General features: G+C 61.3%; 62 protein-coding genes and 1 pseudogene (2 of these 63 only partly in view). 31 read left to right on the forward strand and 32 right to left on the reverse strand.

Annotation, left to right across the window (positions count from 1 at the left end):
• From ccmI to feuN, 5 genes are all read right to left on the reverse strand, one after another.
• Positions 1–52, reverse strand: the start of a protein-coding gene (ccmI, locus tag QN222_RS13885) for a c-type cytochrome biogenesis protein CcmI (RefSeq protein WP_283962654.1). It extends 1,094 nt beyond the left edge of the window; only the first 52 of its 1,146 coding nucleotides appear in the window; the start codon lies at positions 50–52; the stop codon falls past the left edge of the window.
• 141 nt (positions 53–193) lie between these two features.
• Positions 194–640 carry a hypothetical protein gene (locus QN222_RS13890; protein ID WP_283962655.1) on the reverse strand — a complete coding sequence of 149 codons (447 nt, stop codon included), beginning with the start codon at positions 638–640 and terminating at the stop codon, positions 194–196.
• Between the two features lie 180 nt (positions 641–820).
• Positions 821–2,206 carry an ATP-binding protein gene (locus tag QN222_RS13895; RefSeq protein WP_283962656.1) on the reverse strand — a complete coding sequence of 462 codons (1,386 nt, stop codon included), beginning with the start codon at positions 2,204–2,206 and terminating at the stop codon, positions 821–823.
• Positions 2,196–2,867, reverse strand: coding sequence for a two-component system response regulator FeuP (gene feuP, locus QN222_RS13900; RefSeq protein ID WP_136504056.1), 672 nt, complete (start codon positions 2,865–2,867; stop codon positions 2,196–2,198). Before feuP ends, QN222_RS13895 begins: the two co-directional genes overlap by 11 nt.
• Positions 2,868–2,908: 41 nt before the next feature.
• Positions 2,909–3,160 carry a two-component system FeuPQ modulator FeuN gene (feuN, locus tag QN222_RS13905; protein WP_180940511.1) on the reverse strand — a complete coding sequence of 84 codons (252 nt, stop codon included), beginning with the start codon at positions 3,158–3,160 and terminating at the stop codon, positions 2,909–2,911.
• Positions 3,161–3,803: 643 nt separating this feature from the next.
• On the opposite strand from feuN, the gene QN222_RS13910 reads away from it, so the two are divergent.
• On the forward strand, positions 3,804–3,944 hold the full coding sequence (locus tag QN222_RS13910; protein ID WP_180940510.1) for a hypothetical protein: 141 nt from the start codon (positions 3,804–3,806) through the stop codon (positions 3,942–3,944).
• A 140-nt stretch (positions 3,945–4,084) separates the two neighbouring features.
• Complete coding sequence (locus tag QN222_RS13915; RefSeq protein ID WP_283962698.1) at positions 4,085–4,417, forward strand: MmcQ/YjbR family DNA-binding protein; 333 nt, start codon at positions 4,085–4,087, stop codon at positions 4,415–4,417.
• 134 nt (positions 4,418–4,551) lie between these two features.
• On the opposite strand, the gene QN222_RS13920 is transcribed toward QN222_RS13915, so the two are convergent.
• A complete protein-coding gene (locus QN222_RS13920) occupies positions 4,552–5,019 on the reverse strand; it encodes a YcgN family cysteine cluster protein (protein ID WP_283962699.1) in 468 nt (155 codons plus the stop codon).
• Between the two features lie 153 nt (positions 5,020–5,172).
• Between QN222_RS13920 and QN222_RS13925 the strand changes: the two genes are divergently transcribed.
• From QN222_RS13925 to QN222_RS13935, 3 genes are all read left to right on the forward strand, one after another.
• Entirely contained in the window at positions 5,173–7,386 is a 2,214-nt protein-coding gene (locus QN222_RS13925; protein ID WP_283962657.1) for a transglycosylase domain-containing protein, read from the forward strand.
• A 96-nt stretch (positions 7,387–7,482) separates the two neighbouring features.
• Entirely contained in the window at positions 7,483–8,070 is a 588-nt protein-coding gene (locus tag QN222_RS13930; RefSeq protein ID WP_283962700.1) for a DUF1214 domain-containing protein, read from the forward strand.
• The gene (locus QN222_RS13935; RefSeq protein WP_283962658.1) at positions 8,063–8,608 is read left to right on the forward strand and encodes a DUF1254 domain-containing protein; all 546 of its coding nucleotides are present in this window, start codon (positions 8,063–8,065) and stop codon (positions 8,606–8,608) included. The genes QN222_RS13930 and QN222_RS13935 overlap by 8 nt, the downstream gene beginning before the upstream one ends.
• Positions 8,609–9,355: 747 nt before the next feature.
• Here the strand turns inward: QN222_RS13935 and QN222_RS13940 are convergent.
• The gene (locus QN222_RS13940; protein WP_283962659.1) at positions 9,356–9,640 is read right to left on the reverse strand and encodes a hypothetical protein; all 285 of its coding nucleotides are present in this window, start codon (positions 9,638–9,640) and stop codon (positions 9,356–9,358) included.
• A 199-nt stretch (positions 9,641–9,839) separates the two neighbouring features.
• Positions 9,840–10,445, reverse strand: coding sequence for an SH3 domain-containing protein (locus QN222_RS13945; protein WP_283962660.1), 606 nt, complete (start codon positions 10,443–10,445; stop codon positions 9,840–9,842).
• Between the two features lie 268 nt (positions 10,446–10,713).
• Between QN222_RS13945 and QN222_RS13950 the strand changes: the two genes are divergently transcribed.
• Positions 10,714–11,784, forward strand: a complete 1,071-nt coding sequence (locus QN222_RS13950) for a DUF2336 domain-containing protein (protein WP_283962701.1) — start codon at positions 10,714–10,716, stop codon at positions 11,782–11,784.
• A 44-nt stretch (positions 11,785–11,828) separates the two neighbouring features.
• Here QN222_RS13950 and QN222_RS13955 read toward each other — a convergent pair whose 3' ends face one another.
• The 3 genes from QN222_RS13955 to QN222_RS13965 all read right to left on the reverse strand — a co-directional run bounded on the left by QN222_RS13955 (position 11,829) and on the right by QN222_RS13965 (position 14,696).
• The gene (locus QN222_RS13955; RefSeq protein WP_283962702.1) at positions 11,829–12,188 is read right to left on the reverse strand and encodes a DUF1491 family protein; all 360 of its coding nucleotides are present in this window, start codon (positions 12,186–12,188) and stop codon (positions 11,829–11,831) included.
• 89 nt (positions 12,189–12,277) lie between these two features.
• Complete coding sequence (locus tag QN222_RS13960) at positions 12,278–13,186, reverse strand: peptidoglycan-binding domain-containing protein (RefSeq protein ID WP_283962661.1); 909 nt, start codon at positions 13,184–13,186, stop codon at positions 12,278–12,280.
• Positions 13,158–14,696: an ATP-binding protein gene (locus tag QN222_RS13965; RefSeq protein WP_283962662.1), complete on the reverse strand. Its 1,539-nt coding sequence runs from the start codon at positions 14,694–14,696 to the stop codon at positions 13,158–13,160. Before QN222_RS13965 ends, QN222_RS13960 begins: the two co-directional genes overlap by 29 nt.
• Before the next feature lie 632 nt (positions 14,697–15,328).
• Here QN222_RS13965 and QN222_RS13970 point away from each other — a divergent pair.
• Both QN222_RS13970 and QN222_RS13975 read left to right on the forward strand, forming a co-directional pair.
• Positions 15,329–15,760 carry a DUF5330 domain-containing protein gene (locus QN222_RS13970; RefSeq protein WP_283962663.1) on the forward strand — a complete coding sequence of 144 codons (432 nt, stop codon included), beginning with the start codon at positions 15,329–15,331 and terminating at the stop codon, positions 15,758–15,760.
• Positions 15,761–16,060: 300 nt separating this feature from the next.
• On the forward strand, positions 16,061–16,483 hold the full coding sequence (locus QN222_RS13975; RefSeq protein ID WP_283962664.1) for a SufE family protein: 423 nt from the start codon (positions 16,061–16,063) through the stop codon (positions 16,481–16,483).
• Positions 16,484–16,716: 233 nt separating this feature from the next.
• Here the strand turns inward: QN222_RS13975 and mucR are convergent, their stop codons facing one another.
• From mucR to QN222_RS14015, 8 genes are all read right to left on the reverse strand, one after another.
• Positions 16,717–17,148 carry an exopolysaccharide biosynthesis transcriptional regulator MucR gene (mucR, locus tag QN222_RS13980; RefSeq protein WP_136504043.1) on the reverse strand — a complete coding sequence of 144 codons (432 nt, stop codon included), beginning with the start codon at positions 17,146–17,148 and terminating at the stop codon, positions 16,717–16,719.
• A gap of 406 nt (positions 17,149–17,554) precedes the next feature.
• Positions 17,555–17,914 carry a monovalent cation/H(+) antiporter subunit G gene (gene mnhG, locus QN222_RS13985; protein ID WP_283962665.1) on the reverse strand — a complete coding sequence of 120 codons (360 nt, stop codon included), beginning with the start codon at positions 17,912–17,914 and terminating at the stop codon, positions 17,555–17,557.
• A complete protein-coding gene (locus tag QN222_RS13990) occupies positions 17,914–18,288 on the reverse strand; it encodes a cation:proton antiporter (RefSeq protein WP_283962666.1) in 375 nt (124 codons plus the stop codon). Before QN222_RS13990 ends, mnhG begins: the two co-directional genes overlap by 1 nt.
• Positions 18,288–18,764, reverse strand: a complete 477-nt coding sequence (locus QN222_RS13995) for a Na+/H+ antiporter subunit E (RefSeq protein ID WP_283962703.1) — start codon at positions 18,762–18,764, stop codon at positions 18,288–18,290. Before QN222_RS13995 ends, QN222_RS13990 begins: the two co-directional genes overlap by 1 nt.
• Before the next feature lie 11 nt (positions 18,765–18,775).
• Positions 18,776–20,335: a Na+/H+ antiporter subunit D gene (locus QN222_RS14000; RefSeq protein ID WP_283962667.1), complete on the reverse strand. Its 1,560-nt coding sequence runs from the start codon at positions 20,333–20,335 to the stop codon at positions 18,776–18,778.
• A 7-nt stretch (positions 20,336–20,342) separates the two neighbouring features.
• The gene (locus tag QN222_RS14005) at positions 20,343–20,720 is read right to left on the reverse strand and encodes a Na+/H+ antiporter subunit C (RefSeq protein WP_283962668.1); all 378 of its coding nucleotides are present in this window, start codon (positions 20,718–20,720) and stop codon (positions 20,343–20,345) included.
• Positions 20,720–21,139, reverse strand: a complete 420-nt coding sequence (locus QN222_RS14010) for a Na(+)/H(+) antiporter subunit B (protein ID WP_283962669.1) — start codon at positions 21,137–21,139, stop codon at positions 20,720–20,722. The genes QN222_RS14005 and QN222_RS14010 overlap by 1 nt, the downstream gene beginning before the upstream one ends.
• A complete protein-coding gene (locus tag QN222_RS14015; protein WP_283962704.1) occupies positions 21,136–23,496 on the reverse strand; it encodes a putative monovalent cation/H+ antiporter subunit A in 2,361 nt (786 codons plus the stop codon). Before QN222_RS14015 ends, QN222_RS14010 begins: the two co-directional genes overlap by 4 nt.
• Before the next feature lie 144 nt (positions 23,497–23,640).
• Between QN222_RS14015 and QN222_RS30325 the strand changes: the two are divergent.
• Both QN222_RS30325 and QN222_RS14025 read left to right on the forward strand, forming a co-directional pair.
• Positions 23,641–23,973 (forward strand): annotated as a pseudogene (locus tag QN222_RS30325) (peptide-methionine (R)-S-oxide reductase); the annotation flags it as partial.
• 145 nt (positions 23,974–24,118) lie between these two features.
• Positions 24,119–24,619, forward strand: coding sequence for a hypothetical protein (locus tag QN222_RS14025; RefSeq protein ID WP_283962671.1), 501 nt, complete (start codon positions 24,119–24,121; stop codon positions 24,617–24,619).
• A gap of 16 nt (positions 24,620–24,635) precedes the next feature.
• On the opposite strand, the gene QN222_RS14030 is transcribed toward QN222_RS14025, so the two are convergent.
• From QN222_RS14030 to QN222_RS14040, 3 genes are all read right to left on the reverse strand, one after another.
• Positions 24,636–25,298 carry a hemolysin III family protein gene (locus QN222_RS14030; RefSeq protein ID WP_283962672.1) on the reverse strand — a complete coding sequence of 221 codons (663 nt, stop codon included), beginning with the start codon at positions 25,296–25,298 and terminating at the stop codon, positions 24,636–24,638.
• Between the two features lie 427 nt (positions 25,299–25,725).
• Complete coding sequence (locus tag QN222_RS14035; RefSeq protein WP_283962673.1) at positions 25,726–26,067, reverse strand: TraR/DksA C4-type zinc finger protein; 342 nt, start codon at positions 26,065–26,067, stop codon at positions 25,726–25,728.
• Between the two features lie 61 nt (positions 26,068–26,128).
• Positions 26,129–26,551 carry a universal stress protein gene (locus tag QN222_RS14040; protein ID WP_283962674.1) on the reverse strand — a complete coding sequence of 141 codons (423 nt, stop codon included), beginning with the start codon at positions 26,549–26,551 and terminating at the stop codon, positions 26,129–26,131.
• Between the two features lie 348 nt (positions 26,552–26,899).
• Between QN222_RS14040 and QN222_RS14045 the strand changes: the two genes are divergently transcribed.
• The 3 genes from QN222_RS14045 (at position 26,900) to QN222_RS14055 (ending at position 30,608) form a co-directional block, all read left to right on the forward strand.
• On the forward strand, positions 26,900–27,793 hold the full coding sequence (locus QN222_RS14045; RefSeq protein ID WP_283962675.1) for a VOC family protein: 894 nt from the start codon (positions 26,900–26,902) through the stop codon (positions 27,791–27,793).
• Positions 27,794–27,911: 118 nt separating this feature from the next.
• Positions 27,912–30,020, forward strand: a complete 2,109-nt coding sequence (locus QN222_RS14050; RefSeq protein WP_283962676.1) for a S9 family peptidase — start codon at positions 27,912–27,914, stop codon at positions 30,018–30,020.
• 60 nt (positions 30,021–30,080) lie between these two features.
• Positions 30,081–30,608 (forward strand): DUF1697 domain-containing protein, encoded by a 528-nt coding sequence (locus QN222_RS14055; RefSeq protein WP_283962677.1) that lies wholly within the window; start codon positions 30,081–30,083, stop codon positions 30,606–30,608.
• A gap of 6 nt (positions 30,609–30,614) precedes the next feature.
• On the opposite strand, the gene QN222_RS14060 is transcribed toward QN222_RS14055, so the two are convergent.
• Positions 30,615–31,235 (reverse strand): TetR/AcrR family transcriptional regulator, encoded by a 621-nt coding sequence (locus QN222_RS14060; RefSeq protein ID WP_283962678.1) that lies wholly within the window; start codon positions 31,233–31,235, stop codon positions 30,615–30,617.
• Positions 31,236–31,466: 231 nt separating this feature from the next.
• Between QN222_RS14060 and QN222_RS14065 the strand changes: the two genes are divergently transcribed.
• The 3 genes from QN222_RS14065 (at position 31,467) to QN222_RS14075 (ending at position 34,890) form a co-directional block, all read left to right on the forward strand.
• On the forward strand, positions 31,467–32,423 hold the full coding sequence (locus QN222_RS14065) for a homocysteine S-methyltransferase family protein (protein WP_283962679.1): 957 nt from the start codon (positions 31,467–31,469) through the stop codon (positions 32,421–32,423).
• Positions 32,424–32,665: 242 nt separating this feature from the next.
• Entirely contained in the window at positions 32,666–34,174 is a 1,509-nt protein-coding gene (locus tag QN222_RS14070; RefSeq protein WP_283962680.1) for a protein adenylyltransferase SelO family protein, read from the forward strand.
• Between the two features lie 254 nt (positions 34,175–34,428).
• On the forward strand, positions 34,429–34,890 hold the full coding sequence (locus tag QN222_RS14075) for a hypothetical protein (protein ID WP_283962681.1): 462 nt from the start codon (positions 34,429–34,431) through the stop codon (positions 34,888–34,890).
• A gap of 13 nt (positions 34,891–34,903) precedes the next feature.
• On the opposite strand, the gene bla is transcribed toward QN222_RS14075, so the two are convergent.
• The gene (gene bla, locus QN222_RS14080) at positions 34,904–35,794 is read right to left on the reverse strand and encodes a class A beta-lactamase (protein ID WP_283962682.1); all 891 of its coding nucleotides are present in this window, start codon (positions 35,792–35,794) and stop codon (positions 34,904–34,906) included.
• Between the two features lie 230 nt (positions 35,795–36,024).
• On the opposite strand from bla, the gene QN222_RS14085 reads away from it, so the two are divergent.
• From QN222_RS14085 to QN222_RS14095, 3 genes are all read left to right on the forward strand, one after another.
• Positions 36,025–36,438, forward strand: coding sequence for a helix-turn-helix domain-containing protein (locus QN222_RS14085; protein WP_283962683.1), 414 nt, complete (start codon positions 36,025–36,027; stop codon positions 36,436–36,438).
• A gap of 201 nt (positions 36,439–36,639) precedes the next feature.
• On the forward strand, positions 36,640–37,143 hold the full coding sequence (locus tag QN222_RS14090) for a GNAT family N-acetyltransferase (RefSeq protein WP_283962684.1): 504 nt from the start codon (positions 36,640–36,642) through the stop codon (positions 37,141–37,143).
• Positions 37,144–37,155: 12 nt separating this feature from the next.
• Positions 37,156–37,737 (forward strand): DJ-1/PfpI family protein, encoded by a 582-nt coding sequence (locus QN222_RS14095; protein ID WP_283962685.1) that lies wholly within the window; start codon positions 37,156–37,158, stop codon positions 37,735–37,737.
• Positions 37,738–37,758: 21 nt separating this feature from the next.
• Here QN222_RS14095 and QN222_RS14100 read toward each other — a convergent pair whose 3' ends face one another.
• The 3 genes from QN222_RS14100 to QN222_RS14110 all read right to left on the reverse strand — a co-directional run bounded on the left by QN222_RS14100 (position 37,759) and on the right by QN222_RS14110 (position 40,056).
• Positions 37,759–38,673: a cytochrome c gene (locus tag QN222_RS14100; RefSeq protein ID WP_284005476.1), complete on the reverse strand. Its 915-nt coding sequence runs from the start codon at positions 38,671–38,673 to the stop codon at positions 37,759–37,761.
• 84 nt (positions 38,674–38,757) lie between these two features.
• Entirely contained in the window at positions 38,758–39,204 is a 447-nt protein-coding gene (locus QN222_RS14105) for a cytochrome c (RefSeq protein ID WP_283962687.1), read from the reverse strand.
• A 213-nt stretch (positions 39,205–39,417) separates the two neighbouring features.
• Positions 39,418–40,056 carry a LysE family translocator gene (locus QN222_RS14110; RefSeq protein ID WP_283962688.1) on the reverse strand — a complete coding sequence of 213 codons (639 nt, stop codon included), beginning with the start codon at positions 40,054–40,056 and terminating at the stop codon, positions 39,418–39,420.
• A 132-nt stretch (positions 40,057–40,188) separates the two neighbouring features.
• Here QN222_RS14110 and QN222_RS14115 point away from each other — a divergent pair, with 132 nt between their 5' ends.
• A complete protein-coding gene (locus QN222_RS14115) occupies positions 40,189–40,902 on the forward strand; it encodes a YafY family protein (RefSeq protein ID WP_283962689.1) in 714 nt (237 codons plus the stop codon).
• A 228-nt stretch (positions 40,903–41,130) separates the two neighbouring features.
• On the opposite strand, the gene QN222_RS14120 is transcribed toward QN222_RS14115, so the two are convergent.
• Positions 41,131–41,733 (reverse strand): superoxide dismutase, encoded by a 603-nt coding sequence (locus tag QN222_RS14120; protein ID WP_180940478.1) that lies wholly within the window; start codon positions 41,731–41,733, stop codon positions 41,131–41,133.
• Between the two features lie 218 nt (positions 41,734–41,951).
• Here QN222_RS14120 and QN222_RS14125 point away from each other — a divergent pair, with 218 nt between their 5' ends.
• The 4 genes from QN222_RS14125 (at position 41,952) to QN222_RS14140 (ending at position 44,125) form a co-directional block, all read left to right on the forward strand.
• Positions 41,952–42,278 (forward strand): hypothetical protein, encoded by a 327-nt coding sequence (locus tag QN222_RS14125; protein WP_283962690.1) that lies wholly within the window; start codon positions 41,952–41,954, stop codon positions 42,276–42,278.
• A 132-nt stretch (positions 42,279–42,410) separates the two neighbouring features.
• Positions 42,411–42,998, forward strand: a complete 588-nt coding sequence (locus QN222_RS14130; protein WP_283962691.1) for a TetR/AcrR family transcriptional regulator — start codon at positions 42,411–42,413, stop codon at positions 42,996–42,998.
• Between the two features lie 63 nt (positions 42,999–43,061).
• Positions 43,062–43,583 carry a hypothetical protein gene (locus QN222_RS14135; RefSeq protein ID WP_283962692.1) on the forward strand — a complete coding sequence of 174 codons (522 nt, stop codon included), beginning with the start codon at positions 43,062–43,064 and terminating at the stop codon, positions 43,581–43,583.
• A 131-nt stretch (positions 43,584–43,714) separates the two neighbouring features.
• The gene (locus QN222_RS14140) at positions 43,715–44,125 is read left to right on the forward strand and encodes a VOC family protein (protein WP_283962693.1); all 411 of its coding nucleotides are present in this window, start codon (positions 43,715–43,717) and stop codon (positions 44,123–44,125) included.
• Positions 44,126–44,261: 136 nt separating this feature from the next.
• On the opposite strand, the gene QN222_RS14145 is transcribed toward QN222_RS14140, so the two are convergent.
• On the reverse strand, positions 44,262–45,143 hold the full coding sequence (locus QN222_RS14145) for a branched-chain amino acid aminotransferase (protein ID WP_283962694.1): 882 nt from the start codon (positions 45,141–45,143) through the stop codon (positions 44,262–44,264).
• A 181-nt stretch (positions 45,144–45,324) separates the two neighbouring features.
• On the opposite strand from QN222_RS14145, the gene QN222_RS14150 reads away from it, so the two are divergent.
• From QN222_RS14150 to QN222_RS14160, 3 genes are all read left to right on the forward strand, one after another.
• On the forward strand, positions 45,325–46,365 hold the full coding sequence (locus tag QN222_RS14150) for a zinc-dependent alcohol dehydrogenase family protein (RefSeq protein ID WP_284005478.1): 1,041 nt from the start codon (positions 45,325–45,327) through the stop codon (positions 46,363–46,365).
• A 72-nt stretch (positions 46,366–46,437) separates the two neighbouring features.
• On the forward strand, positions 46,438–46,989 hold the full coding sequence (locus QN222_RS14155) for a phosphatase (RefSeq protein WP_283962695.1): 552 nt from the start codon (positions 46,438–46,440) through the stop codon (positions 46,987–46,989).
• Between the two features lie 173 nt (positions 46,990–47,162).
• Positions 47,163–47,825, forward strand: a complete 663-nt coding sequence (locus tag QN222_RS14160; RefSeq protein ID WP_180940470.1) for a haloacid dehalogenase type II — start codon at positions 47,163–47,165, stop codon at positions 47,823–47,825.
• A 158-nt stretch (positions 47,826–47,983) separates the two neighbouring features.
• On the opposite strand, the gene QN222_RS14165 is transcribed toward QN222_RS14160, so the two are convergent.
• Positions 47,984–48,877 carry a LysR family transcriptional regulator gene (locus QN222_RS14165; RefSeq protein ID WP_283962696.1) on the reverse strand — a complete coding sequence of 298 codons (894 nt, stop codon included), beginning with the start codon at positions 48,875–48,877 and terminating at the stop codon, positions 47,984–47,986.
• A 154-nt stretch (positions 48,878–49,031) separates the two neighbouring features.
• Here QN222_RS14165 and QN222_RS14170 point away from each other — a divergent pair, with 154 nt between their 5' ends.
• Together QN222_RS14170 and QN222_RS14175 are read left to right on the forward strand one after the other, a co-directional pair.
• Positions 49,032–50,213 (forward strand): MFS transporter, encoded by a 1,182-nt coding sequence (locus QN222_RS14170; protein WP_283962697.1) that lies wholly within the window; start codon positions 49,032–49,034, stop codon positions 50,211–50,213.
• Between the two features lie 80 nt (positions 50,214–50,293).
• Entirely contained in the window at positions 50,294–51,127 is an 834-nt protein-coding gene (locus QN222_RS14175) for an aldo/keto reductase (protein WP_283963968.1), read from the forward strand.
• 87 nt (positions 51,128–51,214) lie between these two features.
• Here QN222_RS14175 and QN222_RS14180 read toward each other — a convergent pair whose 3' ends face one another.
• Positions 51,215–51,607 carry a hypothetical protein gene (locus QN222_RS14180; RefSeq protein ID WP_283963965.1) on the reverse strand — a complete coding sequence of 131 codons (393 nt, stop codon included), beginning with the start codon at positions 51,605–51,607 and terminating at the stop codon, positions 51,215–51,217.
• A 259-nt stretch (positions 51,608–51,866) separates the two neighbouring features.
• Between QN222_RS14180 and QN222_RS14185 the strand changes: the two genes are divergently transcribed.
• Positions 51,867–53,429: a DUF853 domain-containing protein gene (locus QN222_RS14185; RefSeq protein WP_283963964.1), complete on the forward strand. Its 1,563-nt coding sequence runs from the start codon at positions 51,867–51,869 to the stop codon at positions 53,427–53,429.
• An 83-nt stretch (positions 53,430–53,512) separates the two neighbouring features.
• Positions 53,513–53,725, forward strand: coding sequence for an alkylphosphonate utilization protein (locus QN222_RS14190; protein ID WP_283963963.1), 213 nt, complete (start codon positions 53,513–53,515; stop codon positions 53,723–53,725).
• A gap of 146 nt (positions 53,726–53,871) precedes the next feature.
• Here QN222_RS14190 and QN222_RS14195 read toward each other — a convergent pair whose 3' ends face one another.
• Positions 53,872–54,226, reverse strand: the 3' portion of a protein-coding gene (locus tag QN222_RS14195; protein WP_283963962.1) for an organic hydroperoxide resistance protein. 68 nt of this gene lie beyond the right edge of the window; 355 of the gene's 423 nt are visible here — the last part of the coding sequence; its start codon lies off the right edge, out of view; the stop codon is at positions 53,872–53,874.

Below are 54,226 nucleotides of genomic sequence, written 5' to 3' on the forward strand. Positions count from 1 at the left end.
GCACGACAGCGGCTGCCGCCGTCAAGATAGCGACGAGGATCCAAAACAACATGGAGGGGAAATACTATGAGCCCCGTGCCATTCCAACTCGAAAACTGGCAATGACGGAGATTTGAGGCGTTTCGCCGCAAGGTCGCCCGCATATTTCGCTGGTTTGGCAGCCGAGGCGCGTCACCGTAGTAACGCTGCGAGCTTATGTCAGCGGCGTCCAGGTTCCATCAGAATTGCGGCACGCCGCTCCGCGCGCGGTCGTTTGCTGCCCTTTGACGGTCACCGTATGGCTGTATTGCCGGCAATTCTGCGAACCGACCTGAAAGGGCGCCGCGGCGACGACGGACCCGCTGACACCGCGTCCCTCCCACACGACCGGCTGCCCCCCTGGTGCCGCCTCCAGCGCCCGGTACTCGGCCTCGAGCGCCCTCTGCCGATCCGACTTGCCGAGATCGATGCCCTCGAGGCGCGCGATGACGCCGCCCTGCAGCGCGGCGATATAGGCTGTCGACGATGCTCCTCGCGTTCCGGTCGCAGAAAGACCGGAGACCACCCCACGCTGGCCGTTCGATGCCGTGCCGCAACCAGCCAGCGCGACGGCAGACGCGATGACGGCGATCCTACCGCTGGCGACAAAGGCTCGTGCCATTACTGCGTGGTTCCTCATGATCCCCCGACAACTCAACTTCACCGCAAACCACCTTTTCCGCCGTGCCGCACATCCGGCGGCGGAGAGGTAGCACCCCGTCGATTTTCTTTTTGCACTCCCCGGCGCGTCAGGCAACCATACCCTCTCGGGGCATCGGCATTTTCAGCCGCGGTGTGGCCGCTAAACCGCAGCCGGCAGAACGAGTTGGGCCCGCAATCCGCCTTCGTCGCGCCGCGAAAGTTCGATCGTGCCCTGATACTCTCCGACAATCTCGCTCACGATCGAAAGTCCCAGCCCGGTGCCGGGCTTGCTCTCATCGAGCCTCTTGCCACGCTTCATTGCCAAGGCGATCTGGTCCGGATTGAGCCCCGGACCGTCGTCATCGACGTCGAGTACGATCCAGTGCCGGCCCTGATCCTTACCGTGTACGTCTTCCGGGGCGGGTCGCACACTCAGCCAGACATGCTCGCGTGCGTGTCGCGCGGCGTTTTCGAGCAAGTTGCCGACCGTTTCCTCGACGTCCTGCTGCTCCATCGCCAATATCAAACCCGGCGGATTGATCGACAGGCTGAACTGCCTGTCCGGATTGAGGCGTCGCATCACCCGGACAAGCCGCTCGAGCGCGGGCTGGGCCTCGGTTCTGGCGAGGATAGAGCCCCGCTGCGCGGCGATACGCGCGCGGCTGAGATAGATTTGCACCTGGGTCTGCATCGCGTCGGCCTGCGTCTTCACCAATTCCCCATGCGGTACTTCCAGCACGCGCGCTTCGTTGAGCAGAACCGCGATCGGTGTCTTCAGCGAATGGGCAAGGTTGCCGACCTGCATGCGCGCCCGTTCGATGATACGGCGATTGCTGTCGATCAGGGCGTTCACCTCGTTGGCAAGCGGTTGGATCTCACGCGGGAAAGCACCGTCCAGGCGTTCGCTCTCGCCCGCGCGGATCTTTTCAAGCGAGCGGCGCACCTGGTCGAGTGGCCTGAGACCGAACAGAATCGTCAGCGCGTTGACCCCGAGGCCGCCGAGACCGAAGATCGACAGCGCGATGGTGAGATTGCGGGTGAAGCGGTCGATATCAGCCTCCAGCACATCGCGATTGCCCGCGACCCGGAAGCGGGCCGCGTGCCCCTGAATGTCGAGCACGACCTCGGTTTCGGCCACCTCGACCTCGTTTCCGAACGGATCCATGGTCGTGTAGAAGCGCTCGTAGCGAATATCGAAGGGAACCTCGTCGACACTGGCAATCGGCAGTTTCGCGGAGCCTAGAGACGTCGACAAGAGTGGCGGCGTATCAAATTCACCGATCGGCTCGACGATCCAGTACCATCCGGTTTGGGGCTGGGAGAAACGAAGGTCGCCGAGTTGCGGACTTCCGGACAGAACGGCCTTCTCGTTGACGGAAATCGAGTTGATGACGTTGTAGAGTTGTGCGCGCAGCAGATCCTGAAAGCCGCGCTCAGACCCTTGTCTGTACAGCGCGGAGATAACCACTCCGATTACAACGAGGGCGACGACGGCCCAAACGGTCGAAACCGCCAGTACGCGGGCCGTGAGCGATCTAATTGCCATTGCCGGGCGCTTGCATGCGATATCCGAGGCCGCGGACCGTTTCGATCAGGTCGTTGCCGATCTTCTTGCGCAACCGACCGACGAACACTTCGATCGTATTGGAGTCCCGGTCGAAATCCTGATCATACATGTGTTCGACCAGTTCCGTGCGCGATACGACCTGCCCCATATGGTGCATCAGGTAGGAGAGCAGCCGGAACTCATGCGACGTGAGCTTCAGCGGCACACCGCGAACGGTCGCCTTGGAGCCCTTCGTATCGAGGCGCACAGGACCGCAGACGATCTCGGAACTCGCATGTCCCGCGGCTCGGCGGATCAAGGCACGGATCCGGGCAAGCACCTCCTCCACATGGAAGGGCTTGGCCACATAGTCATCGGCGCCGGCGTCGATACCGGCTACCTTGTCACTCCAGCGGTCGCGTGCGGTCAAAATCAGGACCGGCATGGTCTTGCCGTCGCCGCGCCACTTCTCGAGAACGGTAATGCCGTCCATCTCCGGCAGGCCGATGTCGAGGATCACCGCGTCATAGGGTTCCGCATCGCCAAGATAGTGGCCCTCCTCACCGTCGAACGCCTGATCGACGACGTAGCCAGCTTCTTTCAACGCGTCGGCGAGCTGCCTGTTCAGGTTGGCGTCGTCCTCGACTATAAGAATGCGCATCTGCGTTCATTTCCCTTGCTCGTAGGTCACCCGCAAGCGGCCTACATCGGCACCTTCACCGTTACCTTCTTCGGCCGCCCACCGTTGCCCGGGATAAGCACCGTGATCACGCATTGGCCGTCGGATGTCGGCTGGGCGGAGAGCAGTTCTCCACCCGTCTCGGCAACCACTTGCGCGGCGGCAGCGCTGCAATCGCCAGCCGCGCGGACAACAGCCGAAGGCACGTTGATGGCAGGCGGCGACAAGCCCGCGAGGCCTGCGGCAAGCGCGGCTATGATCACTGGTGAAGACATGAACGCACTTTCGACTTGGGAAGCATCATGGCGAAAATCATTAACTGATACAGGCTGAATGGCAAATGAATGTCGGCACTCAAGAAAACGACCGTAGATTGCAACGATTCCTCCGGTTGCGAAAGATCGCACGACCTACAGCGTTGCGCGTCTGATCAGACGCGCAACGGACGCTGTAGCACTTCAAAATCGGCTACGATTTAAGGAACATGCAATGGCCGGTGCGGCCCCTTCGGCGACCGCCACGGACAGTGGCGTTGTCGGAAGAATGCTTACGAGGACCCTAACCGTGACCGCGCCGTTTTTGGAGGCCGGAGGCCTACCCGGGCGCTCTTCCCGAATTCGCGATTCATCTGAGTCGCTTGCAGCCGTTTTCTCAAGAATTGAGTCCGATCCTTCAGAGGCCGAATCCGCGATCTCCGGAAGTAAGTCCGCATTTATGTTCAAGGACCTGAAAACGCACCATTTTCCGGTTGCGTTCCCTCGTCCAGGGCGCTCAAGAATAAATTTGTGGGACAATCGAAACACTAATCGATTTAAAGATTTTTCAATCGTTTAAATGATTTAAACCACTGATTTACAAAGTATTTACGATGTGAAATGGTCTTGCATCCTTGAACCATCATGAACCTAGGAGAAACGGATGCAGACGCTCGCGAACAAACAGCCCGCACTCCCGCAATCCAGGATTCCGCAATCGCTTCTCGATCGTTTCGAGAACGAGTGGCGCGCGATGCGCACGGCTGGCGAGACTGCAGAAAAGCCCGTTCCGCCTGCAGAATGACAATCCCTGCATCGCTGAACGAACGCGCTTTGTTCAGCGATGCCACTCCACAAAGAAGGCGCCAGGGCTCCTCCTAACGGTCGATGACAGAGCCGTTGCGGCCTTTTTACCAATCCAGAATTCCATGCTACTCTTTTGCCATGCTGACCGAAGAGCTCGAAAGGCTGGCACTCAGCCTGCCCGGAACGCAAGAGAATGCCCATTTCGGAACACGGGATTTTCGTGTGGGCAAGCGGATTTTCATGTCGCTGCCGGAGGCGGGTCGCGCGGTCTTCAAATTCACCCCCGATCAACAGCGCATGTTGCTGGAAATGGAGCCCGGCGTTTGCGCCGCGGTGCCCGGCGGCTGGGGCGAGCGCGGCTGGACTTCATTCTACTTCGCCGACGCCGACGAAACGCTTGTCCGGCAGACCATGGAAACCGCATGGCGCAACGTCGCGCCTAAAAGCCTCGTGAAGAAGAACGGCGGCTGATCCTTGGCCCCTCATTGAAACGGTGAATTGATTTCATTCTTTGAAACGACGCGGTTCCGGACGGCAAGCCATCGTGCGCGTTAGGTCTTTGTTTTCACGCATGTCGTCGTCCAAAAACCGCTGGGCGACATGCATTAGCGCGCCACTTCCAGCCCTACTTTCAGCGGCCAGGTAACCAGGTAGTCCTCATAGTCCTCAACATCGATACCGTCCTCCGCGACGGTGCGCCCACGCACGGAAATGCCGGCGGCGTGGACGGTTTCCGGGTCGCCGGAGACGAGCGGATGCCACCAATAGAGATCCCTCCCCTCGCCGATCAGCCGATAGGCGCAGGTCGGCGGCAGCCATGAGATCTCATGCACCACCTTCGGGGTCAGCTGGATGCAGTCGGGCACCGTCGCTTGCCTGTTGTCGTAATCCTTGCAGCGACAGCTTTCACCATCGAGCAGGGTACAGCGGATCGACGTCCACGCGATCTCGCCCGTATCCCAGTCCTCAAGCTTGTTCAGGCAACAGAGGCCGCAGCCGTCACAGAGGCTTTCCCACTCGGCATTGCTCATTTCTTCAAGGCTTTTGGTTTTCCAGAAAGGCATTTCGCCCATCATGTCACACTTTCGTCCGTTCCATGCCGACATGGAAGATTTGCAGAAAATTGCCGGTTTTTTAAGGCCGGCAGCACGATATGCAAGTAGATTGGAAACTCGCGCCGTGCAAATATCATTGTGGGGCAAGCGAACCTTCGGGACGAGAACGCCGTGCAGGAACCGAAGAAAGAGGACAACCGGCCGAAGAGGCGACACATCTTTCTCAGAATCGATTCCTGGATCGACTCGACGGTGTGGAATGCCGGATTCCGGCTGGCTGAATGGTGGGAAGAGACGACCATCTTCTTCCGGCGCTTTCGCGTACGCGGCTGGAAGAGAGCGCTTTTCGAAGTGCTTGGCGAAGCGGCAACGTGGGGGACGGCCGGCTCAGTGCTGATGCTGGCTCTGGCCCTTCCGGCGTTTGAGGAAACCAAAGGCAATTGGCGCGCCCAGAGCGACTTTGCGGTGACCTTCCTCGACCGTTACGGCAATGATATCGGCCACCGCGGCATTATCCACGAAGACTCGGCCCCGATCGACGAACTGCCGGACCATCTCATCAAGGCGGTTCTCGCCACCGAGGATCGGCGTTTCTTCGATCACTGGGGCATCGATTTTCTCGGTCTGGCGCGCGCCATGACCGAGAACGCCCGGGCGGGAGGCGTGGTCCAGGGCGGCTCGACCCTCACCCAACAGCTTGCCAAGAACCTGTTCCTGTCGAACGAACGCACGATCGAGCGCAAGATCAAGGAAGCCTTCCTCGCCGTCTGGCTGGAATGCAACCTGTCAAAGAAGGAAATCCTGCGCCTCTACCTGGACCGTGCCTATATGGGCGGCGGCACCTTCGGAGCGGCTGCGGCCTCGCAGTTCTATTTCGGCAAGACGATCACCGACATCAATCTCGCCGAATCCGCTATGCTCGCCGGCCTTTTCAAGGCCCCGGCCCGCTATGCGCCGCACGTGAACCTGCCGGCCGCACGCGGCCGTGCCAATGAGGTTCTCACCAACATGGTTCAGGGCGGCCTGATGACCGAGGGCCAAGTGATTGCCGCTCGCCTTAATCCCGCGACCGTGATCGATCGCGCCCAGGTCAAGGCGCCCGACTTCTTCCTCGACTGGGCTTTTGACGAAGTCCAGCGTATCGCTGCCCCCTTCGCGCAACACTCCCTGATCGTGCGCACGACGATCGATATGGGTCTGCAACAAGCAGCGGAGGACTCGGTCGAGTCGAGCCTCCGGCAATATGGCGAAAGTTACAAGGTGAAGCAGGGCGCTGTGGTCATGGTGGAAAACGGCGGTGCCGTACGGGCCATGGTCGGCGGCCGCGACTACGGCGAAAGCCAGTTCAATCGGGCAACACGGGCGCTGCGGCAGCCGGGCTCCTCCTTCAAGGTCTATACTTATGCCGCGGCGATGGAAAAGGGCATGACGCCCGAGACGGTGGTCGTCGATGCGCCGATCACGTGGCGCGGCTGGTCACCGCAGAACTACGCCCGCAAGTATGCCGGCCGGGTCACCTTGATGAACGCGTTGGCGCGATCGATCAATACCGTTCCGGTGCGCCTCGCCAAAGACAAGCTCGGCACCGAAATCATTGCCGCTACCGCAAAGAAGATGGGCGTCGAAACGCCGATCCGCACCGACAAGACCATGCCGCTTGGCACGTCCGAAGTGACCGTGCTCGACCAGGCGACGGCCTACGCCGTCTTTCCTGCGGGCGGCCTGCAGTCGCGGCGCCACGGCATCAGCCAGATCCTCAACTACGATGGCGACATCCTTTACGATTTCGGCCGCGATGCACCTCAGGCGCAACGGGTTCTGAGCGAACAAGCGGTCTCGTCGATGAACCGCATTCTCACCCAGATTCCGGTGATGGGTACTGCGAGGCGCGCAGCCCTCGACAACGGCATCGTTACCGGCGGGAAGACCGGCACCACGCAGGCCTATCGTGATGCCTGGTTTATCGGCTTCACTGGCGACTACACGACCGCTGTCTGGTTCGGCAATGACGACTATACATCGACCGATGAGATGACCGGCGGTTCGTTGCCGGCCATGACCTTCAAACGGCTGATGGATTATGCAGAACAGGGCATCGAGCATCGGGCGATCCCCGGCATCGACAACCCGCTTCCCGACGCGACCAAGAAGCCGGCAGCCGTGGCGGACGCGAAGCGCGATGAAGATGAAAATGCCCTTCCGCCGCTTGTTCGCCCGCGTTCCCTTTCCGCTGAGGTGACCAAGCTGTTGAAAGCGATCGGCGCGACGTTCGAAAAAGCTTCCCCGCTCAAAGCACCGGAAAAGAACTCCGGCAGGGTCGCAGTGCTAGAGGCGCCGACGAGCAACTCCCCCGACCGCGTTACGACGAATGCCACAAGCAATTGACTTTGTAGTCACAAATCCTTTCCTTGACGAACGAACCGGTCATGCCGCGTGGCTTTCGCAAATTGCCAGGCAAACGAGATACGATTGAGCCGCTCCTTGTTTCGCATTCCCCTCTTCGTCGCACTCGCTCTGATCGTCGCCTTTGGCGGCGGGATCACTTCGGCTGTCTGGGCGCTGAAGGCGACCGTCGGCTTCGGCTCGATCGCGATCGGCCCCTGGGTCGCGTTCCCCGAGGCACAGACGGCAGCCGCCGATCCCTACGCCAAGGCGCACCGCGCCCGCGCCGGCGAGTTGCTCTTTGGAGGTGCCGAGGGGCTGATTTTCACGGCTGCGACCGACGACAGCGGCGCGCGGCTATCTGCTACCTGCTCCTATGATATTTCGGGCATGACACCGCCGGCCCGTTTCTGGACCCTCTATGCGACGACGTCGGAGGGCGTGACCTTGCGACCCGGACCGGACCTGCCTTCGGCGGTGAACTCCTGGACGGTGCTGCGCGCCGAAAACAGCAGTTTCGTCGTCCACGCCTCGCCCGTCGCTCACCCGGAAAACTGGCTCGCCATCCGCCACGGCGGCAGCTTTAAACTTGTACTGACCCTGCTCGACACACCGACCGCCGGCTCCTCAGGGCTGATCGATCTTGCGATGCCGAAAATCGTCAAGACGGGGTGCGGAAATGCGTAGCACGCTGTTTGCGATTCTCGTCGGCCTGTTTGGCGCGGCTCTGCTGCATATCATTATCGTGCTCGCCCTACCGCAATTCACCGGGCGAGACGCCTACACGCGCGTGCTCGGCCTTCTCGAGATGGACAGCTTCTTCCCACTGACGGCCGAGCCGGGGGTAACCGGGCTCGACAACAGCGACCCTTATCTTCGAACCGCCGTCTGCAGCTTTTCGATCGCGGAGGCGCCCGCGCGCTTCATCGCCCGCGGCGCGGTGCCGTTCTGGTCGCTTTCCGTCTTCGACAGCAACTCGAACGAAGTGTTCAGCATGAACGATCATACGGCGGTCAACGGCAGCCTCGACCTGGTCGTCGCCACGCCGATCCAACTTGTCGAATTGCGCAAGTCGCCCCCCGAAACACTGGCTCAGTCCATCATGATCGAGATGAAGGACGACGAAGGTTATGCGGTTCTGCGAGCCCTTGCCCCGCTCGACAGCTTCGAGGAACAGGTTCGCAATTTCCTCACCGAGTCGAGCTGCGAGCCCTTCCGGCGTTGATACCGCCGGCGCCGCTTCCTCGACAGCACCGCGCGTCATCAGCCGCGCAAACGACGCCGCGGCATTTTGAATGCTGTTTTCAGCCTGAATCACCTACGATTTAAGGAAGATGCAACGGGCGCGCAAATGCGCGGCACTTTTGATTACCGGGCAAAACCGGAAGGTACATCGCCCGGGCGTTCCGGATGGCATTATCGTCGCAGGTTGGTGGAGGCGCCCGGTGTCCCGGGCATTGAAGTGACAACTTAAGTCACGCGGCCGCACCCGCGTGGGCGGCTGTGCCGCACACTACAATCAAACTACTGCTTCTTCACCCGCGGTCCAACCGGCGCCGTGGGCTGTGGTCCACGCCCGTCGAGACGCTCGTAACGGATACCTGTAAACAACAGCACAGTGGCGCTGCCTGATTTCACGGGTCGCCTTCGCGGCTTTTGGACCCTGCGGTCCTGCATTCTGATTACGTCTGCCATGCTCGTCTCCATATTTCCATGAGACGGATGAACTACCGTACCGATTTCACCCTGCCCGCAATCGGGCTGACGCATATTCCAAAGGTTACGTTCCCTGGACAGACGCGCCGTTCTCATCTGCTCCTTCTTCCGGTGACCCGGACGTTATTTGGGGGTTCACATCAGATGCGGACCGATGATAGCCGGTCCATCCTGATTGAGCCATAGCCAAGTTAACACTATCTTAAGCTCATCGTGCTCCCCTCTTCTGGTCCTCTATTCCGGTATCTGAGAACGATCAGCGTCTCGCAAGCAGCCCGAACAGGAATGCAACACCCGCGATTGTCAGCAGGCTCGATATAGGCTCCTCGCGAACGCGTTCACGGACGCGCTCCGTCATCAACTCCGCCTCGCCCTGCACGACCGCCCTTGCGCCGGTGCTAATGGCCGAAACCGTCTCCGTGAGCCGAGTAATCTCCGTTCTCAGGTCTGCAATCTGTGCTTCCAGTTCCGCCTGCGCGCTCGCACTGCGTGCTTCAGCATCCACTTCCGCCCCGACGGCTGCCAGCTTCTTCTCCGCCATTTCGTCACTCCTCTTCTTCGCGCGATGTCAACGCGTCGAAGCGGGATTGGTTCCCGCGATGCGACGCAAATGGGCCCGAACCAAAACGAACGGACGGCCATTGCCGCCCGCCGTCTCGAAACGTCTCCAGCCGTTCTCACGACCTGCGTGCCGTACCCCGATCTTCGAGCGGCCCGCCGCCCACAGAGGGCACGGTACTTCAGTCGTTCTCACACAGGCGATCGTCGAAACCACACTCCGGAACCACTCGCATTTCGTTGTCACGGCGCCGTTCACGCCGCTCGTCGTCGCGGTCACGCTCCCATTCCCGGCGATCCTCGCTCACCTGCCTGCGTTCCCATTCGCGACGATCCCACGCACGCTGTCGATCCCAGTCACGCCCGTCCCGTTCTTGCGCCCAGTCGGGACCACGGCGCCAGCGGTCACGGTCACGATAGAAGTCGCGGCTCCTGTAGTTGCGATCCCAATAGCGATCGAACTGGAAGACGACCGTGGGAATGCCGAGCGGGCGATAGTACTCCGGCTCCAGATAGACCCTGTTGCTACGGTAGATGGCCTGCACATATCGGCCGGCAACCCATCCGCGCCCGCGGTAGAAGGAAACATCACACCACGGCAGGTCCGCCAGGCAGCCGTGGATCTCTACCGACTCACCGGCTGGGATGACGGTCACGGCCGGATAGCGTGTGCTCGGCCCCGATCGCATGTTGACATTGGCGGTGGCAAAACCTTCCGCAGCCACGGCTGCCGCCGGGGCGAACAAGAGCGCACAAACAGCGACCGCCCGAAAAAACGCATCTTTCACAGATCTATCTCCATAGAGGGCCACCTTCGGCCCCTTCGGCTGGCACCAGCGCTTCACCGATTTGCGGATCAAATAGAAGTGCATGTGGAGTTTTTAAGGCTGAAAGCAGCCCGGAATTCCGACCTCTGTGGATCAAGGAAATTTCCGCGTCGCCACGACAGTGCCGCAAGCCTGAATAAAGCCCCAACGTCCATAGTTAATGCTACGCTAACGTTTTAGATCTATTTTTGATGACGTGTGCCGTTCCGGGCCATCGGCGATGGCGATCGTGTTTTGCGTGCAAGGACAAATTGTGACGAACCGGTTTCGTGAGTTGGAAAGGCCGCAAACGGGCCGACTGAAGGACGTCGTGCTGATGGCGACCGTCACCGGCTTCGAGAGCCTTCGCATCCCGCGCAAGTCGGACATGAAGCAGTTTGCCGAATTGTTCGAACCGCTTTTCCTCGGATCGAGCGACGAAGCCCGTCGTCAGGCGACCGCCGCCCTTTCGCAATGTGCGCACGTGCCCGAGCCCGTCGCCCTGCTGATCGGCAGCATGCCGATTGCCATTGCCGCTACCTTTCTGACGCGATCGAAAGCAATTTCCGATCGGGTGCTGATTTCCATCATCCGCCGGCAGGGAGCGGCCCATGCCAGCGCAATCGCGCACCGCGAAAATCTCTCCCCCTCGGTCGTCGATGCGCTGGTCGAGCACCACCAGGCCGTGTATCCGAACGGGCAGTTGGGCGCGAGTCAGCCGAGGGCAGACGCCGCTAGTCCGTCACCGCCGGCCGGGGACAGCACTTCTTCCGATCGCATCGCTCGCGAAGACAAGCTGCGCGAGGAAATCAAGGCATTGGTGCGGGCCGAGCCGCGAGAAGGCACGTCCCGTATTCGGCCAATCGACGAGCTCCACCAGGCGTTGCTCATGCGGTTTGCCCGCAGTGGCGAAGCGGTTCTCTTCGCTTCGACTCTCGCCGACGCATTGCGATCGAGCCGAGCGCTTGCCGAGCGGATCCTTCTCGACATCTCGGGCCAGCAACTCACCGTGACCCTTTCTGCACTCGAGTTCCCCAACGATGAGATGAATTCTCTGCTCGAGGCGCTTTATCCGCATCTTTCCGAAAGGCTCGGCGGCGGCACGCGCGCCACAGCGATGATCGAGACGGTTGCGAGGAAAGCCAGTGTCGAGCGGGTCGAGGCCTGGCTACGCGCGGATGAGCATGGAGCCCCCGACCCGGCCCGCTACGAGGCCCATCTCGCCGACAATCGTGCCTCCGACCCCCGCCAGCAAGAGGCTCGTCCAGCCGTCGCCCATCGCAGCACCGCCCAGCCCATGCGAGGATTGGGCAGACGCTAGCCGCGCTTCGCGCCTTCTATTAACTGAAGCGCGTCGCGCCTTGGTTATCGCCGGGGACCGACGTCGGCGGCCACGACCTCGAACAGATCGTCGCAATCGTCCAGTTCGATTTCGACAATCCAGCAATCAGGATCGAAGCGGATCTCGGAGGAAAGCGCGCTGTCGATATGGTCCGCATCCGTATCCTGCATCCGTATCTCGAATTTGCGAGTCGTATCGGCTTCATCTTCGAAGAAGTTCTGCGGCGCTGGCGCATAGAGCGTCTCGATCCCGACCCGCGAGCGCTGACGAATGAAGATTGCACCGGCCTCTTGGGCACCCCTGCGCAACACTGCGGCATAGCCGCCGAGGGCAAAGACACGGCGTACCAGGGAGGACACGAAGATATCGGATTTGAGGCGCATGGGAGGCTGATACATGTGAGTCCACCGGCATGCAATTGTTGGGGAAGCCTACCGCCGCTGCGGTCACGAACTGAGGTTGGCGGCGCGGCTCAAAGCGCGCCGATTTCCTTCAGCTTCTTGAGAACCTTCGCATTCGGCTCACCGGTCTGCGGCAGGCGGTAGTGCTTTTCAAAATGCCGGATAGCGGCGCGCGTCTGATCGCCGGCGACGCCATCGACGACGATGTCCGCATAAGCGAGATTGCTGAGCCCTTTCTGGATGCTCACCACCAATTCGCTCGAGACAGCAATGTCGGCCCGAGGAAGCAACGCCTTGTCCTCTTCGGCAGTGCGGATCGCCGCAGCGACCGGATCGACCTCTGCCGGCCCGGACTTGGGGTCCGAATAGGGACGGTCGCCAGGGGTGACGACGGCAAGGTCAGTATCGTGCGTCGCACGCAACGCCTGCAACAAGTCGTCGCTCGCTTCGCCGCTTTGCATACGCCCGGTCTGCTTTTCGAAGCGCAGGATCGCGGCCGAGGTTTTCGGGCCGGTACGCCCATCCGGCGCTCCATCGTAGAGACCCAGCCGCGCCAACTCTCTCTGTATGTCGGCAGTAAGCGTCGAGGTGGCCAGTGCAGCGGCAGCCGCGTCGTCGCCGTTCCCGGGTCCTTCGGCGCGTTCCCGTTCGATGACGAAGGTCGTTACGTTGCGGGGCTCGACCGGCTCACCATTGGCAGCCGCCAGGCGCTCGGCAACTTCGGGTCCGACCAGCGGAACGCGGGTGCGCAGAAGTGGCGACGGGTGGGCGCCGTGCTGATACCACATGGCATTGGCCGCAACGAAACTGAAGACGACGACGAAGGCGGCGGATCCGCCAGCACCGACCGGGTGGCGAGCCATCACGCTGCCCGCAAATGCAAGACCGCGAGCACCGGCGGCCAGGCCGCGCAATGCGAGGCCAGGTCGAGCCTGTGCCGCTCTCTTCCGCTCAGGCTGTTTGCGCTTGCGCGGAGCCATGTCCCCGGTCCTCGTTCATTCCCTCGTCTTCGAAGCCAACCTCCCGTATACGCATCGCTCCTTCGCCGCGCTCCTTGAGCCGCGGTGGGAACTCCACTGTAACGGGAATGCTCGTTTGTTCGTCGTTCGCAATGCCGGATCCGTCGCGTGGGATCGAAACGGCGATGACCGTCCCCTCGCCTTCGCAACTACGGATCGAAATATTGCCCCCGTGCAGCGTGACCAACCCTTTCACCAGCGACAAACCGAGCCCGGTGCCTTCGTAGCGGCGCGTATAGTCATTCTGAATCTGGACGAAAGGTTGGCCGAGCATCTGCAGCTTGTCTTCGGCGATGCCGATCCCCGTGTCGCTCACGGTGAGCTTGAGCGCTGCGCCATCGGTTTCGGCATCGATTGTGACCAGTCCGCCCTGATTGGTAAATTTGATCGCGTTGCCGACAAGGTTGATCAATATTTGCTGAAACGCGCGCTGATCGGCATTGATTTCACCAACTGCGCGCGTCACGCGGCTTGTCAGCCTTACGCCCTTCTCGCGTGCCTGATGGGAGAGCATGGCCTCGCAAGCGGCAACGGCATCGGCCACGCGGAAGGGCTCCGGGACAAGCTCGTAGCGGCCGGCCTCGATCTTGCTCATGTCAAGCATCGTGTTGACGACAGACAGGAGGTGGGCTCCGGACTTGTGGATCAGCGAGACATATTCGCGCTGTCTATCGTTCTCCAGCTTACCGAAATATTCGCCGGCCAGCACGTCCGAAAAGCCGAGGATGGCGTTGAGCGGAGTGCGCAGTTCGTGACTGACGGCCGCGAGAAAACGCGTCTTCGCATCGTTCGCCGACTCGGCATGGGCCGCCTTGGCGGTTGCTTCCGCCCGCAGCCGGGCTTCCTCGGAAACATCGCGGGATTGCACGACGATGGCGGTCAGCCGATCCTCGGCGTCCCGGACCGGTGTCATCTCGCAACGCATGTGTACGAACTGCGCCCCTTCGGCCGGTACCGAGCGCCGCTCAAGGCGGATGTCGACCGCCGATCTCTCACCATTCTGGCGCAAGTCATCGATAGCCCGCATGAATGTGATCCGATCGGAGACGTGGATCTGCTCGATGAACCCGCGGCCGCAAGGATCGCGCATCAGAGTAAGATGTTCGGCAGCATCGCGACCATGCACGGACAGGACATTGCCGCGCAGGTCATGCACCGTGACGAGACCGGCGAAAAGATCGTAGGCCACTGAAAGATCGGCAATCGCAGTCGCAGGCTCGCGAACATCATATGCCTGACGCTGGTGGTCCCGACCAATGGCAGCGGCCGAGGCCAAGAGCGATGCCGCGGCCCACAGCGCCGTCCCCACCGGCAGGGCGACGGAGACCGGCAACACAGCCGTAAGCGCCAGCGGCACGACCGGCAGAGCCGTCAGAGACACGGCCGCCGCAGCACGCAGACGCTTGAAGTCACGATGCGGCAGCCACGTGGCGGCAGCTTCATCCACGCGGGAAGCCCATCTGCCAGCCATGTCACGCAATACATTCACGCTTTGCCCTGCCACCTTTGTTGTTTCTTTCGGGCCTATCCGGAACGCCTATTTCGCCTTCGAAGGGGGTTTGGCCGGGCTGCCTCGTGATGGTCCGAATCTCGCACCGCCGACTTAATGAAAGAATAAACGGGCCACCTCGGAGCGGGCGCAAAACGGGCGAAAAATCCTGTTTTGGGGCAATTCCGGCGAGCTTCGTTCCTTGTGGTTAACGGGGCGTAAGCGTCGGATTTTCGTATATTTTTCGGTTCTTGTTAAGAATTTGGGCAGCGTCTTCAAGGCGATTGCCCGTGCCACAAGCGGTCGCTGGCCCGAGCCTTGCCACGAACCTTAACGGCAATCGCTAAAATTTGAGATAAATGCCACTTCGGATACCGAAATCGCGCATTTCATTAAAATTCGAGACAAATTCCACTGGTTTTGGAAAAGCGCCCTTGTGATTCCCACACTAATGTCCGTCGCAAGACATGGAGGGGAGCCGGGCGCGTGACCGATTCCCGACATGGATGCAAGCGGGCGTGTGTATCAGGCGATACCTCGCGTCCGGGACTGCCGAAGGCAAAATCGGTTAAAAGACCGGGAGCTGCGGCAGTCGAACAAAGGATGGGCAGAAGATGTGGTTTTTCGCCAAGGCAGCATTCTGGTTTTCTCTGGTTCTGGTCCTCCTGCCGTTCCTGGATCCCTCTAGCACCGAGAAGCTACAGCACGGACCGAAGGTGGAGATCGGCGATACCTTTTCGGCAGCCAGCGAGGCGTTCCAATATGTACGCGCCATCTGCATTCAGAAGCCTGACGTCTGCGAGAAGGGCGCCGAGACTTTCGTTGCGCTTGGACATCGAGCCCGCGAAGGCGCGCGCATCGCCTACGAGTTTCTCGACACGCAGTTCGCTGAAACCGATGCCGGCGCACCGGACGCCAAGATCATGACGGGCACGGTTACGCCCACAGCTACTTCGCATGACGAAGCGAATGACAGCGCGCCGACCTTCAAGCGCACGCCGGTCCCGGAAAAGCGTCTCGACCCAAGGGCCGCCGTGGCGCAGTAACGACAGGCTTTGTCCGTCTGGCTTGCCGGCCTGCGGTCGTCTCACTCCAACTGCCTGATTAGCCGTTCCGTTTCGGCCACCGCGAGGATATCCATCCTTCGCGGTGTTTTTTTATACGGAATGGGACGAGAGTCGCGACGATGTTTGGGCGCAAATGATATCGGCTGTTCTCATTGCCGCCCGCATCTCCTATATGAAAGGGTGAGATCCCGATGACGGCAAGAGAGCGGGATCGGGACAGGCGAGAGCTATCGCGCGGCGGAAGCCGACCATGAAGCGGCGCCGGGAATCGGATGGGCCATGACTCCACTTGACCAGATCATTGACGACTTTTCCTTCCTCGACGAGTGGGAGGACCGCTACCGCTACGTGATCGAGCTGGGCAAGAGCTTGCCGGAGATGCCGGAGGCCTTGCGAACGAGCGAGAACAAGGTTCAGGGCTGTGCAAGCCAGGTCTGGCTCGTGACTCACACGACCGGTGATCCGGAGAACCCCGTCCTGACCTTCGAAGGGGAATCCGACGCCCACATCGTTCGTGGGCTCGTGGCGATCGTTCTCGCCCTTTATTCCGGCAAGCACGCTTCGGAAATCGCGCAGCTCGACGCCCTCGATGTCTTCGGCAAGATCGGCCTCATCGAGCATCTGTCGTCGCAGCGCGCCAATGGCCTGCGCTCCATGGTCCGGCGGATCAAGAACGAGGCGGAAGTCCGGCTGGCGGCCTGACGCCGCCTACTACATGTTGCCGATTTAATGAAAAAACATGCAGCACTTCAAAGTGCTATGACGTCCTTTACGCGCCTGATGAGACGCGCGGCGCTGTAGTTCGCCCCGACGCGAGACCTTGTCGCAAAAACGAACAAGGCCGGGCGCTTGTTTCGGCCCGACCTTCTTTCCAAAACGAAACGCTGAGCGCACTCGTCCGTGCTCAGCCTTCCCGGGCCAAGCGGCGAACGGGATTACTTCCCGCGGCGCTTGCGACGCTGTCCGAGGCCCATCTCCTTGGCGAGACGCGAGCGGGCTTCCGCATAGGCGGGCGCAACCATCGGATAGTCCGCAGGCAGATCCCACTTTTCGCGATACTCTTCGGGCGAAAGATTGTGATGGGTCATCAGGTGGCGCTTCAGCGACTTGAACGTGCCGCCGCATTCAAGGCAGGTGATCTGATCATCCTGAACCGACTTGCGCACCGAAACGGCGGGTTTCGGCTTCTCGACCGGAACCACCACCGGTGCAGGAGCCGTCGTGTTGTTAAGGGCCGAGTGAACATCGGCTATGAGCGTCGGAAGCTCGGCAACCGGAACCACGTGGTTGCTTACATAGGCGGCAACGATTTCCGCCGTCAACTCAACCAGGAGTTCGTGGCTCGCGCCGGGCGTGGTTTCTGTCATTTCTTTCTCCTATCGGAATCCAGCAACAAATCTGAAACAGCGTTTCAGAGGGAGGAATTCGCGAAAATGCCGCCGAACAGCGCCCGCTGCCTTGGAATTGACCGATAACTGTACGGCGAGGACCAAGGTTCTGCCGCAACATCAAGGCTCGAATTGGGATAGCGAAACCCGCCACCAAGGCATCAGGACAATCGACACCTCAAAGCAACGGATAATATTCACAACTCAAGCTGGAATTTCAGTTCAAAGTATTTTCCACGACGACACTTTGCATTTACTGCATTAACATTGATCGCCGAAAAGTCCAAACATAATTTTATCGAACAGCAGCAACTTTATTCCAAAATGCTAAAATTGTGACCGCACGCGGATTTGTCCGGAAATACAAAGACAGAAACGGTGTCGATCAAAGCCGACGTGGCTCTTCCTTTTGTGGAAGCTGATCTATTACCGACAGTTTCGTCAGCCTGTAACCCGCCTGGTGCGCGGCTTTGGCCAAGAGATGGGCGGAGATCGGCGCCGTCAGAATGAAGAAAACAAAGCCAGCAAGCGCACGCACGAGAATTGCACCGTCGAGGGAATGCAACCCCGCCGCCAGAAGCAAGAGGCCGGAGCCGATGGTTCCCGCTTTCGACGCCGCATGCATGCGTGTGTAGAGGTCGGGAAACCGAACGATCCCCAAAGCGGCCAGCAGCGAGAATAAAGCGCCGACAACGACGATCAACGCGACGACAAGCGTGATTGCGGCATTGGCTTGCGCTTCCATCAACGTGTTCCTCGGCGTTTGCGGCGCGCCGGCGGGGCGGCCTTGCCGCGCTTCGGTGATGTCTTTTTGGTGGGCGCGGCATGCGCGGACTGTTCCGGTGCCAGGCCGCGCGCCAGGATGAAACGGGCGAAGGCAACGGTCGCGAGAAAGCCGACCAGGCCCAAAGCGATGGCAATGTCTATGTAAAGGTTGAAGCCGGTCTTGATGGCGATCACGGCAATAAAACCGATCGCGATCGCCACCAGCATATCGAGCCCGAGGACGCGGTCCGGCAAAGTGGGCCCCCGGATGATACGCAACACGGTCATCAAGAGCGCGGCGGAGAGGAGCACCAGCGCGAAGCCGATCGCTGCGGAAAGCACGGTCTCAGCCATCACGATCCAAAGGCCTCCCGGATTCGGCGTTCGAAGCCGCGCGCGATGTCCTGTCGAAGTGTGCCCGGATCGGCGCAATCGAGCGCATGGACGTAGAGATTCTTGCGATCGTCGGAAACGTCGACCGAAAGGGTTCCCGGCGTCAGAGTGATGAGATTGGCGAGCAGCGTGATCTCGAAGTCGCTCTTGAGCGTCAGTGGGTAGGCGAAGATACCGGGCTTCAGCACCATCTTCGGCTGCATGACGAGAATAGCGACCTTGGTCGCGGAAACAGCGAGTTCCTTGAAGAAGAGCAGCATGAGAAGCAACATGCGCAGAGGCCTTATCGGATAGGTCACCGGCCGCAACTCACGCCGGATGAGCGCAAGCGACAGCGCGCCGACCAGGAAGCCGAGCACGAGATTTGCGAGGGTGAAGCTCGAACTGATGGCGCCCCAGATGGCGGTGAAGATCAGGTTGATCGCAAGGAACTTCATTCCCGGGAACTTCATCTCAGGCCTCCCGCAGGAAAGACTGAATTCAGATACGCCGACGGCTCCGCAAGCCCAGCGGCCGCACTCTGGATCGTCGCCAGCAACGGCTCCGGATAGAGCCCGATCCCGAGCGTGAGGAGGGAAAGGCCCGCAAGCGGCACCAATACGACCGGGGGCAGCCGCACGGTCTCGGCAGCCGCACCGGGCTCGTCGCGCCAATAGGCAAGCAGGAACAGACGGCCGGTCGCAATCACCGTGCAGAAGCCGGCAAGAAGGAGTGCCGCCGCAAGCCACCAGGCACCGATGTCGAGCGCCGCCTTGACGAGCATGACCTTCGGCCAGAAGCCGGAAAAGGGCGGCAGCCCGGAGACGGCGAAACACAACATCAAGGTCAGCGCGGCAAATCCCACGTTCTTGCGGTACAGGCCCGAGACCGTCGCGATGGAAGAGCCCCCGCCGAGCCGCGCGGCGATTCCGGCGGCGAAATAGAGGCCGGTCATCACCAGCATCGAATGGAGCGCGTAGAAGATCGCGCCGCCGATACCGCCAGGACCGCCGACAGCGATCCCCGCCAGCATCGACCCGATCCCTGAAACCACGAGATAGCCAAGGATGCGGCGGAAGTCGGTCTGCGCCAGCGCGCCGAGAACACCGACAATCATCGTCAAGGCTCCTGCAAGCGCCATGACGAAGCTCAGTTCCTCTCTTTCAACCGGAAAAAGCATGACCATCACGCGGATCAGAGCGTAGATACCGACCTTGGTGAGCAGACCGGCAAAAAGCGCCGACACGACGACGCGCGGGGTGTGGTAGGAGGCCGGCAGCCAGAAATTCACCGGGAACGCTGCAGCCTTCATGCCGAATGCCAGCACATAGAGCGCCGTCAGCGTCATCAACGGCGCGCTGCCCCGCAAGCCTTCCGCCTTGCGGGCGATGTCGGCCATGTTCAGCGTCCCGAACACGGCATAAAGATAGCCCGTCGCGACCAGGAACAGCGTCGTTGCCACGAGATTCAGGAAGCCATACTTCACCGTGCCGTCGATCTGCTCGGGCTCGGAACCGAGAACCAGAAGACCGAAGGAGGAAATCAGCAGGACTTCGAACCAGACGTAGAGGTTAAATATGTCCCCGGTCAGGAAAGCGCCGGAGACGCCCGCCATCAGCAGCATCAGGAACGGATAGAAGCCGTAGCGCCTGCCGCTGTCGTTGATATCGGCGAGCGAGAAGATACCGCCGGCGAGGGCAACGATTGCCGCGACCAGAGCAAAGAGCGCCCCCGTCAGATCGACCGTGAAGGCGATGCCGAAGGGCGGCAACCAACGCCCCATGACCATGGTCTCCGGCCCGTGGGCCGCCACATGTCCAAGCAATAGCGCGTCGATGAGGACCAGTCCTACGAGCCCTGCAACCGCAATGATCGGGTGAAGGCCGACCGCGCGGCGCAACATGACCAGAACCGCGCCGACGGCGAAGCACCAGGCGACCGGCAGGATCACCAGCCAGTCGGCACCGGTCGTCGGGCCGAGAACGAGCGCGGCGGAAAGATCGACGGAGGATGAGGTCGGGACAGCCATGGGTCGATCAATATCCAAGCGGCGGCATCGGTTCCTTCACCGGCTCAGCCACACGCATCTCATCCGTGTTGTCGGTCGACAGATCCTCATAGGCGCGCCAAGCGAGAACCAAGAGGAAGGCGAAGAAGGAAAAGGAAATGACGATCGCGGTCAGGATCAGCGCCTGCGGCAACGCATTGGCGGCCGGGCCGCCCAGCGTGTCGACACCGCCGGCAATGACCGGCGGCACGTCGCGCGTCAGCCGCCCCCCGGTGAAGATCAACAGGTTGACCGCATTGCCGAGAACCGCCACGCCGAGGAGCACGCGGATGATGGACTTCGACAGCATCAGGTAGACCGCGACAGTAAAGAAGATGCCCACGAGCAACGCAAACCAAGCCTCCATCACTCGCCTCCCCGTTCTTCAAGCGAAAGCGCGACCGAACTGATCGCTCCGACAACCACGAGATAAACGCCGGTATCGAACAGCATGACGGTCGAGAGCGGGATCTCGACACCGAAAAGCGACGGATAGATCCACAGCCCGGTCATGAACGGCACATGCGCAAAGAGCGAAATCAGACCCGCGACCGTCGCGGCAAGGAGCCCCGCGCCGGCGATCGCCATCGGATGGAAATAGATCGCGCGCCTTACCGTCTCGACGCCGTGGGCGATGCCGTAGATCGCCAAGGCGGAGACGGCAATCAAGCCGCCGATGAACCCGCCGCCCGGTTCATTATGGCCACGCAACAGGACGAAGATCGAGAACAGCGTCATCAGGCTTGTCAGGAACGGCGCGACCGTACGGAAAATCACCGATTTCATGCGCGTTCCTCCGCATCCTGCCGCTCATCGGTGCCGCGCTTGAGCGAACCCGCCCTCAGCCGCACGAGCGAGAGAATGGCGAGACCGGTGGTCATCACCACGGCGATTTCGCCAAGCGTGTCCGTGCCGCGGAAATCGACGATGATGACGTTGACGACATTGGCTCCGTGCGCGATCGACTTCGAATAGAGATTATAGAAATCCGTCAGCGTTGCGTCGAACGGCATGCCTGTGGCTCTCAGCAGAAAGAGGCCGAAACCGAGCCCGCAGGCGAGCGCGATCATCGAGTCGGGAACCTTCTGGTGCAGCGGCCGGTGATCCGAAGGCGAAAGCCTCAGCCGGGTCATCACCAGTGCCAGCACCACGACCGACAGCGTCTCGATCATGAACTGGGTAAAGGAGAGATCCGGCGCGCCGTAGAGCAGGAAGATAACGGCGACGGCAAAACCCTGGATGCCGAGCGAGACAATCGCAGTCAGACGATCGGCGGCGAGCACCACGGCCACGAGGCCCGCGACGGCAATGGCCATGATCGCAAGCTCATGCGCCGGAACGTCCGCCGCGAAGAACGGCGCCCGCGGCAGTTCCCCATAAAGGACCGGAGTTGCAAGCAGGACCGCCGCGACCAGCACGAAGACGGCGGTCATGTAGACGTCGAGCTTGCCGCTTTGTACCCGGCGAGTGATGGCCACGGCGATCCGCAAAAGCCCGCGGATGAACTGGTCGAAACCTCGGTCCGGCCCCCAGCCGATATCGGCAAGCACGACGGCCATGCCTGCCCGGAGGCGATCGAGGTTGAGATAAAAGACGACACCGACCAACACGGTGGCGGCAGATAAAAGTAGCGGCATGCCGATATGCGGGACCAGTGAGATCGTCACCGTCCGCGGTCCGCCGGCAATGGCGGAAGACATCGGCGAAGAAATCAGCCGATGAGCAAGACCGGACATCAGCGCGATCGACAGCCCCTTCAATGCCAGAATCGCCGGACCGAGCCAGAGGAGGACCGGCGCCTCATGGGCTTGCCTCGGCGTCTCTACTTTCGGTCCCAGGAATGGTCTCAAGGCGACGGCGAAAGCGACGGCAAACATCAGGGCGTTACCGACAACGGTCAACGCCGCAAAGGCCATCGAGCGCGGATCGAAACCGGAAAGCGCACCATAGATTTCCTCCTTTGCGAGGAAACCGAAAAAGGGCGGCAGGCCGGCCATCGAAAGTGCGCCGGCAAGAGCGATCACGAAGGTCAGCGGCATGGCCGAGCGCAACCCGCCGAGCTTTGTCAGGTCGCGCGAGCCCGTCTCGTGGTCGATGATGCCCGCAACCATGAACAGGGCGCCCTTGAACAGCGCGTGCGCCACGAGATAGAGCGCTGCTGCCTCGACCGCATGCGGCGAACCGACGCCTGTCAGCAGGACCAGAAGACCGAGCGAAGCCATCGTCGTGTAGGCAAGCATCAGCTTGAGGTCGGTTTGACGCACCGCCAGCGCTGCACCGCTCACGAGCGTCGCCACCCCGAACAAAGGCAGCAGGATTTGCCATTCCGGCGTGCCCCCGAGCACCGGATTGAGCCGCATCAGCAGGTAGACGCCCGCCTTCACCATCGTCGCGGAATGCAGATAGGCCGAAACCGGCGTCGGAGCCTCCATGGCGTTCGGCAGCCAGAAGTGGAACGGAAACTGCGCAGACTTGGTAAAGGCTCCGCCCAGCACCAGAAGAAGTACGGCAAGGTAGAACGGGCTCTCCTTCAACTCCGCGCCGAACGAGAGAAGCAAAGAGAACTGGGTAATACCGCTCACGTTCCAGAGGATGAGAAGGCCGGCAAGCAGCAGCAGGCCGCCTCCCCCCGTGACGACCAATGCCTGCAGCGCCGCACGGCGTGCGGCCTCGCGGCCGTGATCGAAGCCGATCAGCAGGAAGGACGTAATCGACGTCAGCTCCCAGAAGACGAAGAGCATCAGGAAACTGTCCGAAAGGACGAGACCCTGCATGGAGCCCATGAACATCAGGATGAAGGAAAGGAACCGGCCCTGATGCGGATGGCCCTTTAGATAACCGCCCGAGTAGAGGACGATCAGCGCCCCGATGCCGGAAATCAAAAGTGCGAACGTCAGCGACAGCCCGTCGATCAGCCAGGAGAAGCTGACGTTGAAGGAGGGAATCCAGGCATAGCCGCCGGTGACGATTTCGCCGTCAGCGATTTCCGGAACGAAGCCGAGGAAATGCACGAAGATCGCGGCCGGCGCGAGAGCCAGCAGCCAGGCGGCGTTGTGGCCGAGAAATCGCGTCAGCACCGGGGCAACGAGTGCCGCGACGAAGGGGAGACCGAGGGCCAGAAATGTCAGGGCCGCGACATCCATCGTCTTGGCAAGCTCCTTCGCCGTTTTGACCATCCGATCAAATTGTTACCGGACATAGAATAAGGCCTGTTCCGCCTCAAGAGTGAATCGGCACGAATCGGAGGTGCGCGACAGTAATACACTGCAAAGCGCAGGCAAATGTTGCAGTATCGCAGTACCTGCGAACGTGGCACCGAAGCATCCTATTCCTGGCTCCTTCTCGATAACAAAAGGATCGGCGCGCGATAAAGGCGTCCGCTGCAGCCGGGCTCTTCTCCGGTCGGAGACGAGTTCGATTCCGGCTGTGTCCAGCCAAGCGGTTTCGCACCCATCGACGGCCAGGCGATCAGAGAATATGATCGCGCGCATTTCATGGTGCGGACTGTAATCCGCTGCGCGGAGCGCGACGCCGTCTCGGCCGTGTTTTTCCGATACCCCTCCGGCGGCAGGCTTGCGTTGTTGCCTCAACGGCACGGCCATACCTTCGAAGAGGATTGACAGCGCGACACGGAAGCGGTGCCATGAGTGTGAGCGCTGCGTTGTGTTGAACGCGTGGCGCTCCGGCTGTTCCGCGAGAAACAGCAGGGGCTTCGGGGCCGGGCTACGAGGAGCGGCAATCGAAGCAAGCCAAAAGGATGCCCGCATGCGCCGCGCTTTCTTCGCCCTCGCCCTCCTCACAGGGCTCGCGTTTCCCGCAGCCGCGGAGGACGACTGGCATTCCTATGCCAATCCTCGCTTCGGCTACACGGTGGAGATTCCGCCGGGCTTCGAACTGCGCCAGGACGCATCCGACGAGGGCGACGGCGTGAGTTTCCATGCGGACGACAACGGAGCGACGCTTGCGGTGTTTGGAAGTCATCCGCTGGATGGCGATTTCGAAACCGATGTGGCCGACCACATCGGCCTCGAGACTCAGGATGATTGGAGGATGCTGTTCTCGCGCGTGACGCCTGCCTGGGCGAGCTTCTCCGGCGCGCGTGACGACGAAGTATTCTATGCCCGGGCGATCGCCCTTTGCGACGGAAGTGCCGCCTATTTCCGCCTGCAATATCGCAAGAATCCGCTGACGAGTTTCGACGGGATCATCTCGCGCATGGCCGCGGCGTTGAGGCCGTCCGACGGCTGTCGGCCCGCGCCGGAATGACCGGGGATGAAGAGAGTCAGGACAGCGCTGCGCCGCTGAAGCAGGTCACGACCGCCGAATAGTGCACCGCCGAACCTGCAACGACAAAGCCGTGCCAGATTGCGTTCTGGAAGCGCAAGCGTTCCCAGACATGGAAGATCACGCCCGTCGAGTAAATGACGCCGCCAATCAGGATCAGGATCAATGTCGTCGCCGTCAGCGTGGATAAAAGCGACCGGGCGGCGAGCACGCCGCTCCAACCCATGCCCAGATAGAGCAGGATCGCAAGCCGGTCGAACCGACCGGGGAAGAGACACTTGATCACTATGCCCAGCGCGGCGATGGCCCAGATGCCGATCAGCATTCTGGAAAGGAACGGATTGTCCCAGCCGCGCTGGAGAAACGGCGTATAGGTTGCCGCGATCAGCACGAAGATCGAGGAATGGTCGAACCGACGCAAAAGCCACTTCACCCGGCAGATCGGGAAGAGATTATAGAGGAAGGACACCGAAAGGGTGGTGACGAGCCCGACGCCATAAATCCAAGCGGCGGCAAGCTGACCGGACGTGCTCCAAAGCGTCGCGTAGAAAATCAGCGCCGTGACACCGCAAAGCGCTGCCGCAAGACCGATGCCGTGGACGATCCCATCCGCAATCAGTTCGGATCGGTCATAGTTCCACTTGACAGCGTCAGTCTCCACGCGATCCTCCCCTCGACGCCGCGTCAACATCCCTTGGACACACAAAGGGCCTGCTCATGCCCGGGTCCGCACCGCGATCGGAAGTCGAAACAATTTCCCGATCGGCGGCTGATGTCAGGCCCGACGCAGGCACGTGTTCTACCCGTTTAACGTGCCACAGTACGCGCCCACGGCAAAGAGCCGTCGGACGACGAAAGGATCAATTTTTGCAACCTATTACAACAATCGGCTGATGTCCTGCAAAGCCGGCCGGCTTGCCTCCGGTCGGCCGCCCCGGATCGGCGGTTGAAGGTAACCGCGGAGTGACATCTTGATTGTTACGGCACGTGGCAACTACGCCGGTGGACGCTGTCGGAACGACAATCCGCCGCGGTCAAGCCCGCCAGCGAGCGGGAGAGTCGTCAAAACCAAATTGCGTGAGCCCAGCTTATTTTGCGCGTGCTATCTCCGCCGCACAGGTCTGGCAAAGCGGAGCGTGCGGCACCGCGTGCAATCTTTCCGGCGAAATCGGGTCACCGCAGCGTACACAGGTGCCGAAGGTTCCGGCCTCAATTCGGTCCAGGGCGGCATCAATGGCACGGATCTCGCCCTGACCCGCGAGGCCGAGGCCTTCCAATACCTCGTCGTTTTCCCGCTCGGTGACGCGATCCGGTACGTCGGCATTCATCGGCTGATCGAGATCCTCCTCGATCTTCACCAGCCGGCCATAAAGCTCGTGTTTGCGGCGGAGAAGCTGTTCGCGAAAATCATCAAGCGCGTACTTGTCCATTTGCAGGGCTCCTTGGTCGCGGCGCGGTTCGAACCACGCCGCCTTCTTGTTCTTGGCATCTTTACCGGTCGACGAGAACGGCGCAGGGGCAATGGCTGACGACGCGGCTGGCGGTCGAACCAATAAAATAGTCGATCAGGCCCGGCCGGTGCGAAGCAATAATCACGAGGTCCGCATTCTCTTCCTTGGCGAGAGCGTTGATGGTGCCGGCCGCCCCGCCGGTGCGGATTTCGATACGCCCCTTGATCCCATGCTTGGTCTTCAACGCTTCCAGCGTCTTGACCGCATGCTTGCGCGACTCCTCGATCATCTCGAGCGGAAAATCGACGATCATATACCCCTGCGCGTAGGCGTTGAGGTCCTCTACGACGTTGAGCAGGACGATTTCGCCCCCTTCGTCGATCAGCTTCTCGGCGATGCTGAGTACGGATTCGCCATGCTCCAGCTGATCCATGGCGATCGGGACGATGATTTTTTTGTACATGCTGCACTCCTTCTGTTGCGTTCCCGGGTCGCCATATGGCGAGGCCAGCCCCTAAGCGCGGATCAAGGAGAAGGCCGGTCTTCACTTCTCCCGTATCCGCGCCAACATGAATTTGCGCGGAGGCGATGTTCCAGCATTGATTGAAATCAAATCGACCGCCACCGTCGTATTAGCATCACTGAAAGATCAGGTAGTGCGGTGGTCATGACTGTCAACGCTCATCGAACACAACATCAAGTAATATAACGGCTTTCCTGAACGTGGTCACGGGCCCATATTTATGGCAATTTGAAGAAACTGCGACCGGTGGCCACACGAGCAACGGGCCCGCCCCAGAAAGGCGATGCAATGCAAGATACAACCCACTCGTACCCGGCAATCAGCGTGCCCGCGGACCACGCGGTCGCGATGCCGGCCTTTGTCGACCGGTCCCACCTCGTCGTCCAGGATCTGCCGATGGTTTCTGCCTGGTACCAGCGGATTCTGGGGCTGACGCCGATCGAGACCAGCGCCAAGGGTGAAACCCTCGGCGTCGCCGGCAAACCCCTGCTGACGCTGACGACCGAAGGGAATGCGGCAAGAGCGCCGCGCAACGCGCCCGGTCTGTTCCATACCGCTTTTCTCGTACCCAATCGGCGCGAGCTCGGACACTGGCTTGCGCACGCGGCACAGCACAACATTCGCCTGCAGGGCGCATCCGACCACTTGGTCAGCGAGGCAATCTATCTCTCCGACCCGGAGGGTAACGGCATCGAGGTCTATCGCGACCGCCCGCGCGGCGAGTGGACCTATCAGCCGGACGGCACCGTGGCGATGAGCACGCTGCCGCTTGACCTGCAGGCCCTCTATGACGAGGCGCCGAAGGACCATTGGGACGGTCTCGCCGAAGGCACGACGATCGGCCATATCCATCTGCAGGTCTCCGATATCCCCCAGGCGGACGCGTTCTTTCGTGACGTGCTCGGATTGGACCTGATGGCGCGCTACCCCGGGGCGAGCTTCTTTGCCTCGGGCAGGTATCACCACCATGTTGCGGCCAATATCTGGAACTCCCGAGGCGCGTCCAAGCGGCAGAGCAACATGACCGGCCTTGCGGACTATACCATCAGCTTCAGCGATGCTCAGAAGCTCGCAACGGCGCTCGCCAGGCTCGATGAACTGGAAATACCGGTAAGCAAGCAATGCGACGTCCACAGCCTGGTCGACCCATGGGGCATCGGCCTCAAACTCGCCGCCTCATAAAGGGGCGGCGAGCCATCCTCGATAAGTGCCTTTAGGACGAACGAACGCCGGCTTTCTGCTTGATCGCCGCAATGGTGCTCTCTATCTCATGGTCTCCCATCAAATCCGGAGACACGCCTTGTCTGCTTTCAAGAACCTGCCCACCGCCCCCGTCGCTCCGAAGAAGCCGGTCACCGATACACGCCACGGTATCAGCCGGACCGACGACTATGCCTGGCTCCGGGCGGACAATTGGCAGGCCATGTTCAAGGATCCTTCCATTCTCGATCCGGAAATCCGCAAGCATCTCGAAGCGGAAAACGCGTACATGAACGCGGCGATGGCGGACACGAAGGAATTGCAGAAGAGCCTCTTTGCCGAGATGCGCGGCCGCATCAAGGAGGACGATTCTTCCGTTCCGATGAAGGACGGGGCCTTCGCTTACGGGACCGCTTACGTGACCGGCGGCGAACAGCCCCGCTACTTCCGGATCCCGCGCGACGGCAACCATAAGGACGAGGCGATCCGCCATGTGCTGCTCGACGGCGACAAGGAAGCCGAAGGCAAGGCTTATTTCCGCCTCGCCGGCATTGACCATTGCAGCGACCATTCACGAGGCATCTGGGGCTACGACGACAAGGGCTCGGAATATTTCACCCTGAAAGTGCGCGACCTTTCAACCGGCGACGATCTGCCCGATGTGATCGAGAATACGGGTGGCGGCGGCGCATGGGCGCCGGACGGCAAGAGCTTCTTCTACACCGTGCTGGACGAGAATCATCGACCGTCGAAGATCTTCCACCACGTCATCGGCACGCCCCAGAAAGACGACCGTCTCGTCTACGAGGAAAAGGACCCGGGTTTCTTCATGTCGGTCGGCGGGTCGCTGCTCGACGACTTCATCTACATCGATATCCATGACCACGAAACCAGCGAATACCGGCTGCTTTCGACCAGGAACCTGACCGCCGAGCCGCAGCTCGTGGCTGAACGCGTAACTGGTCTCGAATACTTGATGACGGAAGGCGGCGATGTTTTCTACATCCTCACAAATGCCGATGGCGCCAAGGATTTCAAGATCATGGAAGCGCCCGTGGAAGCGCCGCAAAAGGGAAACTGGCGCGAAGTCGTGCCGCACAAGCCAGGCACGCTGATCCTTAGCCACATGGCCTATGCCCGCCATCTGATCTGGCTGCAGCGTCGCGACGGATTGCCGGAAATCGTCATCCGTGACCGCAAGACCGGCGAGGAACACGCAATCGCCTTCGCGGAGGAAGCGTACTCTCTGGGGCTCTCGGGCGCTGCCGAATACGACACCGACGTCATCCGCTTCTCCTACTCGTCGATGACGACACCGTCGCAACTTTTCGACTATGACATGGCAACGCGCCAGCGCACGCTCCTGAAGACCCAGGAGGTGCCCTCCGGCCACAACGTGGACGACTACGTGACCCGCCGTGTCTTTGCGCCGTCATGGGATGGAGTCGAGGTGCCGGTCACCCTGCTCTACCGCAAGGATACGCCGCTCGACGGCACCGCCCCTTGTCTGCTCTACGGTTACGGCGCCTACGGCATCACCATTCCGGCCGGCTTCAACACCAACTGCCTCTCGCTCGTCGACCGCGGCTTCGTCTACGCCATAGCCCATATCCGCGGCGGCAAGGACAAGGGCTTCCAATGGTACGAAGACGGCAAGATGGCGAAGAAGACCAATACCTTCAAAGACTTCATCGCTGCCGCTGACTATTTGAATCAGGAGAAGTTCACGTCCTACGCGAACATCATCGCCGAAGGTGGCTCGGCCGGCGGCATGTTGATGGGCGCGGTCGCCAACATGGCGCCGGAGAAGTTCAAAGGCATCATTGCCGCCGTTCCCTTCGTCGACGTGTTGAACACCATGCTCGACGACACCCTGCCGCTGACGCCACCGGAATGGCCCGAATGGGGCAATCCGATCGAGAGCGCCGAATTCTACAACATCATCGCTGGCTACTCGCCCTACGACAAAGTGGAGGCGAAGCCCTATCCGGCAATCCTGGCGCTCGGCGGCCTGACCGATCCGCGCGTGACCTACTGGGAGCCGGCGAAGTGGGTGGCGAAACTCCGGGAGAAGACCACCGGCAGCGATCCGATCCTGATGAAAACCAACATGGATGCCGGCCACGGTGGGGCGTCCGGACGTTTCCAGCGGCTGGAGGAAATCGCCTTCGAATACGCCTTCGCCATCAAGGTCGCGGGCAAGATGTAGAGCGGGATGTGCTTTTGGGTCGAGGACCCCAAGATCATCATGATCCAACGGAGGAAGAAAATGCCGGTCTATGTCGCACTGCTGCGGGCGATCAATGTCGGAGGGACCGGCACGCTTCCGATGGCGGAACTGAAGGCCACTTGCGAGGGCCTCGGCTTCACCGATGTGAAGACCTATATCCAGAGCGGCAATGTGCTCTTTCGGTCAGGGCTTTCCGAAGCCGAGGTGCAGAAGGCGCTCGAGGACGCACTGGCGGAACGGATGGGCAAAGCGCCCGGCGTCATCTTGCGGAGCCGCAGCGAACTCAAAAAGGTCATCGACAAGGCGCCGTTTGCGAACGCCAAGCCGAATTTTCTGCTGGTGACCTTCCTGCCCGAGCCGCCGCCCGCTGATGCGCTTGACAAGCTCGTCGCGCCGGACGGCGAAGAGGTGCAGATCAGCGGTAGGGAGATTTATATCCATTTTCCCAACGGCTCGGGAAAATCGAAGCTGAGATTGCCCGCTCTCAAGCCGGGCACAGCCCGCAATCTCAACACCGTCCGGAAACTGGCCGAACTGGCCGCGGAACTCGAGGAAAGCGGTGCCTGAAGCCCATCAGGCCTGCGCCATCGGCTGAAACAGCAGCCGCACGAAGGTGCGGAAGACCAGTAACTGGTCGGGCAGGCTCTTCGGTTCCTTCAACGCCTTTGACAGCACGATGCCGCCCTCGAGCACGGTCGAGACCATGTCGGCCAGTTGGTCGGCGTCGAGCGCTTCGCGCGGGCGGTAGTGGCACATGATTTCGCGGAACATGCCGCCGAAGCGCTGGCGCCACATCAGCGCCGCCTGCCGGTTGATCTCCTGGATCTCGCGGTCGAAAGCGCGTTCCTGCGTGCACATGGTAGCGACAAGGCAACCGGGATGGCCGTTCGGCAGGTCCGAGAGCAATTCCGACAGCAGCTTCAGGCCAAGCAGAAAGGCCTGCAGGGGATCATCCGAGAGCTCGTGCGCCCGGCTGAAGATCTCGTCGTAGATCCGTTCGTCGTTTTCGATGTAGCGTTCCAGGAGTGCCTTGGCGAGTTCGTTCTTGTCGCGGAAATGATAGAAGAAACCGCTCTTGGTAATGCCGGTTTCGGCGATCAGCTCGTCGATCGAGGTTGCCCCGAAACCCTTCGCCAGCACGGCGGCTTCGGCGACATCGAGGATCCTCGTTCGCGTTTCCTCACCCTTTCGCATGGTCCGCTCCTGTACCGCCGGTACGGTTCTCCGCTCCGAAAACGCCAGTCGCGTTCTCTGCCGCAACCGAAACTCGACAGCCAAGTATTTGTTTTAACACCGATATCAGGATATTCCGCACGTAGTATACCGCAACTCCTCTAGTTTAGCAGATGATAAAAAGGCAGAAATTCATCCGATCCCTGGCACGGAAAACCCGTGAAGATCAAAGGAAAGAGGATGGAGCAAGAGATGGCCAAGTACAGAGAAAACTTGCCGCTGCTGAATGGAGGCACATTCCTCAGCGATGGTGGCATGGAGACGACGCTGATTTTTCACGACGGCTTCGAACTTCCGCATTTCGCTTCCTTCGTGCTTTTGTCGTCGGCCGAGGGCCGCCGGAAGCTTCTGCAATATTACACCCACTATCTCGACGTCGCCCGACGTCATGATACCGGTTTCGTGCTCGACACCGCCACCTGGCGCGCCAATGCCGATTGGGGCGAGAAGCTCGGATACGATGCGGAAGCGCTGGCAACTGCCAACCGCGACGCGGTCTATCTGCTGACCGGGTTGCGCACCGAATACGAGCGGCCGCAAGCGCCCATTGTCCTCAATGGCGTGGTCGGTCCACGCGGCGACGGCTACAAGGCCGGCAGGATGAAGGCCGACGAGGCCGAAGACTACCATGCGGCCCAGATTGCCACGTTCGCCGCAAGCGAAGCCGACATGATATCAGGTGTTACGTTGAACAATGTCGCCGAGGGTATCGGCATTGCTCGTGCCGCCAGAAGGCATGGTATGCCCTGCGCAATCTCCTTCACGGTCGAGACCGATGGACGGCTGGTGACCGGCCAGTCACTGCGGGATGCGATCGAGACGGTGGACGCGGAGACGGACGGCTATCCGCATTACTACATGATCAACTGCGCGCATCCGAGCCATTTCGACGGTGCACTCGACCAAGGCCAGTCCTGGGTCAAGCGGATCGGCGGGATTCGCGCCAATGCCTCGATGATGAGCCACGCTGAACTTGACGAGAGCGAGACGCTCGATGCAGGCGATCCGGCAGATCTCGCCCGGCGCTATCGGTCGCTGACCGGCCGCATGCCGCAACTGCGGGTGCTCGGAGGCTGCTGCGGCACCGACCATCGCCACATCGCGGCGATCTGCGAAGCCTGCCTTCCTCGCACGGCGCTCAGCGCCTGACCTGGAGACAAAGCCGTCGCCCCTCCGGCATGACACCGGAGGGGCGACAGATAAACTCTCGGCCTCGCGGAACAATCAGCGCTCGTGTAGACTTGTTCCTACAGCGCCGCGCGTCCAATCGGACGCGTTAGGGTCGCTGTAGCACTCTGAATTGCTGCATGATTTTGTCCTTAAATCGATTCCGATTTAAGGAATCATGCAGTAGAGCGCGGCTTATCGGCGGACACGCAACGGGACCGAGAATGACGAACCACGTAACCCCGCAGCCGGCCTCCGGAACGGCCCCCTTTCCCTTCGACAACAGCTATGCGCGGCTGCCGGCGAACTTCTTTGCTCGCGTCGAGCCGACACCGGTTGCCGAGCCCTGGCTGATCAAGTTCAACCGAAAGCTCGCCGAAGAGCTTGGCCTCGACGCGGTTGCGCTCGAACGTGATGGCGCGGCGATCTTTTCAGGCAATCAGGTCCCGTCCGGCGCAGAGCCGCTTGCCATGGCCTATGCGGGACACCAGTTCGGCACCTTCGTCCCGCAGCTCGGCGACGGGCGCGCCATCCTGCTTGGCGAAGTGATCGATCGGAACGGAAACAGGCGCGACATCCAGCTCAAGGGATCCGGCCAGACGCCCTATTCCCGCCGCGGCGATGGACGGGCCGCGCTTGGTCCGGTGCTGCGGGAGTACATCATCAGCGAGGCGATGCATGCGCTGGGTGTGCCGACGACCCGTGCACTCGCAGCCACCGTTACCGGCCAGCCGGTCTATCGGGAGCAAATCCTGCCCGGTGCAGTCTTCACCCGCGTCGCCGCAAGCCATATCCGGGTCGGTACCTTTCAATTCTTTGCCGCGCGCGGCGATATGGAGTCGGTCAGGGCCCTCGCCGATTACGTGATCGAACGCCATTACCCGGAGTCGAAGGATAGCGAACAGCCCTATTTTTCACTATTCAAGGCGGTCGCCGCACGGCAGGCGGCATTGATCGCCCGCTGGCTGCACATCGGCTTCATTCACGGGGTGATGAATACCGACAACATGGCGGTCTCCGGCGAGACGATCGATTTCGGCCCCTGCGCCTTCATGGACGCCTACGATCCGAAGAAGGTGTTCAGCTCGATCGACCAGTTCGGTCGCTATGCCTATGCCAACCAGCCCGCCATCGGCCAGTGGAACCTTGCCCGTCTGGCTGAGACGCTGGTGCCGCTGTTCGATCCGGTTGCCGATACCGCGGTCAACCTCGCCAACGACGCGCTGACAGAATACGGATCGATCTTCCAGAAGCACTGGCTCGATGGAATGCGCCGCAAGATCGGACTGTCGACCGAAGAGGATGGCGATCTCGATCTTGTCCAATCGCTCCTCACGCTGATGCATGAGGGAAATGCGGACTTCACCCTCGTCTTCCGGCGTCTCACCGCATCGGCTGAAGACAAGGGCGCAGACCCGGCTCTCGCCGAGCTTTTCGAAAAGCCTGATGCGGTTTCACGCTGGCTTCGCGACTGGCGCGGGCGCCTTACCCGCGAAGCGCTCGACGCCGGCGCGCGCGCCGTGTCGATGCGAACGGCAAACCCGGCATTCATTCCGCGCAACCACCGCGTGGAACAGGCGATCGAGGCAGCGATCAGCGACGCGGACTTCTCGCTGTTCGAAGCGTTACTCGACGTGACGTCCAGGCCTTATGACGACCAACCCGAGCATGCGGCCTACGCTGCGCCGCCGGAGCCTGGCGAAGAAGTGCTGCAGACCTTTTGCGGCACCTGAGCGGCAGCCCCTGCCTCAGTCGTTCGCAACATTCGCGGTGTAAGCGATGACGTAATCGCCCGGCTTGGTACCGACCGAACCGTGGCCGCCGACAGCCATCAGCACATATTGCTTGTCGCCGACGGCGTACGTCATCGGCGTCGACTGCCCGCCTGCGGGCAACCTGCCCTGAATTCACCAGGGAATTGCGTGGGAAAGGTTCACGCAAGCCGTGATAGACAAGCTCGCCCGGACTTCACACCCGGGAATTTTCCATGAAAATCGACAGCAGCCTTTCCAGCTACTACCTTTCGCAGCGCCGCCCCGCCCCGGGCAACCTTCCCCCGCTCGAAGAAACCGGCGGCGACCAAGCGCAGCGTCGCGCTCCGCCCACGATTGCTCCCGCCTCACCCTCCGCGTCGCTTTCAGGCGCGCTCTGGATGTCTCTCGCCAAGGAGGAAACGGCGGCTTCCTCGATCACCGGTGACCTGTCATCGTTCGGCTCGACCGTTGCCGACGAGTTCCTTGAATGGTCGAAGATGTCGTTCGCCGAAAAAATCCGGGCGCAGTATCTCGAAGCACATGGGCTGACGGAGGAAAGCCTGGAAGCGATGCCATCCGAGGAACGCGCAGCGATCGAGGAAGAAATCCGCAGGGCCGTCGCCGAAAGTCTCGGCATCAAGGAACAGGCCAGCGAGACGGCATCTGACATTGCCGAAAGCGCTGTCGACGCCTGATGCCGTCGGCTGATCAAGCCATCCCTGCAATAATCCTCCCGACCTCGGCGAATACGGGATTGAGTTCCTTCACCGGCGCCTTGGCCTCGGCGATGTAGACCGCGACTAGGATCGGCCCGCGATCCTTCGGCCAGACAACGGCAATATCCGACGCCGCGCCGGTCTCGCTCGTCCCGGTCTTGTCGCCGATCCGCCAATCCTTCGGCATGCCGGCCCGAAGGCGCGCGTCGCCGGTCTTGTTGGCGACCATCCAGTCGATGAACTGCATGCGGGAGCTCTCCGACAGAACCGGTCCGAGCGTCAGGTTGCCGAGGGTTTCCAGCATGGCAGCCGGCGTCGTCGTGTCTCGCGGGTCGCCTGGCTTTGCCTCGTTGAGTTCGGGCTCGGTGCGATCAAGCCGCGTCGTCTGATCGTCGATCGACCGCAGCCAGGTCGTCAATCCTTCCGGCCCGCCGAAACTTCCGAGCAGCAGGTTACCTGCGGCGTTGTCGCTGAGCGTCACCGCCGCCTCACAGAGCTCGGCGACCGTCATGCCGTCGCCACCCACATGTTTTTCGGTCACCGGCGAATAGGGAACCAGCGCGTCCTTGCCGAACTTGATGCGCCGATTGAGCTTTTCCTCACCTCGATCCACACGGGCCAGCACGCAGGCCGCGGCCAATGCCTTGAAGGTCGAGCACATGGCAAAGCGCTCGCTTTCGTGCTGGCCGAAGGAGATGTTCGTTTCGGTGTCGAGGACGGCGACGCCGAGGCGACCGCCCGTGCGTTTTTCGAGTTCGCCAAGGCGCGTCGAGGCATCATCATCTGTGCCGGAAATGGCGCGCGCCGTGCCGGGCAGAACGAGTGCCGGGCAAAGCATCGCGGAGCCGACGAGCATCGTGCGGCGATTGATAAAAAGGGGCACGTTCTTCCTCCGTCCTGGGTGTGGGGCTTTTGCAACACACACCTCTAAATTATTGATAGCGAATATTTATTGCCTGCTGAGGCGGTCGCGACAAGCGACCGGTGCGAGGCAAATCGCTAAGCGGCAAATATGGCGAGGACGAGTCCTCCGCTGCCTCCACGCCCTATTGATGGAAGAATGCCTCGACCCTATGTAAAATACTCTAGCGACTATAGATATGAGGCGAAAGCATGTATTCGATCGGTGACCTTTCGCGCCGCACCGGCGTCAAGATCCCGACCATTCGCTATTACGAGCAGATGGGATTGATCGAGGCGCCGGAACGCTCGGAAGGCAATCAGCGGCGTTACGAGAAACGCGAGCTCGAACGACTGGCGTTCATACGCCACGCACGCGATCTGGGACTCTCGATCGAGGCGATCCGCGACCTTCTGGCGCTCAGCGAGCATCCGGAGCGCCCTTGCGGGGAGGCGGACCGCATCGCCAACGAACACCTCGCCGCGGTGCGGGAAAAAATCGCCAGACTGCGAAAGCTGGAAGGCGAACTGGAACGCATCGTCGCCCGTGATGGCGACCATAAGATCGGCGACTGCTACGTCATCCGGGCGCTCGCCGACCACTCGATGTGCGAGAGCGAGCACTGAGGCCCGCCGCGCAAGAATCCCCGTTGACAAAGTCACGGAAATGGCGAATCTACGCGCATGATCAAGAACGCACCCATTTCCCGCGTGTATTTTTGGCTGTTCCGATAGGAGCGGCCTGCTGATCATATTCAACAAGGCCGCCATCAGGCGGCTTTTGTTTTTCACGGCACCTGATGGCTGCAGAACCATGAGGAGCCGAGAATGTTGCAGACTGCCACCCCTTCCCTTCATCCGGTGCCATCGGTACGTCCGCCGATGGTGACGATCCGTTGCGCCAAACCGCGCGATCTTCGTGAGTTGCACGAGATGATCGTCGAGCTTGCGGCGCTTCACGGCGACGCCGCACCGCTTGCGCCGGAACGGCTTGAGCGCGATCTCTTCAGCCGCACCCCTTGGATAACAGCGCTTGTCGCCGAAGCCGGTAACCAGTTGATCGGCTACGCCATCCTTGTGCCGACCTATCGGGCAGCCGAAGGCATGCGTGGCATGGAACTGCATCACCTCTTCGTGCGTCCGGGCCATCGCGGCACCGGCATCGGCCGGCACCTCGTTGCCAAGGCGCGCGAACAGGCGCGCATGGCCGGCTGCGACTATCTTTCCGTCAGCGCCGCCACCGGCAATTTCCAGGCGCATCGCTTCTACGAATCCGAACGCTTCGTACCTCGACCTGTCACGGGCATGCGCTATATGCAGAAACTTGGCTGAACGGGAGGGCACATGCGCCTCGCAATCGTCCTGACGGAAGGTTTCGCCGACTGGGAATGCGCGCTGCTGATGGCCACGGCGCGCACCGAGCTCGGGCTCGACGTGCTGATCGCCACGCCAGGCGGCACCGTGGTGACGTCGATGGGCGGCCTTCACATCACCCCGCACCTGCCGACGAAAACGCTGGCCCCGGCGGAGTTCGACGCGCTTGTGCTCTGCGGCGGCTCAACCTGGGAAACCGCAGCGGCACCCAATCTCACCGCGATGATCCATGCCTTCCATGGGAAGGACCGCGTCGTCGCGGGGATTTGCGGGGCGACGCTTGCGCTTGCCGCCAGCGGCATTCTCAACGACGTGGACCACACGGGCAACTCGGCCGAAAGTCTCTCGGCGGTCGCCGGCTATCGCGGTCACCCGCACTACCGCGATCAACCGCAGGCCCTTCGCAGCGGCCGGCTGGTGACTGCTGCAGGCACGGCCCCGGTCAGCTTCACGGCCGAGGTTTTCCACGCGCTCGGCCTCGGTTCCGCAGCGCTTGACGATTATCTTTCGCTCTATGCGAAGGAACACGCGGTGGTTCCAGTTGCACGCTAGCGCAGCCCGGTAGCGAACCCTTCAAAGCGGCGGAAGCGCCTTCAGATAGGCGGCGATCGCCTCGCGGTCGGGGGGTGAAAGCCTTGCCAGGTTCTTCTGTACGTCGACCATCGAACCGCCCACCGAATCAAAATCCGGTGTGAAACCCGTCTCCAGATAGGAGGCAATGTCGGACGCGCTCCAACTGCCGACACTTTTCGAGCCCGGCGTAATGTTCGGGATGCGGCCTTCGCCCTCGGGGTTTGGCGCGCCGGCCAGCCATCTGCCCGTCTCGAACCCGCCGAGCGCGTTGCGCGGTGTGTGACACTCGCCGCAATGGCCGGGACCTTCGACCAGATACTGCCCGCGGGCAAGCTTCGCATCCGCCGTATTCACTTCGACGCGCGGCTCGTCGCTGAAGAACAAGAGCTTCCAGCCGCCGAGCGCCAAGCGGATATTATACGGAAACGGCAAGTCATGCGGCGGCGCCACATTGGTGCTCTTCGGCAGCGTCTGCAGATATCCCCAGAGATCATTGATATCCTTGGCAGTCATGCGCGCATAGGAACCATACGGGAAAGATGGATAAAGGTGCTCTCCATTTTGCCCGACACCGCGCGTCATGGCGTTGCCGAACTCGGCGAGCGTCCAGTCGCCGATGCCGGCGCTTTCATCGGGCGAGATGTTGGGAACGTGGAAGGTACCAAAGGCGCTCTTCAGTGCTCGGCCGCCTGAAAGCACGAGCCGCGCATCATCCTGTGCCCCCGGCGCAGCATGACAGCTGACGCAGCCGCCTGCCCAGAAAACCTGTTCGCCGTTGGCGAGGTCCGGTTCGCCGAGCCCCTCCCAATGGCCGTCGTCCCACGGCGCAGGTTTCGTCAGCCACCAGGAACCGCCGGCTCCGGCAAGAGCCAGCACGACCAGACCAGACAGCAGTTTCGTTGTTCGCCGGCCCATCGGGCCTCCCTCATGCTGGAAGACAAAGAAGGATGCGCCAGCGGGGCCGGCGCATCGCAAACGGTCAGAATGAAGGAACGCCTTTCAGTCCTTTTTCAGACGATAGGTCTCGTGACAGCTGGAACAGTCCTTGCCGAGAATGCCCAGGGCAGCACCGACGCCGGCCTTGTCGGCAGGAAGCTGGGCAAGCAACGTGCTCGCGTCGGTGCCGAGCTTGGCGGCCTTCGCCTTGAAGTCATCCATGTTTTCCCAGATCTTCGGGCTTGCTTCGGTTTCCAAGCCGGTTTCCGAGCCCGCCGGGAAATGTGTCGGGAAGATCTTCACCGTCTCGCTGATCGTCGTCAGCGATGCCTTGACGATCTCTGCGTCGTAGGGTTTTTCGCCCTTGGCGATACCGCTCAACGCACCGGCGGCTTTACCGACTTTCTTCATCAGCTGCTGGCGCACCGCCTGCGGCTCGTCGGCCGCCGTTACGGCAGTGACGCCTAAACCTGCGAGGGCGGCAGCAAGCATAAAGGCTCGTATCTTCATCATGGTCTCCCGGTCATTCGAATCCGCATCTGCGGCTTCCTGTTGAAGGCGCGGCATGATGGCATCTTGCTCTTTCGACGGAAGTAACATTTTTTTGATGTTCTTGTCATTTCAACATAATTTGGCTCCAACGACCGTGCGGCCATATGCCGGAAACAGCTTGGACAAGACAGCCGTGCATTAATACTTGAGAGCGGCCGCCAGCCTGCTTCCTCACCGGACAGCGGCCCATCCATGCCATACGGTGAAGACGGCAACGGCAATCAGCACGGAACCGGCCGCCCTTCCGATTGCCACCGTTGCGCCCGGACTGCCGACAAGCAGATCACGGCCGCGGCCGGCGGCAAGCGCGAGCCCGCCATAGACCGAGAGCTGCGTCAGCGCGATCATCATCGCCATGACCGCGGCCTGTGACCAGATCGGACCGAATTGCGGCTTAAGGAACTGCGGGTAGACGGCCAGCATGAAAAGATAAGCCTTGGGATTCATCAGGCTTGTCAGGGCGCCCCGGCGAAAGCTCGCCCAGCGCGACAGTTGCACTGCCTCTTCGATCCCGCCGATGGTGATCGAACTGCGCAACAGCGAGAAGCCGATCCAGGCGATATAGAGGGCACCGGCGACAAGCAGCACGTTGAAGAGTTGTGGCACGAGATGCAGGACGACGCTGACGCCGAGCGCGGCATAGAGCGTATGCAGCACGCCGCCAGCCATGATGCCGGCTGTCGCCGACAGGCCGGAAGCCCGCCCGCCGGTCAGTGAATTGGCCAGCACGAAGACCATGTCCATGCCGGGCACGATGATGATGCCGAAGAGAAGGGTGAAGAAAAGCCAGAGGTTTTCCGCGTAACTCATGTCAGTTGTCCGTGAGATTTCCGTGTGACTGCGAGACCGGATTGTCGATTTTTCAATCCGTTGAGACATGTTATATCGCTGCCCAACTGACAGGGATTTGTCAGGAGCCTTTGCGGCGATGGAGGTTTTTCCGTGCGTAAGGCGTCGCGCCTGTTTGAAATCATCCAGATCCTGCGGCTTGCCAGGAAGCCGGTAACGGCCGCGGACATTGCCGAAACGCTGGAGGTGACGCCGCGCTCGATCTACCGCGATATCGCCGCCCTGCAGGCGATGCGGGTGCCGATCGAAGGCGAACGCGGCCTCGGCTATGTCCTGAGGCCCGGTTTCGATCTGCCACCCCTGATGTTCACGATCGAAGAGACGGAGGCGATCGTGCTGGCGCTGGCACTGCTGGCACGCACAGGCGACGAGGAACTGAAGGCGGCCGCGCGGCGCGTCAACCAGAAGATCACCGGCGCCGTCCCCGGGCCGCTGCGCCAGGCGTTCCAGTCCCAGGCACTACACGCCTGGGGCACCGTTGCGGCACCGCCGCCGGCCATCGATCTCGCCATGGTTCGCCGCGCGATCCGCGACGAGCAGAAGCTCGCGCTCGACTATCGCGACGAACTCGGGCGGGCGAGCGAGCGCATCGTGCGCCCGCTGGCGCTGATCTATTATTCGGAACACGCGATGATGGTCGCCTGGTGCGAACTGCGGCAGGACATCCGCAACTTCCGCGCCGACCGGGTGGAGCATTGCGAACCGGTCGACGACTTCTTCCTCGGCGAGGGCAATGATCTCAGGCGGCTTTGGATCAGCGGCTGGAAGACCAATGCCGCACGGCCGCTTGAGGCGGAGGATGGCTAAGCAGAGGCTCGGACTTCGAATTGTTTCGACACCGTGAAAACCCCTCATCCGGCTGCCGCCACCTTCTCCCCGCAAGCGGGGCGAAGGGCCAAGCGGCGAAGCTCTGCTCCAAAGTCCCCTCTCCCCGCTTGCGGGGAGAGGGTTAGGGTGAGGGGGCAACTGCAGGCCTCTCAAAAACGAAAAGGCCCGGCGCAAGCGCCGGGCCGAATTGCCTGTCGAGACAGCCGCTTACTTCGTCGCGGCTTCGTACATTTCGAGCACGTAATCCCAGTTGATGAGATTGTCGACGAAGGCCTCGAGGTACTTCGGGCGGGCGTTACGGTAGTCGATGTAGTAGGAATGCTCCCAGACATCGACGCCCAGGATCGGCGACGCGCCGTGGACGAGCGGGTTTTCGCCGTTCGGGGTCTTGGAGATTTCAAGTTTGCCGTTCTTGACCGAGAGCCAGGCCCAGCCTGAACCGAACTGGCCGGTGCCGGCGGCGATGAAATCGGCGCGGAACTTGTCGTAGCCGCCGAGGTCGGACTTGATCGCCGCGTCGAGCTTGCCCGGCAGGCTGGTGCCGCCGCCGCCCTTCTTCATCCACTTCCAGAAATGGATGTGGTTGTAGTGCTGGCCGGCATTGTTGAACAGCGGCTGGTTGGTCCCATAGGACTTCTTGACGACTTCCTCGAGCGAAAGACCGGAAAGACCGGCGTCCTCGGCGAGCTTGTTGCCGTTCGTCACGTAAGCGAGGTGATGCTTGTCGTGATGATATTCGAGCGTTTCGCGCGACATATAGGGGGCGAGCGCATCGTAGTCATAGGGAAGGTTCGGCAATTCGAAAGCCATCGTGGCATCTCCTCTTGGTATGGATTTCGTCAAGGAAATCTGTGAGCGGGAACATAGGCACCGGCATAGACCGAGGCAACCGATGCGGTGCCAAAATTTCTCTGCCACACGCAAAATACTTTCGTTGCGTTTCTGACGAGCCGTTCTCTTTGGCAAATTCTCGTCACGATCGGCGTGCTACCTGCCCGCGCATTCCAGCAACACATACGAGGAACCAAATGCCGATACGCCCTGCTTCAATCCTGAGCTTCCTTGCGGCCGTAAGCCTTGGAACCGGCGCGGCACATGCCTCGTCGGGCGACGCATGGGAGGAATTTCGGGCAGACGTGTCGGCCAAGTGCATTGCGGCTGCCGAATCACTTGAGGACGTCAGCGCGATAGTGGATCCTTTCGGCACCGAAAGCTACGGAGTGGCACTCGTCTCCGGCAAACCGAAAGGCGGCGACGGCAACGTCACGCAGATTTGCGTCTACGACAAGCGGACCAAAGCCGTGGAGCTCGGCGGCGAGATCGGCGCTCAGGTGATACCCGTGTCAAAACCGTAATTGACAAGCCGATGACGTGACCCGCGCTTCCGCCTCTCAAAGACATCCGCGGGCGGTGCGCGGGCCTGCTTGTCACGACCTTGTGAGATTCGGGCGCTTGCTTGCCGACCAACTAGTCGGTAGGTTCTTGCCATGGCAAGCGAGACATATGACAAAATCCTGGACGCGGCAGAGGACCTCATGGTTTCGAGGGGCTACAACGCCTTCAGCTATGCGGACATTTCAGCCGAGGTGGGCGTCGGCAAGGCAACGATCCATCACCACTTTCCGACCAAGGCCGACCTTGCCGAGAAGGTTCTGGCTCGTTACCGCGCGAAGAATCGGCGCAGCGTCGAAGAGTTGCTTTCGGTAGTGTCAGACCCGGCTGAGCGGCTTGGCGCCTATATCGGCTATTGGGAAGACTGCATCCGCAGAAAGGAAAAGCCTTTCTGCATCGGTGCCCTGCTTGCCTCGGAAATTCCGTCGCTGCCGGCGGGCGTCGTGCGGCAGGTGCAGGGCCACTTTTCGGACCTTGCTTTTTGGCTTGCCGCCATCATCGACGATGGAACTCGGACAGGCAAACTGGAGACGGAAAAGGAAGCGACCGCCGAAGCGGAAATGCTCATGGCTACCGTTCATGGAGCCATGCTCGCAGCGCGTGTCGCAGGATCGGACCCTGAAGTATTCTCCGCAATTGCGCGCCGTGCGGTCGAACAGATCATACAGCGGCCGAAGAGATAAACGCATCATTTTTTGAGTCGACATCGACCAACTAGTCGGTCTATCAACCAAAGGAACAGGAAAATGGCCAATCCCCTCTCCACCCTCGGCATTGTCCATACCGCGATCAGTCTCGCGCCAGTCGTCACAGGCCTCTATGGCTTTGCGCGCCACGGTGCGATCCTGCCGGAGACACGTTCGGGCAAGATCTATCTTTCCTTCTTGGTACTCTCGGTCCTGACATCCTTCGGACTGTCGAGCACCGGCGGCTTCAACGAGGGGCATGCACTCGGCATCGTGACGCTTGTCGCCGTGGCGGGGAGCCTTGCCGCCGCCCGCACAAAAAGACTTGGCCGTTTGAAGCCCTATCTCTCCAGCTTCGGACTAAGCTTCAGCTTTTTCCTGCTGATCGTGCCGGCCGTCAATGAGTCGCTGACGCGACTGCCTGCTTCGCAACCGCTCGCGAGCGGACCGGAGTCGCCGATCGTCCAGACGACACTGATGGTCTGGCTCGTGATATTCCTCTCGGGCGCTTCGCTTCAGGCCTATTTGATGCACAAGCGCACAGTCGCGGTGAAAACCGGCCACGCTCCCCTCTCCCGCTGACGCGGGAGAGGCCGGCTCCAGGCGCCTCGAAGGCTGCATTTGTTTCCGCCTGTCCGGCAGCCGCATCGACATCCTGCACAAGGGTCCTATGTCTTGCAGCGTCCATGCAGAACACGCAAGCGGAGGACGTTATGGAATTCCATCAGGGACGGCTGCTCGACCATGTGCATCTCCGGGCAGGAGACCTCGCGGCCAGCAAGCGTTTCTATCGCGCGATTCTTGCCGCTCTCGGCCACCAGCCGACGTTCGAGACCGAGCAGGCGATTGCATTCGACGAACTTTATATCGATCAGGGCGAAGGCTATCGCAGCCATGTTCACATCGCCTTCCAGGCGATCGACCCGGATGCGGTCCGTCGGTTCTACGAGACCGGCCTTGCGAATGGCGGCAAAGACAATGGCGAGCCCGGCGAGCGAGCCTATCATCCCGGCTATTTCGCCGCCTTTCTCCTCGATCCGGATGGCAACAACATCGAGGCGGTCTACCACGGGCCGACGACGCGCTCGTCCGCTGATGTCGTCATCCGTCCGCTCGCAGACTGAGGCGTGGCGGGAACAAAGGCAGGGCATGCGCATGCCCCTTCGCGACCGGCGCGACGAGAAGCAGTCGTCGCGCGATCGGTCGGCGGAGCATTTCTCCGAGTTGGGACGAGCCGGCGACTAACCCGTGTCCGCGCCGTCAGACGTCCCGGCTCGAATGCGCCCAGTCCATGTAAAGGTCGCGCGCCTTGGCGGCGATCGGGCCGGCCTGGAGGTCGCGGGCATCCAGGCGAGTCACGGGCAGCACCTTGGAATAGTTGCCGGTGGTGAAGATCTCGTCCGCCGCTTCGAAATCGGCCATCGTCAAAGTGGTCTCGACCACCTCGAAGCCGGCCTCGCGCAAGAGGCTCATGACGCGGAAGCGGGTGATGCCGGCAAGGAAGGTCCTGTTGGCCGCCGGCGTGAAGACGACGCCGTCCTTCACCATGAAGATGTTGGATGATCCGGTCTCGGCGATATTGCCGAGCATGTCGCGCACCAGCGCGTTGTCGAAGCCGCGCGAGCGTGCTTCGTTGAGGATCCGGGCATTGTTTGGATAAAGGCAACCGGCCTTGGCGTCCGTCGGCATGCACTCGAGCGTCGGCCGGCGGAAGGGCGACAATGTCAGCGACGAGCCGCCATGAGCGTTGCCCATCGGCGCCTCGAACAGGCAGAGCGCGAAACGTGTCGATTCCGGATCGACCGCCACGACGCTCCAGGAGCCGTGCTCGCCCCAATACATTGGCTTGACGTAGATCGCCGTCTTGCCGTCGAACTTCTTCACGCCCTCCCAGGTCAGCGCCTCGATCTCTTCGGCGGCCATGGTGGGCTTGAGGCCCAGCGATGCGGCCGAGCGATTGACGCGCTGGCAATGCAGATCAAGGTCCGGCGCGATGCCGTCGAACCAACGGGCACCGTCGAAAACGGTGGAGCCGAGCCACATTGCGTGGGAAGTCGGCCCGATCAGCGGAGGATTGCCGGAAAGCCATTCACCGTCGACATAGGTCCAGGTGGTTGAGCGGGGGGATGTATCGACGGCCATCGGCGTCTCCTCTCGTTTATCGTCCGTTCGGAAATCGAATACGATTTAAGGAAACATGCAGTAGCCGAAAAAGACAGTACCGGGGTGAATAGGTACATCAAAAAATGTCATGGCGTCCATTGTGGAACAGGCCGAACCACCATGCCAAAATAGGCTGACGAGCACAGGAGCAAGACCAGTCATGAGGGCGATGTATTACGACGCGTTCGAGAAGACGCCGGAGATCAAGGTTCTGCCGGATCCGAAGCCGAGTGAGTATGGCGTTGTCATCAAGGTCGAGGCGACCGGCCTTTGCCGCAGCGACTGGCATGGCTGGATGGGACATGACGCGGACATTCGTTTGCCGCATGTGCCCGGCCACGAACTCGCCGGAACGATTGCGGCCGCCGGGCGCGGTGTCCTGCGCTACAAGGTCGGGGACCGCGTGACCGTTCCGTTCGTTTCCGGCTGCGGCCGTTGCGCCGAATGCCGCTCGGGCAACCAGCAGGTTTGCGAGGCACAGTTCCAGCCGGGCTTCACCCATTGGGGCTCGTTTGCCGAATATGTGGCGATCGACTTTGCCGACCAGAACCTCGTGCACCTGCCCGAAAGCATGGATTTCGCGACCGCCGCAAGCCTCGGCTGCCGCTTCGCCACATCCTTCCGGGCGATCGCCGACCAGGCCCGCGTCAAGGGCGGCGAATGGGTGGCGGTCCACGGCTGCGGCGGCGTCGGCCTTTCGGCGATCATGATCGCCGCGGCGCTCGGCGCCAACCCGATCGCAATCGACATATCCGAGGAAAAGCTCGCCTTTGCCCGCAAGCTCGGCGCCGTGGCCGCAATCAACGGCAAGGAAACAGCAGACGTTGCGGAGGCCGTGAGAGAAATCACCAAGGGCGGCGCCCACGTCTCGATCGACGCGCTCGGTTCGCCGGTCACCTGCTTCAATTCGATCAAGAACCTGCGCCGTCGCGGGCGCCATGTGCAGGTGGGCTTGATGCTCGCGGAGCATGCAACGCCTGAGATCCCGATGGCGCAGGTGATCGGCCACGAGCTCGAGATCTACGGCAGCCACGGCATGCAGGCCTGGCGCTACGACGCGATGCTGTCGATGATCACCGCCGGCAAGCTGAACCCGCAGCAACTGATCGGCCGTGAGATCTCGCTCGAAGAGGCCGTGCCGGCGCTGGTGACCATGGACCGCGCCACCGATCTTGGCATCAGCGTTATTACGCGGTTCTGATGAGGGATTCCGATCGCCGCTGCGCGCTGTTATGGTCTTCGCAAGCAAGACGAATCAACGAGGGGTCCCGTCATGGCGCTTGCGGCTCAAACCACCGAAACCGAATTCTATCCGCCCGTTATCGGCAGCAATTCGCGGCATCCGAACGGCTGGCCGATCCGCGTGATCGTCAGTTCGCAGACCGAGGCGCGCCATAATCGCCACCTTTGGCAGCCGACGCATCTCGTCTCGATCCGTGCGCCCGCAAGCCGCCTGCTCTCCATGATCGAACTGCCGCCCGAGCGGCATCTGGAGCTTTACTTCGGCGATGCGACCGATCCGGACGCACCCGATGCCGCACGGGCGGAGGCGATCGAGGCAACCTTCGCCTTCATCGACACGCTGCCCGAGGATGCACATCTGCTCGTCCACTGCCTTCGGGGCCTCGGCAGATCGACCGCGCTGACGCTCGGCATTCTGGCGCGCTACATGGCGCCCGAGGAAGCGGCCGCCGCCCTTCACGCGCTTCGCCCGGAAGCCAAACCGAACCGGCATGTCGTCGGGCTCTGCGATGCCGCGCTCGGGCTCAAGGGAAAACTTGCAAAACAGGCGCTGCGTTTTCCGGCAAAAGTCTGGAAAGGCTAATTAAATTAGCACGGCCAGGCATGATGGCATTGTGCGCCGCACAAAGTTTTGACATGATCCCGGGAAACAACTGACCAAGCGTTGCGCCTACCGCACCGGGGCCGAAGTCGGAACCGATTTTCAGCGAGCACGATGCGTGATGCGCCGCTGAACGGTGATGACGGGAGAGTTCGATGTCTCTGGCGGCCTATGTCTTTGATGCCTATGGCACGCTTTTCGACGTGCATGCGGCGGTGCGGCGCCATGCCGAAGCGATCGGCCCCGACGGCCAGGCGTTTTCCGAGCTCTGGCGCGCCAAGCAGCTCGAATATTCCTGGGTGCGCTCGCTGATGGGCGCATATGTCGACTTCTGGCAACTGACCGAGCAATCGCTCGACTACGCCTTTCAGCGCTTCCCCTCGGCCGATCCGAAACTCAAGAAGTCGCTGCTCGATGCGTATTGGGAGCTCGACTGCTACCCGGAGGTTCCGGCCGTGCTCAGGGGTTTGAAGGAGCGCGGCGCCCGCATCGCCATTCTTTCCAACGGGTCGCCGGCCATGCTCGCATCGGCGGTGAAGAACGCTGCGCTCGACATCGTAATCGACGACGTGTTCTCGGTCGACGCGGTCAAGGCGTTCAAGACGGCGCCCGCCGTCTACGACCTGGTGACGACGCAATACCGGCTTTATCCGCATGCGGTTTCGTTCCAATCGTCGAACCGCTGGGACATCGCGGGAGCGACAAAGTTCGGCTTCCGCACCGTTTGGATCAATCGCTCCGACATGCCGGACGAGTACAAGGACTATGGTCCGGCGCTCATTCTCCCCTCGCTCGAAAGCCTGCAGTTCGGCATCTGAGCCTGTAACCAAAAACCGCTGCGCACTTTTGGGCGACATGCATCTTGGTTTTGTGCATGTCGTTATCCCAAAACCGCTGCGCACTTTTGGGCGACATGCATCTTGGTTTTATGCATGTCGTTATCCCAAAACCGCTGCGCACTTTTGGGCGACATGCACTAGATTCTCTCGACCAGGAAATCGATGAAAGCGCGGATGCGGGCGGCAAGGTGTTCATGCCCGGCATAGACGGCGTGCACCCGCTCTATGTCTTCCGGATTGTAATCCTCCAGCACCGGCACCAATCGGCCCGCGTCGATATCCGGCTGCACATGGAACTCTCCGACGCGGCCGAGGCCGAGGCCGGAAAGGCAGAGATTGCGAATGATGGCGCCGCTGTTTGCCTGCATGTTGCCGGCGACCGGACGCACATAGACGTTGGACGAGCCCGGGGCGCGGAAAGGCCAGCCGTCGAGACTGCGGCGGAAATTGAAGGTGAAGCAATTGTGGAGGGCGAGGTCGTCCGGCGTCCGCGGCACGCCATGGGTCTCGAGATAGGCCGGTGCGGCGACAATCACCTGCCGACTCTCCAACAGCTTGCGTGCCTTGAGCGTGGAATCGCGCATCGGACCGGACCGAATGGCGATGTCGGTCCGCTCCTCGATCAGATCGATCGTACTGTCGGTTAGAGAGAGGTCCAACTGCACATCGGGATAGCGCGCAAGGAATTCGGCGGCGAGCGGCAGGATGTAGCGCTCGCCGAAGCCGACGGATGCGTTCACCCGTAGCGGACCACGCGGCATCGCCCGACCGCCGCCGGCAACCACCTGTTCCGTCTCGGCAATCGCCGCCAGGATGCGCTGCGCGCGTTGGAGATAGATTTCTCCCTCCGGTGTCAGCTGCAGCATGCGGGTGGAGCGCACGACGAGCCGGGTCCCCAGCCTGTCTTCGATACGCGAGACGAGTTTGCTGACCGCGGAGGGCGACAGTTTCAGCCGCCGTCCGGCGGCGGAAAAGCTGCGCAGTTCAGCCGCGGCGACAAAGACCTCCATTTCACCGGCGCGATTGTCCATTTGCCTTCACCTTTGAATTCAGTTCACAGGCTTTTATCCATTCCCCCGGATTATCGCGCAAGCCCGATCGATCCATATTCCGGGTCATCAACCACCAACCGCGGCAAGGCCGCAAAACTCAGCCCGCGCCGCGTGCGGGCGGGAAGGTATTTCTATGCCCATCGCTATCTTTGCCTTGACGATCGCGGCCTATGCGATCGGGACAACGGAATTCGTGATCGTCGGTCTCCTGCCGACAGTCGCTTCCGATCTACATATCTCCCTGCCGCTCGCCGGCCTCATCGTCAGCGTTTACGCCCTCGGTGTCACCTTCGGCGCACCGGTGCTGACCGCGCTCACCGGTCGCATCGAGCGCAAGCCCTTGCTGCTCGGCCTGATGGCTCTCTTCATTATCGGCAACGCCGCCGCAGCACTTTCGCCAAGCTACGAATTGCTGCTCGTCGCACGCGTCCTCTCGGCCTTCGCGCATGGCGTCTTTTTCTCCGTCGGCTCGACGATTGCCGCCGATCTCGTGCCCGAGGATCGCCGTGCCTCGGCGATCGCAATGATGTTCATGGGATTGACCGTGGCAATCGTCACCGGCGTGCCGCTCGGCACCTATATCGGCCAGACCTTCGGTTGGCGCGCCACTTTCTGGGCGGTGACCGCGCTCGGCGCCATCGCCTTCATCGGCATCGCAGCCCTGCTCCCGAATACGCTGAGCAAGGCGGCCGCGGCGCGTCTCGTCGATCAGGTTCGCGTGCTTGGATCCGGCCGTCTGCTGATCGTCTTTGCCACGACGGCGCTCGGCTATGGCGGCACCTTCGTCGCCTTCACGTTCCTCGCACCGATCCTGCAGGAAATCAGCGGTTTCTCGGAAGGCAGCGTCGGCCTCATCCTGGTTCTCTATGGCATCGCCATCGCGATCGGCAACATCGCCGGCGGAAAGATTGCCAACCGCGATCCGGTAAAGGCGCTGGTCGGTCTCTTTCTCGCCCAGGCAGCCGTGCTCGTGCTCTTCACTTTCACGGCCCCTTCTCCGGTCCTGACGCTGGTGACGCTGGCAGCACTCGGCTTCCTCTCCTTCGCCAACGTGCCAGGCCTGCAGCTCTATGTCGTCCAGCTTGCCAAGCAATACCGCCCCGGCGCCGTCGACGTCGCCTCGGCCCTCAACATCGCCGCCTTCAATCTCGGCATTGCGGTCGGCGCCTGGCTCGGCGGCCTTGTGGTCTCCTCGCCACTGGGCCTCGGTTCGACGCCCTTGGTCGGCGCGATGCTGGTGGCCGTCGCCCTGGTTCTGACGTTGTGGAGCGGTGCGCTCGACCGGCGCACGGTTCTCGTCGAACAGCCCGCTTGAACCTTCGTCCTGCCGCAACAAGTATAGAATGTCGAATTCGCCCGGCACCTGTCGAGCCTCTCCCAACCAAGGAGCTTTCCATGCACGCAGTCAATTCCAACGGCGCCAATATCCCCGCCCTCGGCTTCGGTACCTTCCGCATGCCCGGCGCCGATGTGCTTCGCGTCCTGCCCGAAGCGCTCAAACTCGGCTTCCACCATGTCGACACGGCGCAGATCTACGGCAACGAGGCGGAAGTCGGCGAAGTGATCCACAAGTCCGACGTTCGACGCGCGGATATTTTTCTGACCACCAAGGTCTGGGTCGATAATTATCGCCACGACGCCTTCCTCGCCTCCGTCGACGAGAGCCTGAAAAAGCTGAAGACGGACTACGTGGATCTGCTCCTCCTCCACTGGCCGGGCAGCGACGTGCCGATGGCCGAGCGCATCGGTGCGCTCAACGAAGTGCACAAGGCCGGCAAGGTACGCCATATCGGCGTTAGCAATTTCAACATCGCGCAGATGGAGGAAGCCGTTCTGCTGAGCGATGCGCCGATCGCGACCAACCAGGTCGAATATCACCCCTATCTCGACCAGACGAAGGTTCTGCAGGCCGCGCGTGCGCTGGGCATGTCACTTACTGCCTATTATGCCATGGCCAATGGCAAGGTACCCTCCGACCCCCTGCTCAACGATATCGCGGCGCGCCACGGCAAGACGGCGGCGCAGGTGGCTTTGCGCTGGCTTGTGCAGCAGAAGGACGTGATCACGTTGTCGAAGACAGCGACTGAGGCCCGGCTCAAGGAGAATTTCGCGATCTTCGACTTTGCACTGACGCCTGAGGAAATGGCGGCGATCCGCAAGCTTGCGCGCCGGGACGGCCGGATCGTCAGCCCCGCGGGTCTGGCGCCGAAATGGGATCAGGCGGCTTGAGTGACCGACATCGCGACGCAGGCGATGAGGCAAAAAAAACACCCGCCGGATCATTCCGGCGGGTGTTTTTTGTGCAGACGGAACCGATCAGACGAACTGGCTGAGGCCGGGGACGGAGGCGACGACTTCATCGACGATCTCGTCGCCTGCCTTTTCCTTGGCGAAGGCGATCGTTTCCTTGGCAAGCGAGGTGATCTCGCCCATGCCGAGGCCCTGGCTCATCAGCTGCTGGCCGAGCGCCATCACGCCGCCGCCACCGATCGCCGACATCAAGCCGCCGAGCAGACCGCCACCGTTGCTGCCCTCGCCATTGTACTGGGCGACCAATTCGGGGGCGCCCGGAATGGCTTCGATCATCCTGGCAACCGGACCCTCCGCCGCCTCGCGCTGCAGAAAGCCGAGAATCATGCCGACCGCTTTCTCGGCCGTTGCAGGTTCGATGCCGACATTTTCCGCCACGCGGGTGACCAGCTCACTCATGGAAATCTCCTCGGTTGAATTTTGACGTTGACGTTGACGTAAATGATCGCCTCCGAAATAACAAGCGGCAACGAAATGCGATCGCGGCCATCGCCGAGAAGCGCATCGTTTCACGGACCGTCGCCCTTGGCAACGCACTCGACGAGCAACAGTTGCCGCGCCTAACTGCACCGCCTATAACAGAAACGCACGATAGTCCGGTGACAGCGCTGTGCAACGAAACGCCCGCTTTCATTGGCAGAACGGAGATCAAGCCCACATGCTGCAAGAAGGCAAGCTCTATATCGGAACCAGCCGCAAGCCGGACGATTCGATCAACAAGGGCGAATATCTGGAGCTGAAATTCGGTAACCGCCACGGACTGATCACCGGCGCAACCGGCACCGGCAAGACCGTGACCCTGCAGATCCTTGCGGAAGGATTCTCCAATGCTGGCGTTCCGGTCTTCTGCGCCGACGTGAAAGGCGATCTTTCCGGCATCGGCGCGATCGGCGAACCGAAGGATTTCCTCCTCAAGCGTGCCGAGCAAATTGGCCTTACGCCCTACGACTTCCAGGAATTTCCGGTGATCTTCTGGGACCTTTACGGCGAGAAAGGCCATAGGGTCCGCACGACCATGTCCGAGATGGGACCGCTGCTCCTGTCACGGCTGATGAATGCCACCGACGCACAGGAAGGTGTACTGAACATTGCCTTCAAGATCGCCGACGAAGGAGGCCTGCCGCTCCTGGACCTCAAGGATCTCCAGGCGCTGCTCAACTACATGGGCGACAATGCAAGCGAGCTTTCCAATCAGTTCGGCTTCATTTCCAAGTCCTCCGTCGGTTCGATCCAGCGCGAGTTGCTCATCCTCGAGCAACAGGGTGCGGAGCACTTCTTCGGCGAGCCGGCCCTGAAGATCACCGACATCATGCGCACGACCAATGACGGGCGCGGGGCGATCTCGGTGCTTGCCGCCGACAAGCTGATGATGAATCCGCGGCTTTACGCGACCTTCCTGCTTTGGCTCCTTTCCGAACTTTTCGAGGAGCTGCCGGAAGTCGGCGATCCGGACAAGCCGAAGCTGGTGTTCTTTTTCGACGAAGCGCATCTGCTCTTCAATGACGCGCCGAAAGTGCTCGTCGAGCGCGTCGAACAGGTGGTGCGCCTGATCCGTTCCAAAGGTGTCGGCGTCTACTTCGTTACCCAGAATCCGCTCGACGTACCGGAAACGGTGCTGGCGCAGCTCGGCAATCGCGTGCAGCACGCGTTGCGCGCCTATTCGCCGCGCGAACAGAAGGCGGTGAAGACCGCGGCCGACACCTTCCGCCCCAACCCGGACTTCAACTGCGCCGAGGTGATCACCAATCTCGGCACCGGTGAAGCGCTCGTTTCGACGCTCGAAGGCAAGGGCTCGCCGTCCATGGTCGAGAGGACCCTGATCCGCCCGCCGGCATCGCGTCTTGGTCCGCTCACCGAGGCCGAACGGCAAAAGGTCATCGATGTCAGTCCCGTGCGCGGGCTCTATGACGAGGATTTCGATCGGGAATCGGCTTACGAGCTGCTTGCCAAGCGCGCCGCGAAGGCTGCCGAGCAGGCCGAAGCCGCACGGCAAGCGCAAGAGCAGCCGGCGGAAGAGACCTCCGGAGGCAGCCGCTGGACCCTGCCCGGCTTCGGCGACGATGAACCGGCGGCACCCTCCGGTAGGCAGGCGCGGCCGCGCTCCTCCGGCTATCAGCGCGAAACCATCGTCGAGGCGGCGATGAAATCCGTTGCCCGTACTGTCGCAACGCAGGTCGGCCGCGCCCTGGTGCGCGGCATCCTCGGCAGCCTGAAGCGATAGCAGGCAGCGAATGAGACGAGTGGCCCGCGTGCATGCTGCGCGTTGCACGAGATTGCGTTCTTGCGACCCAGAAAGGATTGACCATGGAAGTCAAGGATTCGAACGGCGCCGTCCTCAAGGACGGCGACAGCGTCACGCTGATCAAGGATCTGAAGGTGAAAGGAACCTCCACCACGCTGAAACGCGGCACGCTGGTGAAGGGCATTCGCCTGACCGACGATCCCGACGAGGTCGAATGCCGGGTCGAAAAGATCAAGGGGCTGGTGCTGCGCACCGAGTTCCTCAAGAAAGCCTGAACAGGCCGGCGAGGTCTCCGTTCGTCCGCATCGCTTGCACAGACGTGCCGTCAGTATTCGAAGCCCGGGTGAACGCCCCGGGCTTCCGTACATTAGAGCGCCGTGCGTTCATTTGAACGCACGGCGCTCTAGACAATCGCGCTTGCCTAGGCCACCGTCAGCTTCACGTCGACATTGCCTCTGGTCGCGTGGCTGTAGGGGCATACGACATGCGCCTTCTGGACCAGGTCCTCGAGGAGGGCCTTGTCCACGCCGGGCGAAGTGATTTCAAGCGCCGCATCGATGTAGAAGCCCGTACCGTCGTCGCGCGGGCCGATCCCGACCGTGCCTGTCACTTTCGTGTCTTCCGGAAGTTTTACCTTTTCCTTGCCAGCAACGAACTTCAACGCGCCGAGGAAGCAGGCGGAATAGCCGGCAGCAAAGAGCTGCTCCGGGTTGGTGCCGCGGGCGCCGTCGCCACCAAGCTCCTTCGGAACGGTAAGGCTAATATCGAGGACGCCA

Source organism: Sinorhizobium sp. 6-70, from assembly GCF_030124375.1.
Lineage (GTDB): Bacteria > Pseudomonadota > Alphaproteobacteria > Rhizobiales > Rhizobiaceae > Sinorhizobium.

Coding starts and splice junctions, on each gene's coding strand:
- mucR (WP_136504043.1), bottom strand. CDS start 17,148: ATGACAGAAACCACGCCCGGCGCGAGCCACGAACTCCTGGTTGAGTTG.
- QN222_RS13935 (WP_283962658.1), top strand. CDS start 8,063: ATGCGTAGCACGCTGTTTGCGATTCTCGTCGGCCTGTTTGGCGCGGCT.
- QN222_RS14025 (WP_283962671.1), top strand. CDS start 24,119: ATGCGCCGCGCTTTCTTCGCCCTCGCCCTCCTCACAGGGCTCGCGTTT.
- QN222_RS14075 (WP_283962681.1), top strand. CDS start 34,429: ATGAAAATCGACAGCAGCCTTTCCAGCTACTACCTTTCGCAGCGCCGC.
- QN222_RS14140 (WP_283962693.1), top strand. CDS start 43,715: ATGGAATTCCATCAGGGACGGCTGCTCGACCATGTGCATCTCCGGGCA.
- QN222_RS14155 (WP_283962695.1), top strand. CDS start 46,438: ATGGCGCTTGCGGCTCAAACCACCGAAACCGAATTCTATCCGCCCGTT.
- QN222_RS13940 (WP_283962659.1), bottom strand. CDS start 9,640: ATGGCGGAGAAGAAGCTGGCAGCCGTCGGGGCGGAAGTGGATGCTGAA.
- QN222_RS13965 (WP_283962662.1), bottom strand. CDS start 14,696: ATGGCTGGCAGATGGGCTTCCCGCGTGGATGAAGCTGCCGCCACGTGG.
- feuN (WP_180940511.1), bottom strand. CDS start 3,160: ATGTCTTCACCAGTGATCATAGCCGCGCTTGCCGCAGGCCTCGCGGGC.
- QN222_RS14150 (WP_284005478.1), top strand. CDS start 45,325: ATGAGGGCGATGTATTACGACGCGTTCGAGAAGACGCCGGAGATCAAG.
- QN222_RS14085 (WP_283962683.1), top strand. CDS start 36,025: ATGTATTCGATCGGTGACCTTTCGCGCCGCACCGGCGTCAAGATCCCG.
- QN222_RS14110 (WP_283962688.1), bottom strand. CDS start 40,056: ATGAGTTACGCGGAAAACCTCTGGCTTTTCTTCACCCTTCTCTTCGGC.
- QN222_RS14185 (WP_283963964.1), top strand. CDS start 51,867: ATGCTGCAAGAAGGCAAGCTCTATATCGGAACCAGCCGCAAGCCGGAC.
- QN222_RS13960 (WP_283962661.1), bottom strand. CDS start 13,186: ATGGCTCCGCGCAAGCGCAAACAGCCTGAGCGGAAGAGAGCGGCACAG.
- mnhG (WP_283962665.1), bottom strand. CDS start 17,914: ATGGAAGCGCAAGCCAATGCCGCAATCACGCTTGTCGTCGCGTTGATC.
- QN222_RS14165 (WP_283962696.1), bottom strand. CDS start 48,877: ATGGACAATCGCGCCGGTGAAATGGAGGTCTTTGTCGCCGCGGCTGAA.
- feuP (WP_136504056.1), bottom strand. CDS start 2,867: ATGCGCATTCTTATAGTCGAGGACGACGCCAACCTGAACAGGCAGCTC.
- QN222_RS14065 (WP_283962679.1), top strand. CDS start 31,467: ATGGCCAAGTACAGAGAAAACTTGCCGCTGCTGAATGGAGGCACATTC.
- QN222_RS13990 (WP_283962666.1), bottom strand. CDS start 18,288: ATGGCTGAGACCGTGCTTTCCGCAGCGATCGGCTTCGCGCTGGTGCTC.
- QN222_RS14190 (WP_283963963.1), top strand. CDS start 53,513: ATGGAAGTCAAGGATTCGAACGGCGCCGTCCTCAAGGACGGCGACAGC.
- QN222_RS14125 (WP_283962690.1), top strand. CDS start 41,952: ATGCCGATACGCCCTGCTTCAATCCTGAGCTTCCTTGCGGCCGTAAGC.
- QN222_RS14120 (WP_180940478.1), bottom strand. CDS start 41,733: ATGGCTTTCGAATTGCCGAACCTTCCCTATGACTACGATGCGCTCGCC.
- QN222_RS14095 (WP_283962685.1), top strand. CDS start 37,156: ATGCGCCTCGCAATCGTCCTGACGGAAGGTTTCGCCGACTGGGAATGC.
- QN222_RS14135 (WP_283962692.1), top strand. CDS start 43,062: ATGGCCAATCCCCTCTCCACCCTCGGCATTGTCCATACCGCGATCAGT.
- QN222_RS14180 (WP_283963965.1), bottom strand. CDS start 51,607: ATGAGTGAGCTGGTCACCCGCGTGGCGGAAAATGTCGGCATCGAACCT.
- QN222_RS14070 (WP_283962680.1), top strand. CDS start 32,666: ATGACGAACCACGTAACCCCGCAGCCGGCCTCCGGAACGGCCCCCTTT.
- QN222_RS14045 (WP_283962675.1), top strand. CDS start 26,900: ATGCAAGATACAACCCACTCGTACCCGGCAATCAGCGTGCCCGCGGAC.
- QN222_RS13995 (WP_283962703.1), bottom strand. CDS start 18,764: ATGAAGTTCCTTGCGATCAACCTGATCTTCACCGCCATCTGGGGCGCC.
- QN222_RS14060 (WP_283962678.1), bottom strand. CDS start 31,235: ATGCGAAAGGGTGAGGAAACGCGAACGAGGATCCTCGATGTCGCCGAA.
- QN222_RS13915 (WP_283962698.1), top strand. CDS start 4,085: ATGCTGACCGAAGAGCTCGAAAGGCTGGCACTCAGCCTGCCCGGAACG.
- QN222_RS14015 (WP_283962704.1), bottom strand. CDS start 23,496: ATGGATGTCGCGGCCCTGACATTTCTGGCCCTCGGTCTCCCCTTCGTC.
- QN222_RS14040 (WP_283962674.1), bottom strand. CDS start 26,551: ATGTACAAAAAAATCATCGTCCCGATCGCCATGGATCAGCTGGAGCAT.
- QN222_RS14145 (WP_283962694.1), bottom strand. CDS start 45,143: ATGGCCGTCGATACATCCCCCCGCTCAACCACCTGGACCTATGTCGAC.
- QN222_RS13910 (WP_180940510.1), top strand. CDS start 3,804: ATGCAGACGCTCGCGAACAAACAGCCCGCACTCCCGCAATCCAGGATT.
- QN222_RS14090 (WP_283962684.1), top strand. CDS start 36,640: ATGTTGCAGACTGCCACCCCTTCCCTTCATCCGGTGCCATCGGTACGT.
- QN222_RS13920 (WP_283962699.1), bottom strand. CDS start 5,019: ATGGGCGAAATGCCTTTCTGGAAAACCAAAAGCCTTGAAGAAATGAGC.
- QN222_RS14170 (WP_283962697.1), top strand. CDS start 49,032: ATGCCCATCGCTATCTTTGCCTTGACGATCGCGGCCTATGCGATCGGG.
- QN222_RS14100 (WP_284005476.1), bottom strand. CDS start 38,673: ATGGGCCGGCGAACAACGAAACTGCTGTCTGGTCTGGTCGTGCTGGCT.
- QN222_RS13890 (WP_283962655.1), bottom strand. CDS start 640: ATGGCACGAGCCTTTGTCGCCAGCGGTAGGATCGCCGTCATCGCGTCT.
- QN222_RS14160 (WP_180940470.1), top strand. CDS start 47,163: ATGTCTCTGGCGGCCTATGTCTTTGATGCCTATGGCACGCTTTTCGAC.
- QN222_RS14010 (WP_283962669.1), bottom strand. CDS start 21,139: ATGAAATCGGTGATTTTCCGTACGGTCGCGCCGTTCCTGACAAGCCTG.
- QN222_RS14055 (WP_283962677.1), top strand. CDS start 30,081: ATGCCGGTCTATGTCGCACTGCTGCGGGCGATCAATGTCGGAGGGACC.
- QN222_RS13975 (WP_283962664.1), top strand. CDS start 16,061: ATGACTCCACTTGACCAGATCATTGACGACTTTTCCTTCCTCGACGAG.
- QN222_RS14130 (WP_283962691.1), top strand. CDS start 42,411: ATGGCAAGCGAGACATATGACAAAATCCTGGACGCGGCAGAGGACCTC.
- QN222_RS14175 (WP_283963968.1), top strand. CDS start 50,294: ATGCACGCAGTCAATTCCAACGGCGCCAATATCCCCGCCCTCGGCTTC.
- QN222_RS14005 (WP_283962668.1), bottom strand. CDS start 20,720: ATGGAGGCTTGGTTTGCGTTGCTCGTGGGCATCTTCTTTACTGTCGCG.
- QN222_RS14105 (WP_283962687.1), bottom strand. CDS start 39,204: ATGAAGATACGAGCCTTTATGCTTGCTGCCGCCCTCGCAGGTTTAGGC.
- QN222_RS14000 (WP_283962667.1), bottom strand. CDS start 20,335: ATGGCTGTCCCGACCTCATCCTCCGTCGATCTTTCCGCCGCGCTCGTT.
- QN222_RS13895 (WP_283962656.1), bottom strand. CDS start 2,206: ATGGCAATTAGATCGCTCACGGCCCGCGTACTGGCGGTTTCGACCGTT.
- QN222_RS13970 (WP_283962663.1), top strand. CDS start 15,329: ATGTGGTTTTTCGCCAAGGCAGCATTCTGGTTTTCTCTGGTTCTGGTC.
- QN222_RS14035 (WP_283962673.1), bottom strand. CDS start 26,067: ATGGACAAGTACGCGCTTGATGATTTTCGCGAACAGCTTCTCCGCCGC.
- QN222_RS13955 (WP_283962702.1), bottom strand. CDS start 12,188: ATGCGCCTCAAATCCGATATCTTCGTGTCCTCCCTGGTACGCCGTGTC.